The organism is Pseudomonas petrae (assembly GCF_021728295.1).
Lineage (GTDB): Bacteria > Pseudomonadota > Gammaproteobacteria > Pseudomonadales > Pseudomonadaceae > Aquipseudomonas > Aquipseudomonas petrae.
In genome coordinates this window covers 172,492-230,162 of sequence record NZ_JAKJXE010000008.1, presented here as the reverse complement: position 1 = coordinate 230,162, position 57,671 = coordinate 172,492, and the positions used below count along the sequence as shown (strand labels likewise).

Here is a 57,671-nt window from a genome sequence, read left to right as displayed (position 1 = left end):
CTTGTACAAAACCGATTTTCCTGTACAACTTTGCCGTATCTTGAGGCATTTAGAAACAGCAGTCGTTCCGCGACGACCGGCCCCGCACCTCCTTACCGGCCCGCGACGAACAGTATTACCGCTAAAGCATAGGGAAAGACCGATGGCAGGTAACGTCGACACAACAATCAAATCGGGCTTTGCCGGGCGACTGGGAGACGTCCGGAAGGCCATCGAAACGCGCCTCTCCGAGCTGTTGCCCGAATCCGGCAACGAGCGCGACCTGGTGGCGCTGGCCATGCGTGAATCGACTTTGGCGCCGGGCAAACGCATGCGCCCGGTGCTGTTGGTGCTCGCCGCTGAAGGGCTGGTCGAGGACGGCCGTGAAAACAGCCGCACGATCAGGCGTCAGGCCGTGGACCTGGGCTGCGCCGTCGAGATGATCCACGCCGCATCACTGGTGCTCGACGACATGCCGTGCATGGACAACGCCGCGCTGCGGCGCGGTCAGCCCACGGTCCACCTGAAATTCGGTGAAGATGTGGCCATTCTGACCGCCATCGCCCTGCTCAGCCGTGCGTTCGGTGTCGTTGCCACCATCAGCGATCTGGCCGCCACCACCCGCACCGAACTGGTCGAAGTGCTGGCCAATACCGTGGGCATGCAAGGTCTGGTGCGCGGGCAGTTTCAGGATTTGCGCGACGGCCAGCGCAGCCGTGACGCGGACGAGATCGCCCTGACCAACAACCTGAAGACCGGCGTGCTGTTCGGCGCGATCATGGACATGGCGTGGCTGATCAGCGGCGCCCGGGAAGACCAGCGACCGCTGCTGCAGAACTTCGCTATGGAGCTGGGCCAGGCCTTCCAGATGTACGACGATCTGCGCGACCGCTGCGCCGACAGCGACAAGGATCAAGGCAAGGACGACGGCAAATCCACTTTCGTTTCGCTGTACGGCGAGGACAAGGTCAAGCGGCAACTGGCGCTGCACCTGTCCAGCGCCGAGCACGCGCTGCGTGAGGTCTACGGCGACGCCTCGACCATCGCCGGCTACCTGCGGCAGATCTTCGAGAAGGCTGCAGTCAACGGCTAGCCGACTGCGAACCCAGTTTTGCGATGGCCTGCTTGAGTTGTTCGCCGTCCGAGAATCGTTCCTGGCGGACGACCGCGCCGTTTTTCAGCGTCAGCCACTGCACGGTGTCGCGGTCGCCGTCGTAGGCCGAGGCGACCCGGGCGTCACGGTCCAGCATGATGCGGTACTTGGCAGAACGCATGGCAGGTACCGCTACCATTTTTACCAGCGACGGCATCTTCTCGATGTCCGCCACGTAAACAACGTGGCGCTGCTCCAGGTAACCCTCGGGACCCTCCTCAAGTGCGGCGTTGACCATCTTCGCCGCCGACATGCTGCGGGCGATCAACAGCACCTGGGCCTGGTCGTCGAGCGTGTAGGCCTTGTCGAACTGATCGAGCAGCGTCCATTTGGCGATCGGCTGAGGCGCGTCCTGAGCGAAGGCATTGAGACTGAGAAACAAAGCGAGGGCCGCAAATTGCCGCATGATGTAAATCCCTTTAGCAGGAGAGATTGAATAAGGGTAATGCCTCGGCGATGCGGGCTGCCGCGCCCGCGTCAATCGCCTTTCTGGAGCCAATGATGGCTCAACAAACGAGGCGTGCGCCAATTTACCAGCAAGCGATCAGGCCGGTTCGCCTGTTATGGGTTTTGCCACATGATTTACAGCCGATAACCGAAACCCGAGCAAGCAGGATTAGCTGAACCCGAACGTGTACGACCGGCTTTGGCAGTGACCCCGACTGTACGACCGGCTTTAGCCGGGAAGGCGTCGGCAGTCACACTGCAGAATTGATGGTGCTCACACGGGCCTCTTCCCGGCTGAAGCCGGTCCTACCAAGAGACCGCGCGCGCGCAGTGGAATTGGCAGTGACCCCGACTGTAGGACCGGCTTTGGCAGTGATCCCGACTGTAGGACCGGCTTTAGCCGGGAAGGCGTCGGCAGTCACACTGCAGAATTGATGGTGCTCACACGGGCCTCTTCCCGGCTGAAGCCGGTCCTACCACGAGACCGCGTACCCCCAGTGGGATTGGCAAACCTCGACTGTGGGACCGGCTTTAGCCGGGAAGGCGTCGGCGGTCGCGCTGCAGAATTGATGGTGTTCACACTGGCCTCTTCCCGGCTGAAGCCGGTCCCACTGAAAGCACTGCGTACCCCCAGTGGGATTGGCAAACCTCGACTGTGGGACCGGCTTCAGCCGGGAAGGCGTCGGCAGTCACGCTGCAGAATTGATGGTGTTCACACTGGCCTCTTCCCGGCTGAAGCCGGTCCTACCAAGAGACCGCGCGCACGCAGTGGAATTGGCAGTGACCCCGACTGTAGGACCGGCTTTAGCCGGGAAGGCGTCGGCAGTCACACTGCAGAATTGATGGTGCTCACACGGGCCTCTTCCCGGCTGAAGCCGGTCCCACTGAAAGCACTGCGTACCCCCAGTGGGATTGGCAAACCTCGACTGTAGGACCGGCTTTAGCCGGGAAGGCGTCGGCAGTCACGCTGCAGAATTGATGGTGTTCACACTGGCCTCTTCCCGGCTGAAGCCGGTCCCACAAAAAACCAATCAGTCTCTGGGCATAAGCGCCGCCACCGCTTCGATCTCGATCAGCATCCTGTCCAGCGCCAGGCGCGGGACCGGGATCAGTGTGCACACCGGCTTCATGTGCCCCGCCCATGCGAGATCCGCGTGCTCGACCCAGATGCGCAGCTTTTCTTCGGTGTGATCGACAACCAGCAGCGTCAGTTTGAAGATGTGCTGAATGTCAGCCCCTCGTGATTGCAGGGCGGTGCGGACGTTGGCGATGGCTTGTGCCGCTTGATCGGCAAACTCGGAGGACAGCAGACCTTGTGCATCTTCCCCGCCCTGCCCGGCGACGAACAGCCAGTTGGCGTTCGGGCCAACAACGGCGAGATGGGAATACGCATTGGGAGCCGGATCATACAAGCCTGGCGGGTTGGACAACTCGAAGGATGAAGCAGCGGGGGTTTGCGTCATGGCAGTGATCCTGGACGTGAGGGCGCCCAGTCTCGACCCTCCACCTAAGTGGAGGTCAAGCGAGCGTCAACGTCCGGATCGAATTTCCAGCGCGTATCAATTCTCCAGCGCATAGCGCCGGCAATGCTCCAGATAGCCCTGCTCGTGGCTGCCCACCAGATGCACGACGTTGCTCCACAACCATGACGGCGCATCCAGGGTCTGCGAGCGGTTGAGTTGCAGTTCGCGCATCCACGACGAGCGCGTGGCGAGGTCCATCTGCCGGGCGTGGGCCAGGCCGACGACGCGGGCCAGGTAACCGGCGGCTTTCATGGCTTCGCGTTCGCTCAGCTGATCGAGCTCAAGCTTCATGTCCTGGGGCAGCAGTTCGCGGACGAAGAAGCCGTGATCCAGCATTCGCGTGGCGATCATCCGGTTGCCGAGCCCCGGGGAAAGGTGCCGGGCGCCTTCCACCACGCGCTTGCCGTTGTCCCGGGGCATGCCCGCCCGCGGGGTACGCGGCGCGGCAGCAGCGACGGCTTCCTTGACGTCGAGCAGGCAATATTCCTTATCTTCGTCATCGCCCACGCTCAACAAAACCGCATAGCGCAGCAGGCCCAGCGAGCTGCAACCCTTCACCCAGTACGCGCAATCGAGCATCTCGACGCGGTCATCCTTGGATCGGCCCTTCAGCGACGTCACCAGCGCATGAATCTCCGGCGTCGAGCACAGGTCTTTCAGGCCATGACGCTCATCGCGGGACAACGACCAGAAATGCTTGCCCAGCGGAATGGTCGGCCGCGTGTCTTCAATACGCTCCTGAGCAAGGTGCTTCCAGGTCCGCTGAACGGCGCTGCGCATCCCCGCCTTCACCTGCGTCGGGCGCGCGGGCTCCTCATCGGCGCCGTCTTCGAACGCCAGCTCGTAACCCTGCATCATCTCTTCGAGCATTCTTGCGGTGGCGACGCCGGGCAGATCGGAACCACGAGCAGCGGTGGCCAGGGACAGCGCCAGGCGCACCAGGTCATGGGCCGGGTTGCCGATCACCGTCTGATCCAGATCGCGGATGTGAATGTCGATACGGCCTTTGGAATCGCCGGTCGGCCCGAGATTACCCGCGTGACAGTCGCCGCAGATCCACACCGGCGGGCCGCTGGGCAGACGCCGGCCGGACTGGCTGTGCAGCCATTCGTAAAACTGCACCGTGCTGCCGCGCACATAGGCGTGGGCGGAACGAGCCATTTTCAGATTACGTAATTCGTTGAGCGGCTTGAGGCGTGCGGAGGGTCGAGGGGTCTTCATGAACAATTCTTTGCAGGGAGATGTAGCGTTGACTCGCTCCAAAGAGAAATGTTGCGGAATGTTTCAAGATATCGCAAAGGCCGAGTTTAATAACCTCGGCTGCCAGACAGCTCCGTGTTACAGCAACGCGCTCAAATCCAGCTTGTCCTGGGGCACTGGCATCGAGAAGTAGTAACCCTGAGCCTGACCCGCGCCCATTTCCCGCAGCAGTTCCAGGGTCGCGGCGTCTTCCACGCCCTCCGCCACCACCGTCAGCCCCAGGGATTCGGCCATGCGCACGATCGCGCGAACGATGGCGCGGCTGCGGGAGCTGGTGGTGAGTTCCAGGGTGAAGGACTTGTCGATCTTCAGCCCGCTGAAATGGTACTGGTGCACGTAACTGAGGGACGAGAACCCCGCGCCAAAGTCATCGAGCACCACCGACACGCCGTTGTCAGCCAAGTGCTTCATGGCCTGACGCGCCAGCTCCGGCTCGGCCACCAGCGCGCCTTCGGTAAGTTCCAGGCAGATGCGCGACGGCGCCACGCCATGCTGGCTCAGCAAACCGAGCACTTCGCTGGAAAATTCCGGGCGGGTGATGCTGTAGCTGGAGCAGTTGACGTGCACCGTCGGCCAATGCGCATGGTCGGGATGGGCGAGGATCACCACCACCTGCTGCAACATGTACAGGTCCAGCCGGCCAATCAGGCGCAGCCCTTCCAGTGCCGGCAGAAACTCACCCGGCGCGACGATCCGGCCATCGGCCTGACGCCAGCGAATCAGCGCTTCGAGGGCCAGAATCCGGCCGCTGGCGACATCGATAATCGGCTGGAAGTACGGCACCAGTTCGTCGGTGCGCTTGAGGGCGTTGCGCAGCGCGGTCTCCTGCTCCATCTGGTCGGACACCTCGCGACGCACTTCCTGGTTGAACACCGCGTAGCTGTCGCGCCCGGCGTTCTTGACTCGGTACATGGCCGTGTCGGCATCGCGGAGCAAATCCGCCGGCTCGCTGTGAAACTGCAGATCGGCGCCGACCACACCGATGCTGCATGACGAAAACACTGCGTGGCCGTCGATGTAGAACGGCACGTCGAACGCCAGCAGAATGCGCTCCGCGATTGCCACGGTGACGTCCGGCGGCGCGGCGTAGGCCAGCACGGCGAATTCATCGCCGCCCAATCGCGCAAGCAAATCACTATCGCGCATGCAATGGCGCAGTCGGTCGGCGGCCTGGATCAGCAACAAGTCGCCCGAATGATGGCCAAGGCTGTCGTTGACCATTTTGAAGCGGTCGAGGTCGATGAACATCACCGCCAGCTCCTCGCCCCGGTCGCAGAAGTCCTGCCACGCGCCTTTCAGCCGCTGCTGCAGATAACTGCGGTTGGGCAGCCCGGTCAGCGCGTCGTGGGCGTTTTCGTGCTGCAGCTTGGCGTTGGCGTAGTCCAGCTCCCGGGTGCGGTCCTGAACCCGCGCTTCCAGGCGCAGATTGGCGGTATGAATGGCTTCGGCGGCGCTGCGCCGGGACAACGCCGTGTCGATGTGGCGCGACACGAAGGTCAGTAGCTCCTGATCGCGCAGCGAATAGCTGACATGGGAGGTATAGCTCTGCACTGCCAGCACGCCACGCACCACGTCGCCGTCGAATAGCGGAATGCCCAGCCAGGAACTGGAACGGTTGACCTCATTCTGCAGGGTGATTTCACCGATGCTTTCCAGCCAGCGCGCCTCGGTCTCGTCGATCAGGCACGCCCGGCGCTGGCGAATGACGTACTCGGTAAAGCCGCGCTCGCCACGGCGCGGATCGGGGCGTCGAGTCAGGCGTTCGTCCACGTAGTACGGGAAAGTCACCTCGGCGGTGGCGTCGTCGAACAGCGCGATATAGAAGTTAAGGGCAAACAGCAGCTCGCCGACGATGCCGTGCAGGCTCTTGAACAAGTCGGTCATGTCGCCGGGCTGGCTGGACAACTCGGTGATCTGGAACAGCGCGCTCTGCAAGTGCTCGGCGCGTTCGCGATCGGCCACTTCGTTGCGCAGGGCGTCGTTCAGGCGGGACAGCTCGAGGGTGCGGCGGGCGACGGTTTCTTCCAGCTGCGCGCGGTGCAGAATCCGGTCCAGGGCCATCGCCACATGGCGGGCGACCACCAGAAACAGCTCCTGATCCTCGACGCTGTAGACCCGGGCGACGTCATAGACCTGCATCGCGAGCATGCCGAACACGTCGTCGGAGGCGTTTTTCAGCGGCGCGCCCATCCAGAATTCGGGGCGATGGCCCACACAGTGGAACCGATCCAGCGCCCGCGCCCGCTCGATGGCGACGGCATCGACGAACAGCGCCTGCTCGGTGGTCAGCACATAACCGGTCATGGAGAGCCGCTCGGGGTCGAGAAACTCGTAGGTTTCCGCCTCAAGGGCGTCGAGGTCGGTGATGTCGATGTAATACGGGTAAGTGATCTTGCCGCTGTGGCTTTCGTACAGCGCCAGGTAGAAGTTTTCCGCGTCGATCAGGGTCGACAGCTGCTTGTGCACGCCCTGCAAAAACGCCGAACGGTCACGCGTGGAGCTGGCCAGGTAGGTGATTTCATAGAGCACCCGCTGGGTCGCCTGTGCCCGGGCCAGTGCATCGGTTTGCAGGCGCAGGCCGAGGCGTCCGGCCAGCTCGGCAAAAAACGGATCGCCTGCGTGCGCGTCCGGCATCAACAGCCAGCCCAGGGCTGACTCGCCATGACCGGTCACCCAACGCTGCAAATGATGCTTGCGGCAGTAGCCGTCGAATTCTTCACGGGGTATCAGCGTCGGCCAGGGCGTGGCGGAACTGCCCTGCCCCAGCAGGTGCATTTGCTGGCCGGCACGGTAAGCGGCCCAACTTAACGCCGGCGAAGCCTGGCGGGCGGCGCACAGCAAGGCGTCCAGCGAATTATCCCCGGTCAATCCACCCACGGCCAGCGCGCCGTTATCGCCGGGTGCAGAGATCCGCTCGTCGGCCATCGACGTGTACCCGGAGAGGGTCGAAAGTGGGGAATTCATAGGCGCTCCATTGCAGCGTCGGACTGAGCTATCTTCATGGGGTGTGACAGAAGGTTGCAAGCGGCATATTCGCATTTGCGGTCTATTCGCGACGAAAAAACCGTATTCCACGACATTTGTTGAAATTACCGGGCGCACGGCTATATAGCGGCCTGCAAATTGAAAGATTTAACCCGGCACTCTGTTTATACAGTCCGGTTTATGCAGTCCGGTTTACACAGTCCGCTTCACACAGCTCGTCAACAGCCCGGCGGGGACGGTTTCATGTTTCGGCATTGACCTTTGAGCGCCCTCGCCTGTCACTGATTGCGGTTACCCGTCTTTTTGCCTCACTGGAGATGATCACCCAATGATCAAGACTTACAGCTACGCCGCGCAAAAATCCACCGACAAACTGGCCCCTTTTCAGATCGAGCGCCGCGACCCCGGCGCCGATGACGTGCAGATCGACATCCTGTTCTGCGGCGTCTGCCACTCGGACCTGCACACCGCGCGCAACGAATGGCACAACACCCTGTATCCGTCGGTGCCGGGCCACGAGATCGTCGGCAAGGTCACCGCGGTCGGCGCCAACGTCACTCACTTCAAGGTCGGCGACCTCGCCGGCGTCGGCTGCATGGTCGACAGCTGCCAGCACTGCGCGTCCTGCGCGGAAGGCGAAGAGCAATACTGCGAGAACGGCTTCACCGGCACTTACAACGGTCCGGTGTTTGGCGGCGAGAACACCTTCGGTGGCTACTCCGACAAGATCGTGGTGAAAGAAAAGTTTGTCCTGAAGATTTCCCACAGCGACAACCTCGCCGCCGTCGCGCCGTTGCTCTGCGCCGGGATCACCACCTACTCGCCGCTGCACCACTGGAAAGTCGGCCCGGGCAAGAAAGTCGGCGTCGTCGGGTTGGGCGGTCTCGGTCACATGGCGGTGAAGATCGCCCACGCCATGGGCGCCCACGTGGTGCTGTTCACCACCTCGCCGAACAAGCGTGAAGACGGCCTGCGCCTGGGCGCCGATGAAGTCATCGTCTCGAAAAACCCTGATGAAATGGCCACCCAGACCAATCAGCTCGACTTCATCCTCAACACCGTCGCGGCGCCGCACAATCTTGATCCGTTCCTGAACCTGCTCAAGCGCGACGGCACCATGACGCTGGTGGGCGCGCCGGATCAGCCGCACCCGTCGCCAGGCGTGTTCAACCTGATCTTCAAACGCCGCAGCCTCGCCGGCTCGCTGATCGGCGGCATTCAGGAAACCCAGGAGATGCTGGATTTCTGCGCGAAGCACGGCATTGTCTCCGACATCGAGATGATTCACATGAAGGACATCAACGAAGCCTACGAGCGCATGATCAAGGGCGACGTGAAATACCGCTTTGTCATCGACATGGCGACCCTGAAAGAAGAAGCGTCAGCCGCCTGACGGGCCAGGCACCCGGGCCGGTTTCACTGGCCCGGGTCAGCCGTAACATTCTGTGTGTTTTCCACCTGAGAAATATCGGCAACCATACCCCGGTGCTTCGGTCACAACCCTTGAGCCATGGCCAGCGCCGCCTACTTTTGCTGATCCCGACAAGGCGCCAGCCCTCGCTGCTGACACAAGCGCCAAGGATTAGAGAGCACGACTCACACGTGCATGCATGGATTCAACTGAATGCAGTGCCTGCGCACTGGTTATCGTTGAAGACTGCCGTTGCCCCTAGCCATACCGCATGCCGTTCCACCTGCCGTCCCTGCCCGCGCGTCCGCCCACCGTCGGCCGCCAGGTCTGACCCAACGCTGACGAGGAACCCGTTCATGACCGATCAGCCTGATCGTCCCAACAAACAAGAAGTGTCTTGCGACCTCAAGGCCTTTACCGTTCCCTCCCGCCGTAATTTTCTGAAATCCATCGGCGTGTCCAGCCTCGCTGCCGCGACGGCGCCGATCTGGACCCAGGCGCTGGAAGCCCAGGCCGCCGTCGCCGATGACATCGACCCGCCTGCGGCCGACGAAAGGCGCATGACCCTGAAGGTCAACGGCCAGGCCCACACCCTGAACCTGCCGGCCAACGCCGCGCTGCTGGATGTACTGCGTGATCGCTTGCAACTCACTGGCACCAAGAAAGGCTGCGACCACGGCCAGTGCGGCGCCTGCACCGTTCACGTCAATGGCGTGGCGATCAATTCGTGCCTGTCCCTCGCGGCGATGCACGAAGGCGACGCCATCACCACCATCGAAGGCCTGGCGCAGAACGGCACATTGCACCCGGTGCAGGAGGCCTTCTGGGAACACGATGCCTACCAGTGCGGCTATTGCACCTCCGGGCAGATCATGAGCGCGGCGGCGTTGTTGAACGACAAAAACATCGGCACTGACGATCACAGCGTGCGCGAAGCCATGAGCGGCAATATTTGCCGTTGCGGCGCGTACAAGAACATCCTCGCGGCGATCCAGTCGGCGCGCATCAAAGTCCAGGAGGTGAGCTGATGAGAGCCTTTGATTACGTGCGCGCCAACAGCGTCGAACAGGCCGTGACGACCCACGCGAAAAGCCCGACGACCTTCTTCCTCGCCGGCGGCACGACGTTGCTTGATCTGGTCAAGCTCGACATCATGCCCGCCGATCAGGTCATCGACGTCAACCACCTTTCCCTCAAGCAGATCGAAGTGCAGAAGGACGGCAGCGTGCGCATCGGTGCGCTGGTCAGCAATACCGAACTGGCCCATCACCCGCACATCGTCGAGCACTATGCCGTGCTGTCCCAGGCGTTGCTGTCCGGCGCCACCACTCAGCTGCGCAACAAGGCCACGACGGCTGGCAACGTGATGCAGAGGGTGCGCTGCAACTATTTCCGCGACGGCTATTCGCCCTGCAACAAACGCGAACCGGGCTCAGGCTGCGCCGCCATCGACGGCCACAATCGCAGCGTGCACGCGGTGCTCGGCACCAGCGACCAGTGCATCGCCAGCCACCCTTCTGACATGTGCGTGGCGATGGTCGCCATTGGTGCGACGGTCGAGGTGCAGGGCCCGAAGGGCAAGCGCAGTGTCGATTTTGCTGATTTCCACCTGCTGCCCGGCGCGACGCCGTGGAAAGAACACGCGCTGCTGGACGATGAATTGATCACCCACGTGGTGCTCGCTGCGCCGCTGGCCGGCAACACGTCCGCTTACCTGAAGCTGCGGGATCGCGCCTCGTATCAGTTCGCCCTGGCGTCCAGCGCCGTGATCGTCGTCATGGACGGCAACACCGTGCGCGAAGCACGGGTGGCACTGGGCGGGGTCGGCACCAAACCCTGGCGTTCACTCGATGCCGAGCAGGCGCTGAAGGGCCAGACCCTGACGCCGCAGACCCTCGAGAAAGTCGCCGCCATCGCCCTCACGGGCGCCAAAGCCTATCGCCACAACGCCTACAAGATCGCGTTGGGGCAGCAGGCCATCGTGCGCAACCTCGGCACCTTGAACGCCTGACCGGAGGATTCACCATGACTGATGCAATGATTGGCTCGGCACCCCGCCGCATCGATGGCCAACGTAAGGTCACCGGCAGCGCGATGTACGCGTCCGACCATCACCTGAAAAATATGGCCTACGGCTACGGCGTGTTCAGCACCGTCGCCAGCGGCAAGATCATCGGCCTGGAACTGGACGCGGCGCGCAAATCGCCGGGCGTGCTAGAGATTCTGCACCACGGCAACTTCCCGTCGCTCTATCACAACTCGACGCTGCCGATGTCCTTCGCGCAGATCCTCAAGGCGGCCAAGTCCGACGAAAGCCGCCTGCCGTTCGAAGACGACACCGTGCATTACGCCGGTCAGTTCGTCGCCCTGGTGGTGGCCGATACCTTCGAGCACGCGCGGGCCGCGGCCTACAAGATCAAAGTCAGCTACAGCAAGACCGACGCAGTGGCCAATCTCGAACAGGGCCTGAAAGCGGGCGCCTTGCAGGACGGCAGCCCGAACCACACCCGGGGTGACGCCGCCGCTGCCTTCGACAGTGCCGCCCACAGCATCGACACGACCTACTCGACCCCCGTCGAAACCCACAACCCGATGGAAATGCACGCCACCGTCGCCAGTTGGGAAGACGGACGCCTAATCGTTTACGAAGCCACCCAGGGCGTAGTTGCCCACCGCAATTCCCTGGCGAAAATCTTCGGGCTGATCCCGGAAAAGGTCGAAGTCCGGGCTCCGTTCATTGGCTCCGGTTTCGGCAGCAAGTTGTGGATCTGGCCCCATTCGGTCGCCGCCTGCGGCGCTGCCAGGGTGCTCAATCGGCCCGTGCAGTTGGTCGTGCCGCGCCAACAGATGTTCACCACCACCGGGCACCGCCCGGAAACCCGGCAGCGCATGCGCCTGGCGACCGATGACAAAGGCAAGCTGGTGTCGGTGCGCCACGAGTCCATCAACACCACGTCCTTCACCGACCCGTACAAGGAAAACTGCGGCACCTCGACCAAGAGCCTTTATAGCTGCGCGAACGTGCTGGTCACCCACAAGATCATCGAGGTCAATCGCGGCACGCCGACCTCCATGCGTGCGCCGGGTGCAGCGCCGGGGCTGTTCGCCCTGGAATCGGCCATGGACGAGATGGCTGATAAAGTGGGCATGGACCCGCTGGCATTCCGCAAGCTGAACGTCTCCGAGCGCGACGAAAGCCAGAACCTGCCGTGGTCGAGCAATCATCTGCAGGAGTGCATCGACAAGGCCGCCGAGCGCTTCGGCTGGAGCAAGCGCAACCCGACGCCGGGTTCGATGAAGGACGGCACCGAGATCATCGGTTATGGCATGGCCGCCTGTAACTGGGACGCCTATCGCACCCCCGCAGAGGCGCAAGTCGCGCTGCGCGCCGATGGCACGGCCTGGGCCATTTGTGGGGTACAGGACATCGGCACCGGCACGTACACCATCGTCGCCCAGGTGGTCAGCAGCATCACCGGCATCCCGCTGGACAAGATCGAAGTCGAGCTGGGCAATTCGTCGTTCCCGCCGGCGCCGGTGTCGGGCGGATCATGGGCGACCGCGAGCGTGTTGCCGGCCATTGCCGAAGCTACCCGCCAGGCCGTCGAACAGCTAAAGGCGTTCGCGACCGCGCCCAAGGGCGTGTTTGCCGGGGCCAAGGCCGAGCAGGTGAGCTTCGAGCAGGGCCAGTTGAAGAGCGGCGACAAGACGTTTGCCATCGCCGATGTGCTCAACGCACAGAAGCAGGGCAGCGCCTTCGGCGAAGCGAAGACCGGCATGAACGACACCAGCAAGCACTCGTTCCGCTCGTTCGGCGTGCATTTTGTCGAAGTGCGCTGGGACTCGGGCATCTCGCGGCTGCGCGTGTCGCGGGTGGTGAGTGCGATTGACGTGGGCAAGGTGATCAACCAGAAAACAGCGCTCAACCAAGTCGAAGGCGCGATTGTCATGGGCGTCGGCATGGCGCTGTTTGAAGCGACGGACTTCGACGAGCGCAACGGCATGCCGGTGAACAACAACTACGCCGAATACGTGGTGCCGGTGCACGCCGACCAACCGGAGATCGATGTGATCCTGCTGGACTACCCGGACTTCGAGCTCAACGAATTCGGCGCTCGCGGGATCGGCGAGATCGGGATTACCGGGCTTGCGGCCGCGGTAGCGAATGCTGTCTCACACGCCACTGGCAAACGCATACGGGACCTGCCGATTACGTTGGACAAGCTGATGGAGTTGCCGCCGACGATGAAGGTTTAAACCAGAAATTCCAGCGCCCTAACCGTCCTCTTCCCGGCTGAAGCCGGTCCCACTGAAGCACCGCATGCCGTCAGTGGGGCCGGCTGTAGGACCGGCTTTAGCCGGGAAGCCCTGGAAGATCGTTCCCACGCTCTGCGTGGGAATGCCGCACTGGACGCTCGGCGTCTCAAAACTGACGCGGAGCGTCGGAGGATGCGTTCCCACGCGGAGCGTGGGGACGATCAAATGTCACTCGATCAATCCTTGCGCGGCGCCCAGCAACCCTTTGAATTTCCCGTAGCGCGCCCTCAACACTGCTTGCACCGCCGGCAACGGCTGATACCGCGCTTTCACTGCCATCCCCCGCTTCAGCAACTCAGCCCCCTCCCCGATCGACAGAAACCCCAGCTTCGCCGCGCCGATGCAGGCGCTGAGCTCGCTACCGTGCAACGTGTACACCTCGCGATCAAGGATGTTGGCCAGCAACTGCGCCCAGTATTCGCTGCGTGCCCCGCCGCCCACCAGGGCGCAGGCGTTGACCGTGGCCCCTGCGGACAGGGTGGCATTCATCGCATCCAGCAGCCCGAAACCCACGCCTTCGAGCACCGCATAGCCCAACATGGCGGGCGTGCTGTCATGCCCCAGGTTCATGAAGCCGCCCCGCAACAGCGGGTCGTTGTGGGGCGTGCGCTCGCCCGCGAGGTACGGCAGAAACAGCGGACTGGAAACCGCCACTGGCTGATCGACCGGCAACCCAGCGTGAACCTGATCGAGCAAGGCCTGCTCACTGGGCTGACCCAACAATCGGGTGACCCAGCGCAGGCAGCTCGCCCCCGCCAGCATCGCGCCCATGGTGTACCAGCGCTGCGGCAACGCGTGGCAAAAGCTATGCACGGCGCTGGCCGGATTGCCCGCCGGATGATCGGTGATCGCGACGATGGCCGCGCTGGTGCCGAGGGTGACAAAAGCATCGCCGGCGTTGATCGCACCGATGCCCACCGCGGATACCGGGTTGTCGCCGCCGCCTGCGGCGACGGGCAGACCCGACGGCAAACCCAGCGCATCCGCCGCTTCGGCACTCAGCCCGGCGGACAGTCGATCGGCTTCCAGCAACCGGGGCATCTGCTCGATGGTCAGCCCGGTGGCGTGGAGCATCGGCGCGTACCATTCGCGCTTCGCCACATCCAGCCACAACGTGCCGGCGGCGTCAGACATGTCACTGACCTGCTCGCCGGTCAGCAGCAAACGGAGGTAATCCTTCGGCGACAGCACGCTGGCGATGCGCGCGAACACCTGCGGTTCGTTCTGCTGCAGCCACACAAGCTTCGGCGCCGTGAGCCCGGCCATGGCCAGACTGCCGGTGACGTCGGCGTACTCCGGGAAATCCTCGTTCAGCCGCGACGCCTGAAGCACGGCGCGGGAGTCGTCCCAGAGAATCGCCGGATATAGCACCTGCTCGGCCGCATCCAGCAGAACCGCGCCGTGCATCTGCCCCGACAAACCGATGCAGCCCACCCGCGCCCACGCCTGGGGATTGATTTTCCGCAACTGAGCCAGCGCCGAAACACAGGCCTGCCACCAGTCGGCCGGATTCTGCTCCGACCAGCCCGACTGCCGCCGGCTGACCTCCACGCGCGCACCGGCCTGGGCCAGCACCTCGCCTGCAGCGTCCAGCAGAATGGCCTTGAGTTCGGACGTGCCGAGGTCGATGCCGAGGGAAACAAGCTGATTCATTAAGATTCGGTTCCTGAAAATTCGGTGCCTGAAAGTGCGGTGGCTGTAAATCCGGCGCGTGGCAGCGGACCCTCAAGGGCATCCACACGAATTGCGAATGCGTAACGTCGGCGCCAGTCGCTCCGACAGTCGTTTGCCCTCGGGATTATCGATGCGCTGCAACAGCAACTGCACCGCCCGCGCGCCCAGGGCCTGCACCGGTTGAGCGATCACACTCAGGCGCGGCAGGAAAAAATCCGCCCAGTCGAAATCATCAAAACCCACCAGGGCCATTTGCTCGGGCACGGCGATGTTCGCGTCACGCAAGGCGTGCATGGCGCCGATGGTCATCAGGTTATTTGCCGCCAGAATCGCCGTCGGCGGCGGGTTCAGGCGCAACAGCGCGGAAGTGGCGACCCGTGCCGATTCGCTGTTCGACTCACCGTCAATCAGCAACTGCGAATCCCACGGCAGCCCCGCTTCGGCGAGCGCCTGCCGGTAGCCCTCAATGCGCTCTTCCGTCGTACTGAGGCCGCGATGCCCGGCAATCATGCCGATGCGCCGATGACCGTGGCCGATCAGATGAGTGACCAGTTCGCAGGTGGACAGACGATTCTCGACGCCAACCTGATCGAAACCCTCGACCGCCATCCTGTCCACCAGCACGCTGGGGATCGCGTTGCTGCGCAGATAAGCAAGTGCCGCCTGCTGCGGATCGCTGGACGGCGCAAGCAGAATGCCGTCGACGCGCCGATGGTGCAGCGCCTGAACCACGCGCAATTCCTGGGCGGGATCGTCGTGGGTGTCAACGAACAACATCATGATGCCGTGGCGCGCGCATTCGGTTTCGATGGCGTGCACGGTCTCGCTGAAATAGTGGTTCGACAGCGCCGAGATCGCCACGCCAATGGTGTTGGTGCGCGAACGGGCCAGCGCGCGCGCCAGGGTGTTGGGGATGTAGCCCAAATCCTGAACCGCGCGCTGCACCGCTTCCACCGTCTTGTCGCTGACCTTGCGCGTGCCGTTAAGCACATGGGAAACGGTCGACGTCGATACCCGCGCCCGCTTCGCCACGTCTTCCATTTTGATCACTGCGCCGACTCCTTCAGGCCTGCGTCTCAGTGCTTGCTGGACCAGCCGCTGTAGGAGCCGATGTTGTCGCGGGTGATCAGTTTCGGCGTGAGTTGGGTGACCGCTTCAGCCGGCTTCTTGTCGTTGAGCAGGTCGTTGCCGATGACGACTGCCTGTTGCGCCATGGCCCACGGGTCCTGGCTGGCCGAGGCTTGAATCGAGGTGTCGGCCTTGAGCGCCTGTTCGATGTCCGGCGCACCGTCCACCGACGTGATGATGATGCCGCTGCGTTTCAGCTGCTTGGCCGCCAGGTCACTGCCGATCGCCTGAGGGTCGTTGATCGCAAACAGACCGTCGATTTTCGGGAAGCGCGTCAGGTAACCCTGCATCGCGTTCAGGCCGCCTTCGCGGGAGCCCTTGGCGTCCTGATCGTCGGAGAGAATCTTGATGTCCGGCGCGGCGGCGAAGGCCGATTTGCAGCCGGTGACGCGGTCGGTCACGGCAGCGACTTGCGGACCGTTTTCGATGATCACGTTGCCCTTGCCCGACAGCTTGTCGACGATGAACTGGCAGGCGAGTTTGCCCGCTTCGACGTTGTCGGTCTGCACGGTGGCATCGACGCCGGCGGCGCTGACGTCCACGGCCACGACTTTGATGCCGGCGGCCTGGGCCTTCTTGATCGCCGAAGCAATGGCCTTCGGGTCCACAGCGTTGATCAGGATCAGGTCGACGCCCGAGGCGATGAAGTTGTCGATCTGCGAGAACTGCTTGCTCAGGTCGTAATCGGCGGAGACGGCGGTGACCTTGGCGTTGGGATTGAGCTCCAGGGCCTTGGCTTTGGCGCCGTCGGCCAGGGTGACGAAATACGGATTGCCCAGCGAACCCAGGCTGATGCCGACGGATTTCAGCTCACGGGCTTCGACGCCCTGGGACAGCAACGCGGCCAGGCACAGGGACATGACAGCGGGGAATTTGCGGTTGAAGTTCATGGGTTCTCTCTTGTGATTATTGTTGGAGTCTTCGTTGAAACGCATGCAGCCATACAGCGGTTGATCAGGTTCGTGCACCGGACTGGCGATAGCGATCCAGTGCCACCGCGCCGATGATCACGATGCCCTTGATGATGTATTGCCAGATATCGGAGACGCCCAGCAGCACCAGGCCGTTGGTCAGCACCGCGATGATCAGCGCGCCGATCAGCGTGCCGCCGATGGTGCCGACGCCGCCGGTGAAACTGGTGCCGCCGAGGATCACCGCCGCGATGGCGTCCAGCTCGTAGGACTGGCCCAGCTGCAGGCCGTTGGCGGCAAACAGTCGCGAGGCGCTCATCACCGCGCCGAGCCCGGCCAGTGCGCCAGAGACGGCGTAGACAAACAGCAACACCTTCCACACCTTGATGCCGGACAGGCGCGCCGCTTCGGGGTTGCCCCCCACCGAGTAGATCTGCACGCCCATCACCGTGCGGCGCAGGATGAACCACGACACCACGATGACCGCCACGGCGATGATCACCAGCCACGGCACGCCGAGCACCGAATCGTTGCCGATGAAAGCAAACGGCAGGTCGGGATTGAACACGGTTTTGTCGTCGGCGAGCAGACGCGCCAGACCGCGCATGGCAGTGAGCGCGCCGAGGGTGACGATGAACGGCGGCAGGCGCATGAAGGCAATCAGGCCGCCGTTGACCAGACCCAGCAGCAGCCCGAAACCGACGCCGGCGGCAATGCCGAGCATGCCGAACTGCGGCGACATCGAGGCTTGCAGGGCAACCACCGCCGAAGCCGCGAGAATCGCGCCGACCGAAAGGTCGATGCCCGCCGTCAGAATCACGAAGGTCATGCCGGCCGCCAACACCACGTTGACCGAGGCTTGCTGGGTGATAATCGACAGGTTCTGCCAGCTCATGAAGGTGTCGGTCATCAGCGAGAAGCCGATCAACAACAGAATCAGCACGGGCAGCATGCCAACGGTGCGCATCAGTTCCCGCACCCGTTCACGCTTGCTGATGGCGGCAACGGCGGGCGAGTTTTCCAGGGGCAGACTCATGGCCTGGTTTCCTTTTTATTGTTATCGGAAGATTGCGATTCCTGTAGGAGCGCGCTTGCCCGCGAATGGGGTCTGTCAGTGCCAAATGCGCTGACTGATACAACGCGTTCGCGGGCAAGCGCGCTCCTACACGTTAAGTGTCGCGCCTGAGAGGTGGGTCTAGACATGAGCCACCTGCGCACTCCCCGTTGCCAGATCGATGATCCGCTCCTGAGAGATGTCCTGCCCGGACGCACCGCCCACTTCGGCCACCAGTTCTCCTTCGCGCATGATCAGCACGCGGTCGCAGGTGCCGATGATTTCCGGCAGCTCGCTGGAGATCACCACAATGCCGACGCCGGCCTTGGCCAGTTCGTTGATGATTCGATAGATCTCCGACTTGGAGCCGATGTCCACACCGCGGGTGGGCTCGTCGAGAATCAGCACGTGGGGCTTGACCTCCAGCAGCCGCGCCAGCAGCACCTTCTGCTGATTGCCGCCGGACAGCGCGCCGACATTGACCTTGCCCGAGGCCACGCGGATCGACAGCGAACGAATCGCCTCGATCGCCCGCTTAGCCCCACGTCCCCGATCCAGCACGCCGCCGGCATGGGCGTCGGGCACGCAGGCGCAAACGTTGATGTTGTCGCGCACGCTCATGTCCAGAAACAGGCCCTGGGCCTTGCGATCTTCGGTCAGGTAAACCACCCCTGCACCGATTGCGTCGGTGGGGTTGCGCAGATCGGTGATCGCTTTGCCGGCCACTTCAAGGGTGCCGGAGGTGCGTGAGTCGGCGGCAAAAATCAGTCGCGCCAGTTCCGTGCGCCCTGCTCCGACCAGTCCGGCGATGCCCAGCACTTCGCCAGCGTGCAGGTCAAAACTGCACGGCTTGACGCGCTTGCCGTCGGCCATGTCGCGCACGCGCATGACCACCGCACCGGGGTCGTAGGCGGCGTGTTCTTTCTTGTAGAAACCGGACAGATCGCGGCCAACCATCATCTTCACCAGCGCCTCGGCCGACAGCGCGTCGCGCTCCAGCATGCCGACGTACTCGCCGTCGCGCAGCACCGAGACCCGATCGGACAACTCATAGATTTCGGCCATGCGATGGCTGATGTAAATGATCGCCAGCCCCTGGTCACGCAGCTGTTTGATCAGCGCAAACAGCCGGTCGGTTTCCCGGGACGACAGCGGCGTGGTCGGCTCGTCCATCACCAGGATTTTCGCGTTGGCGTGCAGCGCCCGGGCAATCTCGACCAGTTGCCGCTCGGCAATGGACAGCACGCTGACCTTGGTCGACGGTTTGAAATCGGCACCCAGTCGCACCAGCACGTCAACGCAGCCGGCTTCCATCGCCTTGCGGTCGATGCTCCAGCCACGGCGCAATTCGCGGCCCAGGTAAATGTTTTCGGCGACACTGAGGTTAGGGCACAGGCTCAGTTCCTGATAGATCACCGCAATGCCGCGCGCTTTGGCGGACAACGGGTCGAATGCACTGAGGGCCTGGCCGTCGATGCGGATCTCGCCACCGGCATCGGCCTGGTAAGCGCCGGACAGAATCTTCATCAGCGTCGACTTGCCCGCGCCGTTCTCCCCCATCAGGGCATGAACTTCACCGGCGTAGACCTTGAGGGCGACATTTTTCAGTACGCGCAGGCCGTTGAAGGTCTTGGAAATGGCGGTCATTTCCAGCACGGGCTGAGGAGAGACAGAGAGGACGGCACTCATGGCCGGGCGGCCAATGAAGCAGAAGTGACGAGCGCGGACAGCACACGCGGCAATCGAACAGACGAGCTGATCATGTGGACCTCCGAGGTTTCTTGTTTTTATGCCTGGGCCACCTCTTCGCGGGTGGCACTCGGGAATTGCGTTGAAATATTTCGGAACAGCTGAATCCTAGAACAGCTGAATCGATTCACGCAAGCGCTTGCTTCGGTTTTTATAGTTTGAGCGCTGCGGTGTGAATTTTGACCCCTTCGCGGCTAAAGCCGGTCCCACTAACAGCAGGGGTCCTACAGTGGGACCGGCTTCAGCCGGAAAGAGGCCGGTGAGGTCACCCTTGGTTCTTGATCGTCCCCACGCTCCGCGTGGGGATGCATCCTGTGACGCTCCGCGTCACCTCCCGTTCTGGAATGCGCGTCGTCTGCTGGACGCGGAGCGTCCGGGGCGGCGTTACCACGCAGAGCGTGGGAACGATCGGCACTCGGCGCGCGTGGTGTTTCAGTGGGACCGGCTTCAGCCGGGAAGAGGCCGGAATGATCACCCTCAATTCTGCGGTGCGATGCTGACGCCTTCCCGGCTGAAGCCGGTCCTGCTGTGGGCTGCGGAGGTCAGTCCCATCGGGGTGCAATGGCAAATCATGCACGTCGCTCGTCGAGGTGAGTCGTTTCAGCGTGAATTTGCGGTAGCATTGCTGGCATTTCGATGACGGCCAGAATCAGGAAGCCTTATGTCCAGAATTTCCCACTCCGCTTTGCGTCGCAAATTCCGTGAGCAGCTGGCTTCGCAGCACTGCGTCGAGACCGCTTCAGTGTTCGATCCCATGTCGGCGCGCATTGCGGCGGATCTGGGGTTTGAGGTCGGTATCCTGGGCGGCTCGGTGGCGTCGCTGCAGGTGCTGGCAGCGCCGGATTTTGCGTTGATTACCCTGAGCGAGTTCGTCGAGCAGGCCACCCGGATCGGTCGTGTCGCGCAGCTGCCTTTCATTGCCGACGCCGACCATGGCTACGGCAACGCCCTGAACGTCATGCGCACGGTGGAGGAACTGGAGCGCGCCGGTGTGGCGGCGCTGACCATCGAAGACACCTTGCTGCCGGCGCAATTCGGGCGCAAATCCACAGACCTGGTCTCCATCGAAGAAGGCATCGGCAAGGTCAAGGCCGCCCTTGAAGCCCGCGTCGATCCGGAACTGACAATCGTGGCCCGGACCAACGCCGGCGTGCTACCGGTCCAGGACATCATCGAACGCACCCTGGCCTACGAAAAGGCCGGCGCCGACGGCATCTGCATCGTCGGCATCAAGGACTTCGAGCACCTGGAGCAGATTTCGGAAAAGCTTACCGTGCCGCTGATGCTGGTGACCTACGGCAACCCGGAACTCAATGACCGCCAGCGCCTGGCCGATCTAGGCGTGCGGGTGGTGGTCGCCGGCCACGCGGCGTACTTCGCCGCGATCAAGGCCACCTACGACAGCCTCCGTGCCCAACGTCAGGTCACCCACAGCACGTCGAACCACAGCGCCACCGAACTGACCCACACCTACACCTTCCCGGAAAGCTATGTGGCCTGGGCCAAGGATTTTATGGACGTGAAGGAGTGAGGCTGCGGCGTGACGCCCTTGGGCGTCGCGCCACGTAAACGCCTGATCAACCCGTTCGATCCGTCGATACCTCGCCGGATCGAGCGGCGTCAAACAGCCTGCCGATTACTTCAGATGGGTCTGAAAAAACGACGTCAGGCGGGCGAAGGGGCTCAGATCCACCCGGTCATACAGGTCCACAACCGTTCGAGGGCTATCACCTTTACTACCCCAGCCGGCGCCAGCACACGGCGGCGTTTCGCGTGGTGCCGGACGCGTTGCGGATCAATCCGCTGGCGTGAAAATACGGGTTAGAAGTCGAAGCTGAACTGGTCCTGGGAACTCAGATCGATAGTCCGCGAGATCACGAACGGCAGGATCGCGTCGGCAATCGGCTGCAGCTGTTTGCTGATGTAATGGTCGTAATCGATGGCCGCCGTCCGCACTTCCAGCGGCTCGGGTCCGGCGACCGTGATCACATAGCTGATCCACCCGCCATTCTGGTACTGCAACGGCCGACCCTGTTGGCGGTTGTACTCATCGGCCAGCCGCGCGGCGCGCACATGGGGCGGCACGTTGCGTTCGTAATCGTCGAGGGCCCGGCGCAGGCGCTTGCGATAGATCAACTGGCTGTCGAGTTCCCCGGCCAGGGTTCGGCCCACGTACTCCCGAATGTATTCCTGAAACGGCTGGCGCTGGAAGATCCGCAGGTACAGCTCCTGCTGGAACGTGCGGGCCAGTGGCGACCAGTCGGTGCGCACCACCTCCAGCCCCTTGTAAACCATTTCGTCTTCGCCATTGGCGCGGGTCACCAATCCCGCATAACGCTTCTTGCTGCCCTCCTCCGCGCCGCGAATGGTCGGCATCAGGAAGCGCTTGAAGTGGGTTTCGAATTGCAGTTCGAGCGCGCTGTCCAGGTCGTACTCGGCCTTCAGATGAGCGCGCCACCAGTCGTTGACCTGCTTGACCAGCGCGCTGCCGATCTGCGCGGCATCGTCCTGCTCGTGGGCTTTTTTCAGCCAGACAAACGTCGAGTCGGTGTCGCCGTAGATCACTTCGTAACCCTGCGCCTCAATCAGCAGCCGCGTCTGGTGCATGATCTCGTGCCCGCGCAGGGTGATCGACGACGCCAGCCGCGTGTCGAAGAAGCGGCAACCACTGGAACCCAGCACGCCGTAGAAGGCGTTCATGATGATTTTCAGCGCCTGGGACAGCGGCGCATTGCGCTCGCGTTTCGCCACTTCACGCCCTTCGGCCACCCGCGAGACAATGGCCGGCAGACAATGCCGCGTCCTGGAAAAACGCGCGCCACGAAAGCCTTCCACCGACTCGCTGTCGTCGGGGTGTTTGAGGCCTTCGATCAAGCCCACCGGGTCAATCAGAAACGTGCGGATGATCGACGGATACAGGCTCTTGTAATCAAGCACCAGCACCGATTCGTACAGCCCGGGACGCGAATCCATGACAAAACCGCCGGGGCTGGCTTCCGGCATGCGCTCGCCCAGGTTCGGCGCGACGAAGCCCTGGCGGTGCATCAGCGGGATGTACAAATGCTCGAACGCGGCCACCGAACCGCCGTTGCGGTCCACCGGCAGGCCGGTCACCGTGGCGCGTTCGAGGAGGAAGGTCAGCAGCTCGGTCTTGGCGAAAATCTGTGTGACCAGCTCGCAGTCCTTGAGGTTGTAACGCGCCAGCGCCGGCTTGTCCTCGGCGAACAGGCGATTGATCTCGTCCATGCGCTGATACGGATTGTCGATGGCCTTGCCTTCGCCCAGCAGCGTCTGCGATACGTTTTCCAGGCTGAACGAGGGAAAGCTCCAGGTCGCCGAACGCAGCGCTTCGATGCCGTCGATGATCAGACGCCCGGCCGCCGCCGCGAAAAAGTGATTGTTGCGCGCGCCATGTTCGCGCCAGGTCATCACTTCCCCGCCGCGACCCAGACGCAGCGGCACATTCAAGCGCCGCGAGTGCTCGTGCAGCACGCGCAAATCGAACTGCACCACGTTCCAGCCGATGATCCCGTCAGGGTCATGGCGGGCCATCCATTCGTTGAGTTTCTCCAGCAGCGCGACGCGGGTGTCGCAGTACTCAAGCTTGAAATTCACCTGGGCGGCATCGCCATTGGCCGGGCCGAGCATGTACACCTGACGCTCGCCGCAGCCGTGCAGGCCGATGCAATACAGCTCGCCGCGTTCGGTGGTTTCGATGTCCAGCGACACCAGTTTGAGGGTCGGCCGGTAACCCGGATCAGGCCTGAGTTGCGCGTCCAGCAACAGGCCGTTGGCGTCCGGCCGCCCGCTGAACTGCACCGGCGCGGTGATGAAACGCTCCATCAGGTAACGCTCGGGCGGGCGGATATCGGCTTCGTAAACGTCGACGCTGGCTTTGCGCAGGTCGCTTTCCAGGTTCATCAACTGGCGATGCTGCCGTGTGTAAAGCCCGAGCACCGGGCGATGGCGGAAATCACACAGTTCCAGTGGCTTGAGCTCAACATGGTGCTCGTTGCGCAACACGGCTTCAGCGCGCTCGCGGTGCTGCTCCGGAATAAACGCGACGGAGGTCTGATACGGCAGGCGCACCTGGCGCGGCCCCTCATCGGTGGCCAGCCAGAATTCCACCTCGGTGCCGGCGTCCGTGTCGCGCCAATGCCGGGTCAGGACGAAGCCCTGCTGTAAATCCACCGCTGCAACCTCGTCGCTTTTTATTTCAGACGAGGATTCTACGGTGAATGCCACAGGAAAGCGCGACGGCTGCGGGAACGATGTGGTTCCCATGGACATCACAACAACTCGACCATCATCTGAGGGATCCAGCATGCACGTTCGACGCACCGCCCTGACCGCTTCCATCCTCGCCACGCTTTTCACCGGTGGCGGCTTTTATGCCTGCAGCGCCTATGCCGCCGATGTCTCCCCCGAGCAGTTATTGAAAAAGGCCGAGGCCGAGCAGAAACCCTATCTGGCCACCGTCAAGCAACTGGTCGACATCGACACCGGGACCGGTCAGGCGCCCGGGCTGAAAATGGTCAGCGCGGTGCTGGTCGAACGGCTCAAGGCCCTGGGCGCAAAGGTGGAAACCACGCCTGCGACGCCCTCGGCGGGCGATAACATCGTCGGCACCCTCAAAGGCACGGGCAGCAAATCCTTTCTGCTGATGATCCACTACGACACCGTGTTCGGCCCCGGCACTGCGGCCAAGCGACCGTTTCGCGTCGACGGCGAGCATGCGTATGGCCCCGGCGTCGCCGATGCCAAAGGTGGCGTGGCCATGGTGCTGCATACCCTGAAGCTGCTGGAAGACGAGAAATTCAAGGACTTCGGTAAGATCACCGTGCTGTTCAATCCCGACGAAGAAACGGGGTCGGCCGGCTCGAAAACCCTCATCGCCGAACTGGCCCGCAAGCACGATTACGTGTTCTCGTTCGAGCCACCGGACAAGGACGCCGTCACGGTCGCGACCAACGGCATTAACGGCGTGTTCGTCGACGTCAAAGGCAAGTCCTCCCACGCCGGCTCCGCCCCGGAAGCCGGGCGCAATGCTGCCATGGAACTGGCCCACCAACTGGTGCAGCTCAAGGACCTGGGCGACGCGGCCAAGGGCACAACGGTCAACTGGACGCTGATCAAAGGCGGCGAGAAGCGCAACATCATCCCCTCCAGCGCCGCCGCCGAAGGCGACATGCGCTACTCCGACCTGAGCGAATCCGACCGTGTGCTGGCCGACGGACAGCGCATCGTGCAGGGGAAAATGATCGACGGCACCGACGTCACCTTCCGCCTCGACAAAGGCCGTCCCCCACTGGCAAAAAACCCCGCGACCGACGACCTCGCCAAAACCGCCCAGGCGATCTACGCCAAAACCGGCCGTACCCTCGAACCCATCGCCATGCGCTTCGGCACCGACGCCGGCTACGCCTACGTCCCCGACAGCCAAAAACCTGCCGTCCTCGAAACCATGGGCGTCGTCGGCGCCGGCCTCCACGCCGACGACGAATACATGGACCTCACCAGCATCGCGCCGAGGCTGTACCTGACGGCGGCGATGATTATGGAATTGTCCGGAAAATAGAACGAGGCTGACGCTCCTCAGGACTTACTGAAAGGCCAGTTTCGGTGGGACGCGGAGCGTCAGAGGCGGCATTACCACGCGGAGCGTGGGAACGATCAAGCGTTGACCGCAAGATTGATGGTGCACACGCCGGCCTCTTCCCGGCTAAAGCCGGTCCCACTAACAGCAGCGCGTGCAGCCAGTGGGACCGCCTTCAGCCGGGAATGGACGCGGAGCGTCCAAGGATGCATACCCACGCAGAGCGTGGGCACGATCAGCAAATGGATTCACGCGGTGTTCTGTAGGACCGGCTTCAGCCGGGAAGCTTTTGATTTTCGCCTTTGATCTTCATTACGCAAAAAGTCCAAACGACACCAATTGCGACTTGGGTGCAGGCCGAACGCAGACGACGCGCAGTGGGCCGAGCCGCATGGATGCGGCGAGAGCGCCGTCAGGACATGGATGTCCGTTCGGCGCGGGCCCACGGAGCGTCGTCGGAGTGAGGGTATTCCGACGAAGGAGGAACCCAACCAGGAGCAGGCACCTTTGGTTACTTGGGGGTGGTGCGACTTTCGACTTTTCCAAGTAACTCGCCGAAGGCGAAACCCGAGGCCGTTAGGCCGACGCCCTTGATCTTGATCTTGGCCTTAAAAACCTGAACCGCGAAGCGCGCCTACGACGCCTGCCACGATCCGGTCCACATCCGCCTCGTCAATCACCAACGGCGGCAACAGCCGAATCGTCTGCCCACGCGTCACATTGATCAACACCCCATATTCCTGCGCCGCCACCAGACACACATCCCGAATCGGCCGCGTCAACTCAATCCCGATCATCAACCCCATCCCCCGCACCTGAACGACATCAGGGTGCCCCGCCAGCGCGGCACGCAACCCCGCCAGCAGCCGCTCACCCTGCACCGCCGCATTGTGCAAAAGCCCCTCCCCCTCAACGATATCCAGCACCGTACAACCGACCCGACACGCCAGCGGATTACCGCCAAACGTACTGCCATGACTGCCTGGCGTGAACAACCGCGCCACCCCCGCCGTCGCCAGACACGCACCAATGGGAATGCCATTGCCCAACGCCTTCGCCAGCGTCATCACATCAGGCACGATCCCCTCATGCTCAAAGGCAAACCAGCGCCCCGTCCGGCCAATGCCGGTCTGGATCTCGTCGAGCATCATCAGCCAGCCGTTGTGAGTGCAATGGACGCGCAACGCCTTCAGATACCCCGGCGGCGGCAACGCCACGCCACCCTCGCCCTGAATCGGCTCGACCAGCACGGCGACGATCCGCTCGCCATACACCCGCGTCGCCCGCTCAACCGCCGCCATGTCGCCGAAGGCCACCTTCACGAACTCCCCCGACATCGGCTGATAACCCAGCCGCGCGGCGCCGTTATCGCTGGCCGACAACGTGCCGAGGGTGCGCCCGTGAAAAGCGTTGTCCATCACCAGCACCAGCGGATGCTCGATGCCCTTGGCCCAACCATACAAACGCGCCAGCTTAAGCGCGGTTTCGTTGGCCTCGGCCCCGGAATTGTTGAAAAACACTTGATCCAGGCCCGACAGCCGGGTCAGACGTTGCGCCAGTTTCTGCTGCCAGTCGATGCGGTAATGGTTGGACGTGTGCAAGAGCAGCCCGGCCTGCTCGCTGATCGCCGCGACAATGTGCGGATGGCTGTGGCCGACGTTGGTCACGGCGACACCCGCGACGGCGTCCAGGTACTGACGGCCGCTGTCATCCCACAGCCGCGCGCCTTCGCCACGAATGAAGCTCAAGGGCATCGTTTTGTAAGTGTTCATCAGGCAGGCGGCGGTCATGTCGGTGGCTCCATCACGGGTAAGTGATGCCAGTATCGTTAGCCCGTTCTGATGTATAAAGACCGCCATCCTTCAGTGACTTTAAAGCAGGGCTTGATAATGGACGTGTTTCTGGCAATGACGGTTTTCGTCAAAGTGGTGGAAGGCGGCAGCATGACCGCGGCCGCGCGCCAGTGCGAAATGTCGACGACCATGGTCGGCAATCACCTGAAAGCCCTGGAGCAGCGCCTCGGCGTGAGCCTGTTGCAGCGCACCACGCGCCGGCAGAACCTGACCGAGTTTGGCCTGGAATACTACCGGCGTTGCGTCGAGGTGCTGGGCTTGGTCAATGACTCCGAGCGCATGGCCGAACAGGCGCAGACCGAGCCCAGCGGCACGTTGCGTGTCACCGCCCCGCCGGCCTTCGGCGCCGAACGCCTGGCGCCGCTGCTCAGCGATTTCGTCCAGCGGTACCCGGAGATCAAGGTCGAGGTGGTGCTCAGCAAACAGACAATGGACCTGATCGAGCACGGTTTCGACGCCGCCATCCGCCTCGGCACTCCGGAGTCATCGGCCTTGATCGCCCGGCCGCTGCAGGACTACACACTGACCATCTGCGCAGCGCCCAATTACCTGAAACGCCGGGGCACGCCAATGACTGCCGATGACCTGCGAGACCACGACTGCCTGGCATTCGCCTACCCGGCAGGCGACGACTGGCGTGCCGCCGACAAACTGTGGCGCCTGACCGGTCCCGACGGCGTGATGGAAGTGCCGGTGTCGGGCTCGATGATCGTCAACAGCACGCCGGCGCTGCGCCAGGCCGTGCTCGCTGGAATGGGCGTGTCGATGCTGCCCGACGTACTGATCAGCGAGGACCTGGCCAGCGGAAAGCTCGTGCCGCTGCTGCAGGATTACCAACCGCCCAGCCGCACGCTGTGGCTGATGTACCCCCAGGACCGCTATCGCCTGCCCAAGGTGCGGCAGTTCGTCGAACACGCGTTGCGCGCCTGGGGCAAATAAGCCATCACGCCACACAGGCCGTTTGCCCGAGAAGCCACAATCAACGGGCCGCACACATCAATGCTCGCGACATCCACGAACTCGGCAACGCGAATTGATAGCAGGCATGTCGGGTATCGACCGACAGAAATAGTGCCCCAGGGCCCTCATCGATACAGTCGTTGCAACACTCAACGACAGGCATCGAGGTTGAAAATGTCACGCGCCATCAAATTTCATCGCTTCGGCAAAGCCGATGTGCTCAGTTGCGAAGAGCAGCCTGACCGGTCCCCCGGTGCACAGGAAGTGCTGGTTCGTGCCGAGGCCATCGGCATCAGCTGGGACGACGTGTTGTGGCGGCAGAACCTGTCGCTGGCGCCTGTGCAGTTGCCGGCGGGGCTGGGCAGCGAAATGGCCGGCGTCGTCGAAGCCGTGGGCGCTGGCGTCACTGACTTGAAGGTGGGCGACAACGTGGCGAGCTTCAAAGCCATGAGTACCAACCAGTATCCGGTGTGTGGCGACCACGTGATGGTGCCGCGCAATGCCCTGACCCGTTACCCGGACGCGCTGACGCCGGTGGAAGCCAGCGTTCACTACACGCCGATGCTGCTGGCCTACTTTGCCTTCGTCGACCTGGCCAACGTGCAACCCGGCCAGACCGTGCTCGTCACCGACGCGACGTACAGCCCCGGAATTGCCTTCGTGCAGCTGGGCAAAGCGTTGGGCCTGCGGGTTATCGCGGCGACGCCCCACGCGCAAGACCGTGAATACCTGCTGGCGAACGGCGCCGATCGGGTGATCGTCACCGACGAGGACGATATCTGCCTGCGCATCGAGTCCCTGACCCACGGCCATGGCATCGAAGCGGTGTTCGACGGACTGGGGGGCATGCAGATGTCGATGCTCGGCGATGTGTTGGCGCCGCGCGGCAGTCTGGTGCTGTACGGCCTGCGCGGCGGCAACAAAACGCCCTTCCCGGCGCAGCAGGCGTTTCGCAAAAACATGCGCTTCCACGTGCATTGCCTGGAAAACTTCACCGGCAAGCCGGAGCTGGGCATCGAGCAAAATGCCCCTGCGTTGCAACGCGCACTGGATGTGATCAACGACCTGACCGCCAAGGGCCTGCTCAAGCCGGACATTCACCGCACCTGGCCGTTCGAGCAGTTCGGCAAGGCCCACAACCACCTCGACGAGCACCCGGTGCGCGGTCGCGTGGTGCTCAAAGTCAAATGAGCGGCATGCAGGTGAACCCCGCGCCGGACATGGTCGTCCGGCGCGCGACCCCAGAATCAATCAACGCCAGAGCCCGACCAGCGCACTCACATCGTGCAACAGTCGGGAAACGCTCTCGGGGTTGACGCGCTTGGGACGATGGCCAAACTCCAGCAAAGGACTTTTCGAGCGAATGACCGCTCACGCCGCTCCGCCCTCGGAGCTTCATGACACGTCAAGGAATGACTGTATGCCCCTCAACGCAGCCGCTTCACCCCGTCCGCCCCATCTCGACTGGATGGCGCAGATCCCCGAACTCGCCCAGTTGCGCATCGACCAACTCATCCTCCCCGGCGCGCACAATGCCGGCAGCGACAAGCTCTCCCCCAACTCCGGTATTCCGCAAGAAAAGGCCCAGGACGTCGCGCCCCTGGAGCAATTGCGCCAGGGAGTGCGGGCGCTGGATTTGCGCGTGGCGTTTTATTCAAAGTATGAAAAGGGTGACCCCCGGCGATTCCAGCTGTTTCACCTGACCTCATCAGGGCGCACGGTCGCCGGGGACATTCTGGCGTGCGTCGACGCGTTCTATCAGGAGCTTGAGCACAGCGGCTCGCCCGTCCGGGAAATGGTCATCCTGGACTTCCACCGGTTCAAGGATTTCACCGAGATCACCCATCGGGAGTTTCAGAACCTGCTGACGAAAAGCCTCGGCTCCAGAGCCGTGCCTCGGCAGCTGAGCAAGCTGACGCTGGAAGATATCTGGCGGGATCATCCGGGCAAGAATGTCGTGCTCGCCTACAATCACAGCTCGGGTGACGATCTTCTGTGGCACGGGGTCAAGCAGCGCTGGCCAGGGGAGAACCTGTTCAACACCAACACCCTGAAGGCGTTCGTCAATGAGGTTGCGGTGGAATACAAACCGGCGTTCAGCCTGACCGCCATCCAGTGCGCCAAGTATTCACTGCCACTGCACGCGCCCAGCGACTTGAGCCTGAAGATCGATCAGTGGTTTGCGTCGACGGATGAAAACAGCTTCATCCAGAATTTCTACATCATCAACACCGACTGGACCCTGCGCAGCGCGCTGGTCGCGCACTGCCGTCACGCGAACGCTGTGCGTGCGCGTTTCCACCTGCGCCATCCCGATCTGCCGCTGCAACCCAGGCGGCGAACGGCCAGCAACGGGTGATCAGCAACGGGTGATCAGACCCTGTCGGGCGACGCGGATCAACTGGTGAATCACCGCCTCCGCGCGCTCGACCGTGGGCGCCTGAATCACCGCCAGATCAAACTGGTCGCTGCTGAAGCGCTCAAGGGCATCGTTGGTTTCGATGAACTGAATGAGAAAGGCATGCGGGCCGCCCTGGCGACGCGGCCAGCCGTCGAGGTAACGCAGCAGCGTCGGCTGGTGGGCGCCGCCCAGAAGGATTTGTGGATTACGACGATTGAACTGGCTGGCGATGGGGGCCAGACGAACGAGGGGACGCGGGTGGGAATGACGGCTCATAGTGTCGTTTTCTCTGCCTCATTGATCCGCTGGGCAGCGGTGAGAGGCAACACCGAACCAGCGCTTTAGCGGAATTTCGATGACGAATGACCGTCACCAGGCGCCCCGCAAGTAGCTGTTTAAATCGGCGCATGAACGGCATCCTAGAGAAGCGGCGTGGGCATTGTCAATCGGCGGATCCTGTCGTGTGTTTGTTGAACTGCACGCAAAAAAAATCCCGGCGTCCAGAGAGACCGGGGTTTTTGTTTGCTACGAGTGTGGCTGCGATGAATTTGACCGCGACAATCAGCGGCGTGCGATCAACCGGTCGAGGGACAGGCGACCGGAGCCTTCGAACAGTACCGCCACCGCACCGGCGATCAGCGCCAGGCCGAACTCATAACCGTTGTTGGCCATGAACAAACCGTTGTGGATGTGCACCGAAAGAATCGCCACCACCAGCATCACGATCACCACCAACGCCGCAGGCCGTGCCAGCAAGCCAAGGAACAGCGCCAGGCCGCCGAAGAATTCGGCGCTCCCCGACATCAACGCCATCAGGTAGCCAGGGTTCAGGCCCAGGCTTGCCATGTACTGGCCGGTGCCTTCGAGGCCATAACCGCCGAACAGGCCGAACAGCTTCTGGCTGCCGTGGGCCATGAGAATGATGCCGATGAGAATCCGCAGGCTGGTGATGCCGAAACCGGCGTGGGTAGTGAAGATCGATTTGAGTTGAGCATTCATGGCGGTTGATTCCGTTTGAGTTGAGAATGGCGCCATCTTAATCGATTCTATAAATATGAAAATCGCAAAAAACGCGTTATTCATATCTATTTTTTAGATGCCTTACTGGCTTTTCGGCTCAGCGCACCTCCGGACGTTCCAGTGAACTGCGGGCCTGATCAAACGCCAGATAGTATTTGTTGACGCTATTCACGTAGCTCACGACATTCTTGCCGCCCTGTTCCATCGCCACGCGCTCGACCTGAAAAAACCACTGGTTCGGGTTGAGCCCCTGGCGCTTCGCTTCCGCGCGCATGGCCTGCACGCGTTCCGGGCCGAGGTTGTAGGCGGCCAGGGTAAAAGCCATGCGCTCGCGCTCGTTGATTTTCGGGCTGGCGAAAAACTTGCGCCGCAGCAGCGCCATGTATTTGCTCGCTGCCTGCACGTTACCGTCGAGGTCGTGAATGTTGTCGACGCCGACGCGCTGGGCGGCCGACGGCGTGATCTGCAGCAGCCCTGTGGCGCCGCTGCCACCCTTGGCGACCGGGTTCAGCGCCGACTCCTTGAAAGCGACGGCGGCGAGGTCAAGCCAGTCCATCTTCTGTTTGTCGGCATGCAGTTGCAGCGTGGGGCGAAGTTTTTCCAGGCGTTGACGGTCTTCGCGGGCCAGCGGATTGTGGATCTGGTAGCGGTCCTTGTAGGCGGCCTGGAAGGCGGCGTCCTGATTGCGCGGCGGTTCGTAGGTTTGCAGGAAACGGTCAACGGCGCCGCGCAACACCACGGCGTCCTTGCGCACGAACCAGTTCATGTCCCCCGGATCGCTCAAGGCAGCAGCGCGGTCGATCCGCAGTTTCGGCATCACTTTGGCCCAGCGCTCGGCGATGGGTTGCTCGACCACGGTCAGGTGATAAACCCCGGCCTGCACCATTTCCAGCACGTCCTCCACCGCCAGGCTCGGATCAACCCATTCGATCTTCACCGGCGGCAGCTTGCGCAGCGCCAGTTTCTGGTTGAGCTGAAGGATGGCTTCATCGGCGGCGCTGCCGCTGGTCAGCATCAGTGTGCGGCCCGAGAGCTGCTCGGGATGCTTGAGCCCGCGCTCACCTTTGACGCCCACGACCACCAGCGGCACCTGGGCGACCACCGGTTCAGAAGCATCAACATAGTGCGCGGCGCTGGCATCCAGCAGTTCGCCCGGCGCAACCATGTCGCCTTCGCCCCGTTGCAGCGCGGCGAGCAGTTGGTCCTTGGCTTTGGGAATGAGTTTGAGGGAGATTTTCTGACCGTCGCGGGCGTGGCTGTTGAGGTAGGTTTCGAACGCCTGCAAGCGACGGCATTCGACGCCAACGGGCTCACCCTGAACTTCGGCAGAGCTGTTGCGGCTCTGATTGACCAGCACCCGCAAGACTTTGCCGCTGCGGATCGCCGGCAGGTCGCGCACCTGACTCTTTTTGATCACCACCGGCGGGCCGGCGGGGCGCGGCGACGCTAGGCTGGGCACGGCCATGACGCACATCAGGGAAAACAGGGACGCTCGGATCATTGACGCTCCGATGAAAGGCCGAAAAAAACGGGCTTGAAGTCTGTGTCGCGCAGCTGACCGGCTCGCCGCGTGCATCGCGGCGTGCGTCAACAAAGGCGGGATCACAGGGTTCGGGTATTCCAAGCAGTTGAGCCTGCTTGTTTTTTATCGCTTCAATCGCTCTGGTATTCTTCTCGGCCTCTGGCCTGAGGTAGCACCATGCAACTAATAGACATTGGCGTCAACTTGACCAACCCCAGCTTCGCCGCCCGCGAACGCGAGGTGGTGGAGCGCGCGTTCGCCGCCGGCGTCGGTCAGTTGATCCTCACTGGCACCGACGTCGAGGGCAGCGAACAAGCCCTTGTGTTGTCGCGCCAGCTCGATGAAAGCGCCGAGCGGTTGTTCAGCACCGCCGGCATTCATCCGCACTCGGCAAGCGCGTGGACGGGCGAAACCGAAAGCCAGCTCAGGGCCCTGTTGCGTGAAAAGACCGTCTGCGCCGTGGGTGAATGCGGGCTGGATTTCAATCGCGACTTCTCCCCTCGCCCGCAGCAGGAAAAGGTCCTGGAAGCGCATCTGGCACTGGCCGTGGAGCTGCAACTGCCGGTGTTTCTGCATGAGCGCGATGCCGACGAGCGCCTGCTCGCCATTTTGCGGGACTACCGCGACCAGCTCCCGGCGGCGGTGGTGCATTGCTTCACCGGGGAAAAGCGCGCGCTGTTCAACTATCTGGACCTGGACTTGCACATCGGCATCACCGGCTGGATCTGCGACGAACGCCGGGGCACGCACCTGCACCCGCTGGTCCGCGAAATTCCGCGCGGCCGTTTGATGCTGGAAAGCGACGCGCCGTACCTGCTGCCCCGCACCTTGCGGCCCAAACCAAAGAACGGCCGCAACGAACCGGCCTATTTGCCCGAGGTCCTGCGAGAAGTGGCGCTGCACCGAGGCGAGAGCCCGGCGGATGTCGCGGCCCACACCACCGATTGCGCGCGGACGTTCTTTTCGTTGCCGGTGGTTGCGGGGTTCGCTCAACAGTCGTAAAACCGCCGCTTGGCAAAGATTTCCCGGCCGCACAGATTCCAATTGTAGGAGCGCGCTTGCCCGCGAACGCAGTGGGTCAGCTGACATCTTCGTGACTGACCCACCGCGTTCGCGGGCAAGCGCGCTCCGATAAAAGCGGTGGGAGCCAGTGCATCTGCCTTCTATCAGGCTGATAGCAATCCTCGATTCGCCGAACTGAACCTCCGGGCCTATTCTCATCTTTATCGAAAACACTTCTTGTTCACGTTTCACCGAGGTACGCGTCATGCCCAAGTTCATTACGGATCTTCACATCGGCGAATTCTTCAACCCATCGCGCAAGGAAGGCCTGCCGTCAAATGTCGTGCTGTCGTCCCTGGCATTCCCGCTGTCCATCGTCTCCGGCTTGCTTCTGCTGGACGGCGCGTTGAACTGCAGCCTGACGTCCGCCGCCATCGGCGTGCTGGGTCTGGTCGCGGCGCAAGCCATCAAAGCCCGAGGCCAATAAGGCCTCAGGCGTTTGGCACATTCAAAAATGCGTCACGTGAGTACGTTGTCAACAGACTCGCGGCATTCACTTCTGATCAGCCGAAGACAGTCACTGTCTGGCGACTGATCGCCACCAACTCCCCTTTCGGCGTCCACAACGCCGCTGCGGTATGACCGTAGCCATCGCGGGCATGCTCGATCACCGCTCGGTACTGCGTCCAGTCATGGGTGTTCATCGCGGGCAACGGCTGCACAAATTCAATCGTCCAGGTCAATGAGCTTCCCGGTGCCGGCTTGTTCAGATGGGGCAGCACGGCGGGCGGCCAAGTGTCGACCAGTGCCAGCAGATGCGCTTCGGTCAACGGCTCCTCTTCCACGTCCCGCAAGCGGGCATAGCCGCCAATCGCCGGGGACGGCGTGTTGGAAAACGGCAGGCCGCCTAGCGCCCAACGCAGGTCGATGAAGCGCAGGTATTCCGGCATCACACCCGAGATAAACGGAAACGGCTGAATCTGGTCGACCGGCTTGAACACCGGAGCAGGCTCGGCGTGCACCGAAATCATCGACTCACGAGCGGCGCCGAAACTGCCCTGAATCAGGGTCATGACCTCGCCGTTCTGCATCGCCCGGCCCAGGACCTGACTGACCGCTTTGCCCTCGCGCAGGATTTCCACTTCAAAGGAAATCGGCGTATCGATGGCCGGCGGGGCCACGAAACAGATCGCCAGCGACCGAACCGGCCGCTCAGTCGAGACCTTCGCGCGCATCGCTTCATACATCAGCGCAGCCATCAGCCCGCCGAAGCAGGCCCGCCCCTGAGCCCATGAGGCGGGGATGCTGACGGATTCGGTACGGGTACGGACGGCGTCAAGCAGCTCGGAGAATTTCATGCGCATTCCAGGGTGGCAGGCGGTATTGGCGGATGTTAGCGGGGCAACCTCCGCAGGACAGGGTTTATAACCGCCAATCCTGCGGACCAGACTGCCTAAGCACTCCCGAATCGCGCTTAGCGTGGAGAATGTTTGCCGAAGCACGCCTGGTACAACCGCTCCAATACTTTGTCGGACTTTTGCTCGGCGCGATGGATGCCCAATTCCCACCCGGCCATGCACGGCGCCAGATCCGCCTGATGCCGCGCCTGTTCCAGCCATTGCAGATGATCATGCCAATCGCCCAGCGCACCTTGCGCCGCCTTGAGTCGGCGCTCCATGTTCTTGGGCTGATGACTGAGTTCCGGGTAGGCCTCGCCAGCGTAGCGCACGCGCTTGATCAACAGGCGCAAACGATGGCGGTCGTGGGCAGGGTCGCCCATGGCTTCGCGCAGTTGCTTCCATTGTTTGTCCAGACGCTTTTCGATGCGCTGCCGCAGCTTGTCCAGCAGGCCGTGGCGCTCCTGGGTGCGCAGCAGGCCCGGCAATTGATCGAGTACGCCAAACAGCCGATTGAGCTCTGGAGAGCTGGCCACTTTGGGGCACGCTGTTTTAAGGTATTGATCGCGCTTGGCCGCCGCCTGGGGCAGCCCCTGTTCTTCGAGAAACGCCGCCAGCACCTGCATGTCGCGCAAAGGCGTGGTCAGCGCACCGACCTCCTTGGCCGCCGCTTCCACCTGATCCAGCCCCGGCAAGCCGCGCATCGGGCGCAAGACACTGCGCAGGCGGCGGACGTTGGTCCGCAGATCGTGCAGCGCTTCGCTGTCGGTGGAGACTTCCAGCCGCGCGTGGCAGGCAAGCAGTTTGATGTTAAGGCCGATAATCTCGGCGACCAGGTGATCGACCATCGCTGACATGAAACACTCCTTGATTGAAGATTAATGTCTGATGATTTACGGCCGCTTGCCCCTTACAGCGGACAAACGCCACGGCAGGCTGCGGCGCAGAAATTTCAGACGCTGACGCAGCGCCCCGACGGAGCCGTCTGCCCCGGCATAGCGCTGGGCCTCGAACTCGCGGACAAAATCACTGATCGCTCCGGCGTGCGCCGGCAGTTGCTCGGCAGCACGTTGCGCAAAGGCCTGGGCGCCTTCACCTGGCTGACGTTTAAGACCCTGCCGGGCGAGCAGACGTTCGAAATGGTTGAACAGGCGCAGCTGCGAATCGCTTTCACGACGCCACGGCTTAAACAACCACAGCGCCAGCAAACCCAGGATAACCGCCGCGCCGCCGGCAAACACCGGCGCCTGGAACCCGGAAAACCAGCGTCCCAGGACCTGCAGTTGCTGCTGACCCTGATAGCCCAGGACCCACCGCTGCCAGCCGTAATTGAGGTTGTCCCAGCTCATGCGAATCGAATTGACCCAGGCCAGGTGCCGATAGCGCAGGGCTGACATCGGCGAATCGCTGAGAAATTCTTCGTCCGCCGCCAGCGCCTGCTCAAGCCCCTGCTCGACCCGCGCGGGCGCCACCGCTGCGGTGGGATCAACGCTGCGCCAGCCCACGTTCGGTTGCCAGTACTCGACCCAGGCGTGGGCATCGAACTGGCGCACGGTCAGGTAGTGGCCGTCCGGGTTCAGCTCGCCGCCCTGATAACCGGCCACCACCCGAGCCGGCACGCCAGCCGCGCGCAGCGCAAAGGTCATGGCCCCGGCGTAGTGGGCGCAGAAACCGGCGCGGCTGCCGAACAGAAAATCATCGATGCTGTTGGCGCCCAGCGCCGGGGGCTTGAGGGTGTAGCGAAACGGCTGCGAGGTGAAATACGACAGCAGCGCGTCCACTACAGCGTCGGTGCCGGGGTGGCGCCGATGCAGGCCCGCCGCCCATTCGCGCACCTGAGGATTGCCTTTGGCGGGCAGTTGCAGGGCCTGCAACCGTGCGCCGTCGCTGAGCACGGTTTCCCGCACCGCGTCGGGCCAGGATTCGACGTTGTAGAGCATCGATTGCTCGACCGGTCGCCGCCGCTGCCAGCGGAAATCGCTCATCTGGCGGACGCCGGCCAGATCGGTCTGGCCTACATCAAGGGTCATCAGCCACGGTTTGCCGGTCGGCTCCAGCACCACGCTGTAACTGACCCGCTCGCCTTCCCGGCGCCACTGCGGCGCGTCGGGCACTTGCGCCCGCGAGGACTGCGACCAGCGCCTGCCGTCGAATTGCTCCAGGGTCAGCGCGCGCCAGTACAGCTGATTGCGCGGCGGAAGCGGACCGTCAAAACTCGCGCGAAACACCAGCTCGGCGGACTTGCTCAGCTCGGCGATGTCCCCCGGCGCCATGCTGTCGGACAGCCCGGTCAGCGCCTTGTTGCTCGGTTGCGGCAACGACCACAGCGGCTCGAGGCGCGGGAAAAACAGGAACAGCAGAATCATCAGCGGCACGGCCTGCAACAGCAGCTTGGCCGACAGCCTCAGCGTGGCGACGGGCTTGCTGGAAATGCCGGACTGCTGCAAGCCGATCAGCGCGGCCAGCAGCGTGGTGATCGGCAGCAGGGTAAACACGCCCCAGAGCAGCGAGTCTTCGAACAGGTAACCGACCGCGATGCAGAAGAAGCCGAGAAAGATCAGCACCAGCGCGTCGCGGCGGTTTTGCATTTCCAGCATCTTCAGAATGAACGCCGCGATCAGCAGCGCTGCACCGGCGTCCAGGCCGATCAGGCTGCCCCGTGCCAGATAGATGCCCCCGGCGGTGCCGACCAGCAGTCCCGACTTGATCCAGGTGCCGGGCATGCGCACGCGCATACGGAAGATCTGGATGCGCCAGAACGAACACACCAGCCACAGCACGATCAAGGCCACCGGCACGTGCAAGGCGAACGGCACGATCACCAGCGCCTGGGCGATCAGCAACCAGTTGAGGCTGACCCGCGGAATGGGTTTGGCCAGGCTTGAGGACGTCATTGCCAACCCCCGTTCATGCCCGCACCCCATATAGCGCCAACTGGCGCAAACAGGCTTCGCGGTGGGTGTCGCCGCTGTCCACGGCCGAGACAAAACCGGGCAGCCGCAGCGCGAAGGGTTGCTGACGCTGGGACAATTCCAGCACCCAGTAACACAGGCGCGACAGCCGCTCTTCGATGTCCCCGCCCAAGGCCATGAAGTCCAGACATAAGTCGTGACCGCTGAGGTCGCTGAACTCCTTGACCATCAACCCCTGACCTCGTGACCAGGCTTTCCAGTGCATGCGCCGCATTGAATCGCCCGGCTGCCACAGGCGCAGGCCCTGATAATCATCGACGCCCGGTCCCGTCGTCGCGTGGCCGTCGTCCTCGGCATGGGGTTGCACGCCTTGCAGCAGCGGCATCGTTCCGGCCACCGGCTTCGGGTAGATCAGCACGGTCTGTTCCAGGTCCAGCCAACTCCAGGCGCGAAAAATTCCCAGCGGAAACACGCTCTCCACGCGCAAACGCGGGGCCCGCATCCAGCCGCGCTTGAGCGCTGGCAGCGTCAGTCCGACCTCCACCAGACGCTCGGCCTCGACGTCGGTCTGCTCCAGTTGTTCGCTGTCCCAACCCAGGGCAATCGCCTGATGGCCATGGCCGGTGCTTTCCAGACGCAAGCGCAGTTGCACCGGTTCGCCGACGAACACCGAACGCGCATGGCCGCCGCTGAGGATCAGCCCGCTGATGTTGCGGTAGGTGTGCAGAATGGCAAGCACGCCCACCGACAGCATGAGGAATGTCAGGCCGTAGGCGAGACTGTTCTGGTAGTTGATCGAGACCAGCAGCAGTAAAAACAGAATGAGCGCGTACGTGCCGCCGACCCGGGTCGGCAGGATGAAGATTCGACGGTGATCCAGCTCGACCCGCGTCGCCGGAGGGATTCGGCGTCCCAACCAGCGCTGCCAGGCCGGTTTGAAGCGTTCGATCACAGCACCGGCACCTCGCGCAGTAGCCACTGGACCAGCGCGCCGCCGCCATGCCCGGTCGGGTCGGTGCGCTCGCGCAGGCGGTGGCTGATGACCGCGGGCAAGATTGCCTGCACGTCTTCGGGAATCACGTAATCGCGCCCGGCGAGCAACGCCCAGGCCCGCGCCGCCGAGAGGATCGCCAAGCTCGCGCGGGGCGACAGGCCGTAGGCGAATTGCGGCTGGCTGCGTGTGGCATCGACCAGCCGCAGCACGTAATCGACCAGGGCGTCGCTGGCTCGCACCTGCCGAGCCTGCTGCTGAAGCAACGCGAGTTCGGCGTGGTCCAGCAATGGCTCGATGCGCGGCAGCAGATCGCGACGGGACTCACCCAGCAGCAGTGCTTTCTCCGCCGAACGCGCGGGGTAGCCCAGCGAAAGCCGCATGAGAAAGCGGTCCAGCTGCGATTCCGGCAGGGCGAAGGTGCCGCCCTGGCTGAACGGGTTCTGGGTGGCGATGACGAAAAACGGATCGGGCAGCAAACGGGTGGCGCCCTCGATGGTGACCTGGCCCTCTTCCATGGCTTCGAGCAGCGCGCTCTGGCTCTTGGGTGTGGCGCGGTTGATTTCGTCGGCCAGCACCAGCTCGGCGAAGATCGGCCCGGGATGGAAGGTGAATTGCCCGGTGTCGCGATCAAAAACGGATGTGCCGAGGATGTCGCCCGGCAGCAGATCGGAGGTGAATTGAATGCGCTGAAAGCTCAGGCCGAGCACCCGTGCGAGGGTGTGACTGAGGGTGGTTTTGCCCATGCCGGGCAAGTCTTCGATCAACAGATGCCCGCCGCCCAGCAGGCAGGTCAGCGCCAGGCGAACCTGCGGTTCCTTGCCCAGCACCACTTCATTGATTGCGTTAAGACACGCATCCAGTTTTCTGCCCATCGGAAGGCCTCCCCAGGCGACTGCTCATGGCTGATAGGACTGCAGACGATGCCAGCCGTGCAGCCACTGTAAGGTCAGCGTAGGCCTTTTCGCCAGAGCGAGTGTGGGGAATTGAGGCGCGTGCCAGGATCAGCTTGGGGATGAGGAAGGGACGGCGCGGTGTCAGTCACCGCGCAGGTAAAGCAGATCAACGACCCGCGCGGGATTCGCGGATGTAGAAACGGGCTTTCTCGGCTTTCTCGGAGCAACCCTCGAACGCTTCGAACTGCTGCTGGGTCTTGGCGCCGGTCAGCAGCGACAAGGCCTTGGAGTAGCTGACCGTGCCGGCGAAACCTTCGGCCTTGGCCAGATCGAGCTCGTGCCAGGCCGCGTCAAGGTTGGTGGCGCAGCTGTCGCGGTAGGCCGTTTTGCCGGCGCAACCGGTGAGAACCAACGCCAACAAGGGCAGGCAGATCCAGGCTTTCATGGGTGTTACCTCAACTAAGGAAATCGACGATGCGGCTTTGACGGTGCGGCGATGCAAAAGTGCCACACCTGGGCGATGCACCATACCCGTTTCGCGCTGTTGGCGTTACGCTGGTGTGTGATGAATCGGCCGCCTGGCGCGCCGCCCGAACGCTGACAGTGGGAAACCGCACATGAATAAACGCATCGCGCTGGTCCTGGGCTCCGGGGGCGCACGGGGTTATGCGCACATCGGCGTCATCGAAGAGCTCGAACATCGCGGCTACGACATCGCCTGCATCGCCGGCTGTTCCATGGGCGCGGTGATCGGCGGGATCTACGCGGCCGGCAAGCTGCCCGAGTACAAGGCGTGGATTGAAAGCCTGGATTACCTGGACGTGTTGCGGCTGGTGGACGTGAGTTTCCGGCTGGGGGCGATTCGCGGTGAAAAAGTGTTCGGCAAGATTCGCGAAATCGTCGGCGAAATCAACATCGAGGACCTGCCGATCCCCTACACCGCCGTGGCCACGGACCTGACCAACCAGCAGGAGATCTGGTTTCAGGAGGGCAATCTGCATTCGGCGATGCGCGCCTCGGCGGCGATCCCCAGCCTGTTCACCCCGGTGGTTCAGGGCAATCGAACGCTGGTCGATGGCGGATTGCTGAACCCGTTGCCGATTGTGCCGGTGGTGTCGAGCCATTGCGATTTGATCGTCGCGGTCAATCTCAACTCCACGACCCAGAAGCATTACCAGTTGCCGGTGATCGAGCGTCCGCCTGCGGTGAAGAAGCGTTTCGACGGCTTGATGAGTTCCATTGGCTCGCACCTGCCGTTTCGCCGCAAGCTGGACCTGACCGGCGAAGACGGTTTGCGTCTGGCGCAGGAAAGGCTTAAACCCAGCGCCGCCATGCTGACGGGCAATCCGTGGTTGATGGCTGACATCGAATCCGCCGACCCCCAGGGCCAGCAACCCTCTGCCGCGCCCACCCAGCCCGGCGCACCGAGATCGGCCAGCGGCTCGATCATCATCGACAACGTCGGCCCGGCTTCGCTGCTGGATCTGATCAACCAGAGCTTCGAGGTGATGCAGACGTCCCTGGCGCAATACAAAATCGCCGGCTACCCGCCCGACATTCTGATCAACGTGCCGAAACGCGTGTGCCGGTTCTTCGAATTCTACAAAGCGCCTGAGCTGATCGCGCTGGGGCGGGAGATCGCCAGGGAAACGCTGGATCGGTATGAGCAGGATCATTGAAGGTGTTACACATGACGCTTTCCCGGCTAAAGCCGGTCCCACAGTCGAGATCAACGCCAGTCCCGATGGAGGCATGCGATGCTTTAGTGGGACCGGCTTCAGCCGGGAAGAGGCCCGCATCACCACCATCAATCATGCGGTGTGACCACCGACGCCTTCCCGGCTAAAGCCGGTCCCACTGTCGAGGTCACCGCCAATCGCAGACTGGACGCAATACCTGAGTAGGACCGGCTTCAGCCGGGAAGAGGCCCGCATGACCACCATCAAGCACGCGGTGTGACCACCGACGCCTTCCCGGCTAAAGCCGGTCCCACTGTCGAGGTCACCGCCAGTCCCGATGGATGCACGCGATGCTTTAGTGGGACCGGCTTCAGCCGGGAAGAGGCCCGTGTGGCCGCCATCAATTAGGCGGTGTGACATCTGACGCTTTCCCGGCTAAAGCCGGTCCTACAGTCGAGGTCACAGCCGGTCCTATGGATGTACCCGGGTAGTGGAGGGAGCACGATCCATCACGCATTCACCAACCGATACCCGACCCCCGCTTCGGTGACGATGTACTGCGGCGCGGCGGGGTCGTCGCCCAGTTTCTGGCGCAGGTGGCCGACCACGATGCGCAGGTAATGGGTGTCTTCAACGTGTGTCGGGCCCCAGATGTCCTTGAGCAGTTGCTGTTGAGTGATGACCCGCCCGGGATGCCGCGCCAGTTGCGCCAGCACCGCGTATTCCTTGCGGGTCAGGGCGACTTCGACATCGCCCAGCGCCACCCGGCGGTAGGCCAGATCGATGTTCAGCGGGCCAATGACCACCGCCGATTCCACCTGACTGCTCTCCGGCGCCTGGCGCAACAGTGAACGAATCCTCGCCAGAAATTCCTGAATGCCGAACGGCTTGGTCACGTAATCGTTGGCGCCGGCGTCCAGCGCGCGAACCTTCTCGCCCTCGCTGGCACGCACCGAGAGCACCAGCACCGGCACCGTCGACCACTCGCGAAACTGACTGAGCACGTCCTGCCCGTCCATGTCCGGCAGGCCCAGGTCGAGCACCAGCAGGTCGGGTTTATTCAGCGCGGCCTGAGTCAAACCATCGCTGCCAGTTCCCGCTTCCAGCACTTTGTAGCCTTGTGATGCGAGGCTGATGCGCAGGAACTTGCGGATCTGCGGCTCGTCATCGATCACCAGAATGGTTGCCGTCTGGCTCATGGGTGTCCTGTTATGTATGAAAGGTCGGTAGCAAACGGACATTAGCGTAGCGCAAAGCGGGTTCAGACCGCCGGGTCCATTTCAGCCTCGGGCTGCGCCTGCAGCGGCAAGTGCAGGCTAATGCAGGTCCCGCGACCGTCGATGCCATCGTCCACGCTGATCCGCCCGCCATGGGCGCCGACCATACCCTGACAGATCGCCAGCCCCAACCCCGTCCCCTGCCCGCCTCGGTCGCCCCGCGCTGCGGTGTAGAACATGTCGAAAATCTTCGCCCGTTCGTTCTCGGGTATCCCCGGCCCCTCATCGCTGACGGCGAATACGATCTCTTCGTTCTGCACACTGACCGCCATCTGCAGACGGCCATTGACCGGCGAGAAGCGCGCGGCGTTTTCGATCACGTTGATCAGCGCCTGCTCGATCAGCGCGGCGTGGACATACAGCAGCGGCAGTTCAGCGGGCAATTGCGTCATGACCTGCAGCGGTGCGAGCACTGCGCGGAGGCGATTGAGCGCGCTGCCGACGATGTCACCCGGCGAGACCCAGTCCCGCGCCAGCTTCAGCGCACCGTGGCCAAGACGCGTCATGTCCAGCAGGTTCTGAATGTAGCGATCCAAACGCTCAGCCTCGTCGCGGGTGCCTTCGAGCAACTCGCGACGGTCTTCCAGCGGAATTGCCTCGCCCAGCGCCAGCAGGCTGTCGATGCTGCCGCGCATGGCGGTCAGCGGCGTGCGCAGGTCGTGGGACACCGAGGCCAGCAAGGCGCTGCGCAGCTGTTCGGTCTCGCCATGCAAACGCGCGGCTTCCAGGTCCTCGGCCAGCCGCGCCCGCGCCAGGGCCTGACCCAGCGGCTGACTCAGCGCCGTGAGCAAACGTCGACGCTGAGGGCTGAAAGTCTGGCCCTGTTTGGCACGAATGCCGAGCAGCGCCAGCGGCGCATCGTCCACCCACAACGGCAGCCACCACCAATTTCCCGACGGCAGCGTACCGGTACCCTTGCCGGCGGGTTGCCCGTGCTGCCAGGCCCAGTCCGCCGCCGCGCGCTCGAACTCGGAAAACTCCAGCGGCCCGCCCACTTCGACCTTCCAGCCCTGCTCGCGATCGTTGTCCAGCACGCACAGCTGCAACTCGCTCCAACCGGCCAGGTGATGATCGGCCGCACTGAGCACCGCCTGGCGATCGGTGGCGGCGGTCAGACGGCGGGACAGGTCGAGCAGTTCACTGGTCTCTTCCTGAGTGTCGCGCAGAGCCTGCAACTGGCGGCGCTGGCGCGCGGCGAGGTTGCCGGTCAGCGCGGCCATCAACAGAAAGAACAGCAGCGTCAGCACGTCTTCTTCGCGCTGGATGCTCAGGGAAAAATTCGGCGGAATGAACAGAAAGTCATAGGCCAGAAACGACAGCACCGAACAGACCATCGCCGGGCCGACGCTGCTGCGCACGGCCACCAGCAACACGGCGGCGAGAAAGACGAGGGAGATATTCGGCAGCGCCAACCAGCTGGACACCGCCCAGGCCAGTGCGCTGGCGCCGACCGTGGCGAACAGCGCCAGGGCGTAATCAAACCAGACCAGATTGCGTGGCGAGGTGGATTGCGGCTGATCAGGACGCGACTCGCTGTCGAGCACGTTGATTTCCAGCCCGTGCGCATTGCGCAGCAGACGCGACGCCAGGCCGCCACCCAACACCCGACGCCGCAGCGAAGGCCGCGACTGGCCCACCAGCACCAGACTCGCCCGGCGTTCGGTGGCATGCTGAATCAGCGTCTTCGCCACTTCCGGCGCGCGCAGCACCACCACTTCCCCGCCGAGGCGTTCGGCCAATTGCTGGGCATTCTGCAAACGGCTGCGCGCCAGTTCATCAAAAAAGCGCCCGTTGTCGACATGCACCAGACTCCACGGCAGATGCCGACGCTGGGCGACGCGGCTGGCGTGGCGCACCAGCCGCTCGGCCTGGGCGTCGCCGTCGATACCGACCAACAGACGGCCGCGCACGGCGGGCGCTGCCTGACCCAGCTGCCGATAGCCCAACGCCAGATCGTCGTCGACCTGGGCGGCGGCGGTTTGCATCGCCATTTCCCGCAGCGCGGTGAGGTTGGTCTGGGTGAAAAAGGCGTCGATGGCGGCGCGGGCCTGCTCGGGCACGTAGACCTTGCCGTCGCGCAGCCGCTCCAGCAACTCCCGGGGCGGCAGGTCGATCAGCACCAGTTCGTAGGCTTCCTGCAACACCCAGTCCGGCAGGGTCTCGCGCACTTGCACGCCGGTGATCCCGCGCACCTGATCGTTGAGGCTTTCCAGGTGCTGGACGTTGACCGTGGTGTAAACGTCGATCCCCGCCGAGAGCAATTCCTGAATGTCCTGCCAGCGCTTGGCGTGGCGACTGCCGGGGGCGTTGCTGTGAGCAAGTTCGTCGACCAGCACCAGTTTGGGCTTCGCGGCGAGCAGACCGTCCAGGTCCATCTCTTCAAGCATGACGCCGCGGTATTCGGAACGGACCATGGGTTGCTGGGGCAAACCGCCCAGCAGCGCTTCGGTCTCGGCACGGCCGTGGGTCTCGACGACCCCGGCCAGCAGCGAAACGCCCTGGCGCATCTGCGTGTGCGCGGCCTGGAGCATGGCGTAGGTCTTGCCCACGCCGGGCGCCGCACCCAAAAACACCTTCAGCCGCCCGCGATCGTCCCGAGCAAGATTGACCAGCAAAGCATCGGCGCGGGTGGTTGAGTTCACGAAAGTTGTCCTGATCCGTTGGATTACGGTTGATCGTCGGTTGTCGCCCACGCAGCGGGCATCAGCTATCTACGCCCTTGCCGAGGCCCATGTAGGAGCGCGCTTGCCCGCGAATTGGGCGGTACATCCGACGGATTCTTATCCGTCCGTGCTTAAGTCTTCGCGGGCAAGCGCGCTCCTACAGGTTCATCGCGCCACAGATGTCTGCCCTGGCCGAGGCCAATTGTAGGAGCCCGCTTGCCCGCGAATCGGCCGGTACATCCGACGGATTTTTATCCGTCCGTGCCTAAGTCTTCGCGGGCAAGCGCGCTCCTACAGGTTCGCGGTGTGCCGCAGATGTCTGCCCCGGCCGAGGCCAAGTGTAGGAGCGCGCTTGCCCGCGAATGGGCCGGTACATCTGACGTTTCTCTATCGTCCGTGCCTAAGTCTTCGCGGGCAAGCGCGCTCCTACAGTTTCGAAGTGCGCCACAGCTGTCTGTCCCGGCCGAGATACATTGTCGGAGCGACCGGGGCGGTACCAGCCAAACTGTCCAGCGGGCTCAGTTCACGACTTTGCCAGACGGTAACCGATTCAGACTGAGATTCAAGTCCAGTACGTTCACCACCGGCGGGCCGATGAGCGAGGTCTGGGTGTTGTCCGCCACCAGTTTCTGCACCGATTCGCGCGGCAGGTTACGCGCCGCTGCGATGCGGGCCACCTGGTATTGCGCCGCTGCTGGCGACAGATGCGGGTCCAGGCCGCTGGCGGAAGTGGTCAGCAGATTCAGCGGCACCGGGCCCTGATTCTCGACTTTTTCCTTGGCGGCATCATCGGCCACTCGCGTCGCCAGCGCCGGATTGCTCGGCGCCAGGTTGCTCGCGCCGCTGGCGACGGTGGCATAGGCCCCGGCAGAGGGACGCGGATGAAACCATTCTTCGCCGGTGAAATTCTGCGCGATCAGCGCCGAACCGAGCACCTTTTCATGGTCGTCGTACACAAGGCTGCCATTGGCCTGATCCGGGAACGCCACCTGGGCGACGCCGGTCACCACCAGCGGGTAAGCCACGCCGGTGATCAGGGTCATCAGAACAATCAGGCTCACGGCCGGACGCAATACACTGGACATCATTCATTCCTCATTCGAAGTGAGCGCCACGCGGGATCAGTCACCGCGCAGCGCAATCAGTGCGTTAAACCAGGTGCAAGGCCGTCAACAGCAGGTCGATCGCCTTGATCCCCACGAACGGCACGACAATCCCGCCCAGCCCGTACACCAGCAAGTTGCGGCGCAGCAGATGCGCAGCGCTCGCGGCCTGAACCCGTACGCCACGCAGCGCCAGCGGAATCAGCACGACGATGATCAGCGCGTTGAAGACGATGGCCGACAGAATCGCGCTTTGCGGGCTGGCCAGGTGCATCACGTTGAGCACGCCCAGTTGCGGGTAGATCGAGGCAAACAGCGCCGGCAGGATCGCGAAGTACTTGGCCACGTCGTTGGCGATGGAAAAGGTCGTCAGCGCGCCGCGGGTCACCAGCAATTCCTTGCCAATCTGCACCACGTCCAGCAGCTTGGTCGGGTCGCTGTCGAGATCGACCATGTTGGCCGCTTCCCGCGCCGCCTGGGTGCCATCGTTCATCGCCATGCCGACGTCGGCCTGGGCCAGTGCCGGCGCGTCGTTGGCGCCGTCGCCGCACATCGCTACCAGACGCCCGTCGTTCTGCTCCTGACGAATGCGCTCCAGTTTCTTCTCGGGAGTGGCCTCGGCGAGCACGTCATCGACGCCCGCTTCTGCCGCGATCGCTGCCGCCGTCAGCGGGTTGTCGCCGGTAACCATGACCGTGCGAATGCCCAGTTTGCGCAGTTCTTCAAAACGCTCGCGAATGCCCGGCTTGACCACATCCTTGAGGTGAATCGCGCCCAGCAGTTTGCCGTCGCCGCAGACCAGTAGCGGCGTGCCGCCGGTCTTGGCGATCTTGTCGATCTCCCGCGCCAGTACTGGCGGCAGGTCACTGCGGTCACGGCCGAGGAATTTCAGCAGCGAGTCCACGGCGCCCTTGCGATACACGCGGCCTTCGTAGTCGACGCCGGACAAGCGGGTTTCCGCCGTGAACGGCACCGCCGTCAGTTGGCTCGGCGCAGGCTCGGTCATCGGGTGCAGCCCACGCAGGTATTCGACGATGGACTTGCCTTCAGCCGTGTCATCCGCCAGCGAGGCCAGCAGCGTGCCTTCGCTCAACTCTTTGGCCGTCACGCCCGGCGCGGCATACACCGCCGAGCAGCGACGGTTGCCGAAGGTGATGGTGCCGGTCTTGTCCAGCAGCAACACATGTACGTCGCCCGCCGCTTCCACCGCACGGCCGGACTTGGCGATCACGTTGAGGCGCACCAGCCGGTCCATACCGGCAATGCCGATGGCCGAGAGCAGGCCGCCGATGGTGGTCGGGATCAGCGTCACCAACAGCGCAACGAGGAATACCAGCGGCAGGTTACCGCCCGCAAAATGCGCGAACGGCTGCAGGGTCACGACCACCAGCAGGAAGATCAGGGTCAGGCCGATCAGCAGAATGTCGAGGGCCACTTCGTTGGGGGTCTTCTGGCGTTTGGCGCCTTCGACCAGCGCGATCATGCGGTCCAGGGTCGATTCGCCTGGGTTGGCGCTGATGCGCACCAGCAGCCAGTCGGACACCAGTCGGGTGTTGCCGGTAACGGCCGAACGATCGCCGCCGGACTCGCGGATCACCGGCGCAGACTCACCGGTAATCGCCGCTTCGTTGACCGCCGCGATGCCCTCGATCACCTCGCCATCGCCGGGGATCATCTCACCGGCTTCGACGCGCACCACATCACCCTTGCGCAGGGTGCTGGCGTTGACCATTTCAAACGCACCGTTGCTGCTTTTGAGCCGGGCTTTCAAGCCCTCGGTGCCTGCTTTGAGGCTGTCGGCCCGCGCTTTGCCCCGCCCTTCGGCCAGCGCTTCTGCGAAGTTGGCGAACAGCACGGTGAACCACAGCCATACGGCGATCTGCACCGCCACGAAGGTCGGCACAGCCGGGTCGGGGATCAGGCACAGAATCGTGGTCAGGATGGCGGTCAGTTCCACCACCAGCATCACCGGCGCCCGTTGCAACTGGCGCGGGTCGAGCTTGACGAAAGCCTGAACCAGCGCAGGCCGCCAAAGGTCAGCCATCGCTGTCTTCGCCGGTCCGGCCACGGTGGACGGCTGTTCGGGTGTTTCATTTGTCGCAGGAAGCTGCATGTTCATGATTCGGTCCTCAGAAGGCCAGGCTCAAATGTTCGGCAATCGGCCCCAGTGCGAGGGTCGGCAAGAACGTCAGCCCGCCCACCAGCAAAATGGTCACGGTCAACAGGGTCACAAACAGCGGGCCATGGGTCGGAAAGCTGTTCTGATTGAGCGGCGCGGTTTTCTTCGCCGCCAGACTGCCCGCAAGCGCTAGCACCGGCAGGATGTAACCGAAGCGGCCAATGAACATCGACAGGCTCATCAACAGGTTGTGGAACAGGGTGTTGCCGCTGAAACCGCCGAACGCCGAGCCGTTATTGGCCGTGGCCGAGGTGTAGGCATAGAGCAGCTGGCTGAAGCCGTGGGCCCCAGGGTTGCTCACCGAGCCTGCCGGGCCAGGCAAAGATGCAGCCACGGCGCCGAACACCAGTACGCCGACAGGCATCACGATCAGCGTCGCGACCAACAGCTTCACTTCTCGGGCCTGGAGTTTTTTACCGAGGTATTCCGGGGTGCGGCCGATCATCAAGCCGGCGAGGAAGACCGCGATCAGCACGTTCAACAACATGCCGTAAAGCCCTGCGCCAACGCCGCCGAAGATCACTTCGCCGACCATCATGTTAGCCAGCGCCACCATGCCGCTCAGCGGGTTGAGGCTGTCGTGCATGCCATTGACCGAGCCGTTGGAAGCCGCGGTAGTCGCGCTTGCCCACAGCACGGTTGCAGTGGTGCCAAAACGCGTTTCCTTGCCTTCCATGGGCGCGGTCTGTTCGACCGTGGTCATGTTCAGCGTCGGGTTGGGCTGGTATTCCGCCCACAGGGATGTGGCGCCGCCGATCAGTAACAACACCAGCATACAGGCGATGATCGCCCGGCTCTGACGCAGGTCTTTGACGTAATGACCGAAGGTGAACACCAGCGCCGCCGGGATCAGAATGATCGACACCAGCTCGAACAGGTTGCTCCAGCCGGTCGGGTTCTCGAACGGGTGCGCCGAGTTGACGCCGAAGAAGCCACCACCGTTGGTACCCAGCTGCTTGATCGCGATCTGGCTGGCGGCCGGGCCGAGCGGAATGCTCTGGTCGGCACCTTGCAGGGTCACGGCGTCCACGTAATGGGCGAACGTTTGCGGTACGCCCTGCCACACCAGAAACAGCGCCAGGATGATGCACATCGGCAACAGCCCATAAAGGGTTGCGCGGGTCATGTCAGTCCAGAAGTTACCCAGGTGCTGCGTGGAACGGCGGCTGATGCCTCGGCAGAAGGCGACCAGCACGGCGATGCCGGTGGCGGCACTGACAAAGTTTTGCACGGTCAGACCCGCCATCTGGCTAAGGTAGCTGAGGGACGCTTCGCCGCTGTAGTTCTGCCAGTTGGTGTTGGTGACGAAGCTCATCGCGGTGTTGAACGCCAGTGACCATTCCATCCCCGGCAAGCCTTGGGGGTTGAGCGGCAGCGAGCCTTGCAGGAGCAGGATGGCGAACAGGACGACGAACCCGGCCAGGTTGAAGGCCAGCAGGGCGATTGTGTAGGTTTTCCAGTTTTGTTCGACTGCGGGGTCGACGCCGGACAGGCGATAGCAGATGCGTTCGACCGGCCCCATGACCGGGGTCAGGAAGGTGCGTCGGCCTTCCATGACGTTGTAGTAGAACCGTCCCAGCAGCGGCGCGGGCAACAGCACCAAGGCGAAAAACGCCAGTATCAGCAGGTAGTCGTAACCGTGCATGGCCGTTACTCCTCGACCCGGCCGGCGCGCAGAAGCGCAACCAGCAAGTAAACGAATAACCCTGCTGCGAGCAGCAGTGACACCCCATCCAGAACGCTCATGAAAAACTCTCCGTCATACGGCGACTGCCGTGTGGGGCAATTGTCTTCAGTGGGGGTGTAAAGGAACGAGATCGACCGGGGGTGGGGGGCATAAAGAAAGCGTAAAGAGTGCGGGTTTTATTGGGTTTGCAGGCTTTACGTCGGGTTTATATCCATTATTTATGTGGGCTGTTGTTACGGTTCCGCCCTTACGGCGGGTCACTTTTTCCAAGAGCCGAAAAAGTAACCAAAAAGGCCCTGCTCCTGGTTGGGTCCCTCCTCCGTCGGGATTCCCTCACTCCGACGACGCTCCGTGGGCCCGCGCCGAACGGACATCCATGTCCTGACGGCGCTCTCGCCGCATCCATGCAGCTCGGCCCACTGCGCGTCGTCTACGTTCAGCCTGCACCCAAGTCGCGTTTGGCGGTGTTTGAGCCTTTTGCGTATGAAGATCAAAAGCAGATCAGAAGCAGATCAGAAGCAGATCAAAAGCTTCCTGGCTAAAGCCGGTCCCACTAACAGCGCGCGTTGATCGTTCCCACGCTCCGCGTGGTAATGCCGATTCGGACGCTCCGCGTCCTGTAGAAGATGTGCATCAAGCCTGGGATCTGACGCGGAGCGTCACAGGATGCATTCCCACGCGGAGCGGGAGAACGATCAAGTGAGGGCAGCGGCGACCTCGACTGTAGGACCGGCTTCAGCCGGGAAGCTTTTGATCTTGATCTTCATACGCAAGACGTCCAGACGACGCCAATCGCGACTTGGGTGCAGGCTGAACGCAGGTTTCGCGGAGTGGGCCGAGCCGCATGGATGCGGCGAGAGCGCCGTCAGGACATGGATGTCCGTTCGGCGCGGGCCCACGGAGCGAGACCGGAGTGAAGGTACTCCGACGAAGGAGGAGCCCAACCGGGAGCATAAGCCCTTGGTTACTTGGGGCTTTATCAAGTAACTCGCCGAAGGCGAAACGTCTGCCCCCAGGCAGACGCCCTTGACATTTATGAGCCACGCCGCAGATGTACCTGACTTGATACATTCAAGACAATCCACCGACACCTGCCGCCCTCACCCTTCCGCCCCGCTCGCCAGCGAAGTAGCATGGCAGCGTCGACTCCTATCCGCGGCCCAATCGGCAGCACCACACGGCGGCAGCACCATGCAGACAACACCCGACAGCACCACCGCCACCGCGCCGAGCGAAGAGCGCCGCTGGAACACCCGCGCCCTCATCGTCGACGACGACATCCCCATCCGCGAACTGCTCTGCGACTACCTCGCCCGCTTCAACATCCACAGCACCGGCGTCACCGACGGCAACGCCATGCGCCTGGCCCTGACCGAAGACACCTACGACGTCGTCGTCCTCGACCTCATGCTCCCCGGCGAAGACGGCCTCTCCCTCTGCCGCTGGCTGCGCAGCACCTCCGACATCCCCATCCTCATGCTCACCGCCCGCTGCGAACCCACCGACCGCATCATCGGCCTGGAACTCGGCGCCGACGACTACATGGCCAAACCCTTCGAGCCCCGCGAACTCGTCGCGCGGATCCAGACCATCCTGCGCCGCGTACGTGATGACCGCACCGAAGAACGCACCACCCTGCGCTTCGACAACTGGCGCCTGAACAGCGTCCTGCGCCAACTCACCGCGCCGGACGGCCTCGTCGTGCCCTTGTCCAATGCCGAATTCCGCCTGTTGCGCGTCTTCCTCGAACGGCCGCGTCGGGTGCTCAACCGCGAACAACTGCTCGACGCCGCCCGCGGCCGCTCCATTGAAGCGTTCGATCGCAGCATCGACCTGCTCGTCTCGCGCCTGCGGCAGAAGCTCGGCGATGACCCGAAATCCCCGCAACTGATCAAAACCGTGCGCGGCGAAGGCTACATGTTCGACGCCCGGGAGATTGGTTGATCCGCTCGGCCGACACCCTGTTTGCCCGGCTGTTCGGCGGAGCGCTGCTGGCGATCGTCCTCGCCCACCTGCTGGCGTTCGTCTGGTTTCACTACTACGGCCCGCGAATGCCGCCTCCTCCCAACTGCGATCGGCCGATGGCCGGCCAGATGCAAGCGCCGCCCGACCGCGACCCTGCCGCCGATGCAGACCAGAACGACAGGCGCCGTCCGCCGTGCCGCCCGCCACTGCTGGGCATTCCGCTGGTGCCCTTGTTGTTCCAGCTGATCAGCCTGGTGCTCGCCGCCTGGTTCGGCGCCAAGGCCCTGAGCCGGCCGATCCGCCGATTGAGCGAAGCGGCCGAACGCCTCAGCGAAAACCTCGACAGCCCGCCGCTGGCCGCCAATGGCCCTCGCGAGGCACGGCAGGCGGCGCAGGCGTTCAACCTGATGCAGGAGCGCATTCGCGAACAGGTGCAACAGCGCGGGCGCATGCTCGCCGCCGTGTCCCATGACCTGCGCACACCCCTTGCGCGCCTGAAACTGCGGGTCGAGCAGATTGACGAGCCGCGGTTGCACGGGCAGATGAGCCAGGACCTCAACGACATGATCGGCATGCTCGACGCGACCCTGACCTACCTCAACGAACAACGCACCAGCGAAGCGCTGCAGTACTTCGACGTGCAGGCGCTGATCGAATCCCTGGCCGAAAACGCCCAGGACAACGGCGACGACATTCAGGCGAACGGCACCTGCCGGCCGCTGAAATCCCAGCCCATGGCCCTGCGCTCGTGCCTGAACAACCTCATCGACAACGCCCTGCGTTACGCCGGGCATGCGCGGGTGGAGATCGAAGACGCCAGCGATCGCCTGCGGGTCAGCGTCATCGATCACGGCCCTGGCATTCCCGAAGACCTGCGGGAAGTGGTGTTCGAGCCCTTCTATCGCGTCGAGAGCTCGCGCAATCGCAACTCGGGCGGCGTAGGCATCGGCATGACCATCGCCCGGGAAGCCGCACGCCGAATGGGCGGCGACTTGCGCCTCGAACACACCCCCGGCGGCGGCCTGACCGCGGTGCTGGATCTGCCGCGAATCTGACTCGGCGCCGTCATCAGCGATGGGACCGGGTGCGTTCGGTGGTACTGGCGATAGAGCCCATTATGGGACCGGCTTTAGCCGGGAATTCGTCAGGCGTCACACCGCACATCTGACGGTGTTCGGACTGGCCTCTTCCCGGCTGAAGCCGGTCCCACTGAGCGAAGTCTCACGCAAGCCTCACGTAAGCTCGGCGGTACAAACCCAACACACCCACGACACGCCTTGCCCTGACGCTGCATAAGCCGGAGCACCGCCCCGGCATTATCCATCTGATGGGGAGTCAGTCCGATGATCACAGGCGTCAGCGGCAGCAGCAGTTATTCCAGTTACACCAGTGCCAGCACGAGCAGCACCACCAGTACAGCCAACGGCAAGAAGTTCGCCGACGATTTATTGAAGAAACTCGACGCCAATGGCGATGGCAGTATCGACAAGGACGAGCTGAGCTCGGCACTTTCCTCGGATTCCAAAGACGGCATTAGCGTCAGCTTGAGCAAGGCGTTCGGCGATCTCGACAGCAATGACGACGACAGCCTCGACGCCGACGAACTAGCCGCCCTCACCCCTCCGCCCCCACCGCCGATGCAGATGGACGCCAGCGCTGCGGCCGATGATGCGCAAAACCTGCTCAGCGCGCTGGACAGCGATGGCGACGGGGCGGTCAGCAGCGCTGAACTGACCACCGCACTGAGCCGTTCAGACAGCAGCGCCGACAGCGGCCAGGTGTTCGATGCCCTGGACACCAACAAGGACGGCACCGTCAGCTTCGACGAACTGACCGCCAGCCTGCAGGCCCAACAACCGCCGCCTCCCCCGCCTGCGGAAGACGCCAGTGACCTGTTCAGCAGCCTGGACAGCGACAGTGACGGCAGCATCAGCGCCGCCGAACTGACCAGCGCCTTGCAGGGCGCGACGAGTTCCACCAGCGCCTCGTCCGCCAGCAGCCAGACCGCCTCTACGCAAACAACCGCTTCGCAAACCACCACCCAGGCGACTGAAGCCCTGAACCGCATGGTCGCGGCCCTCAGTGACCGCTACAACCTCAACAGCAACGCTACGTCCGGCAAATACGTCAGCACCTCGGCCTGACGAAAAAAAACCGCCGGCGAGCCCAGCCCGGCGGCGGTTCTTTTATGCGTGCCGACTACTTGACCGGCTGCCGCGCGCGACTGTCTCCGACCCAGTCCAGCAGCAAACTGTAGGCCACCGCCAGCAATGTCGGGCCGATGAACAGGCCGATGAAGCCGAACGCCAGCAACCCGCCAAACACACCGAGCAAGACAATCACCAACGGCAAATTGCCGCCGCGACTGATCAGGTACGGCTTGAGCACGTTATCGACGCCACTGACGATGAACGTGCCCCACAGGCCGAGAAAAATCGCCATGCCGTAGTCGCCTCTCCAGGCCAGCCACGCCGTGGCCGGTATCCAGATCAGCGGCGGCCCCATGGGCACCAGGCTCAGCAGGAAGGTCCCGATCCCCAGAACCAGCGCCCCCGGCACGCCCGCGATCAAGAAGCCGATCAGGGCCAGCACTGCTTGTGCCGCTGCCGTGCCGATAACGCCGTTGACCACCCGTTGCACCGTGCCCGCCACCAGGTCGAGGTAATACTGAGCGCTGTCACCAATCAGTCGTTCCAGCAGGCTGAGCACGAACGCTGCCACGCGCGGTCCGTCACGGTAGAAGAAGAACACGAAGACGATACTCAGGGTCAGCTCGAGGATGCCGCCGCCGATCTGCGCACTGCGCGCCAGCAGCCAGTTGCCGACCTGCCCCAGATAAGGCCTGACGCTGACCAGCAGCGCAGCGCCCTGCTGATCGATGGTGTTCCAGAAACCCACCAGCCGCTCGCCCACCAGCGGAATGCCCGCCAGCCAGGTGGGTGGATCCGGCAGGCCATCCACTTGCACGTCCTTGACGAACGCCGTGGCGTCGCGCACGTGGTCAGCCAGATTGAAGCCCAGCCAGACCAGCGGCGCGAGCACCAGCACCATCCAGCCCAGGGTCAGAATCGCCGCTGCGAGGGATTCCCGCCCCTTGAGCGCGCGGGTCAACAAACGCATCAGCGGCCAACTGGCGAACGCCAGCACTGCACCCCAGAACAGCGCCGACCAGAACGGCACCATCACCCACAGGCAGGCGCCAAGCAGCGCGAGCAGGAGAATCTGCACCAACAGGCGATCGTTATTGAACATCGGTCATTCCGCAAAAGAGGGGGTTGAATCTGACAAGCATACCGTCGAACCGCGCAGCCCTGCTCGTGCTGACATCCATGCCAGCCTTGAAGACGGGAACTGAACCCGCCTCAGCGGATGAGTTCGAGGGTCAGGCCGGGACTTTTCCGGTCGCCTGCTTCCAGCCGTGCAGCGCGCACGCCTTTGGCCACCAGCGCCTGACGCCACGCTTCGCGCTGATCCCCGGAAAGCGTGACGCGCAAGGTGCTGTCCAGATTCAGGCCACGTGACAGCAAGGTAATCCATGGCTCCTGCGGCTCTGCGGTCAGCATTGGCAGCTCCAGCTCGCCGGTGCTTTTCAGCTCGCGCAACAGGGTCGCGGAAGTCGGCAGCAAATCCCCCAGCGGCGTGCTCGATTGAAACTGCTCGACGTGGAGGAACGCGCGGCGGTTACCGCGGGTGATGCCATACAACGCCACGAGCGTGTTGTCAGCCGGAGCGGCCATACGCAGCAGCAAATAGGACTGGCCGTTGTCGGCGCCATACAACTTGGCATTGCCGAACACCTCGTTGGCCCACAGACTGCTTTCGCCGCAATCGCGCGCCTGACACCAGAACAACAACTGCGCGCCCTGCTGCTGCAACGCTTCACGGGCAGCGGTGAACGCCTCGTCGGCGCTGTGCTCGACCGGCAATTGGTAGGTGATGGCAGTCACGTCGCCGCGCCCGGCCACCTGCCCGTCAAAGCGCAACTGGCCGCTGATCTTGCGGATCGAGCCCAGCGGATAGATACGTTCCAGCTCAACGGCAGGCCGATAATCGACGATTTCAGCGTCTGCCAGTCGCGGCAGCATGGGCAAGTCCTGACTGCCGGGCACGTCGGCCGCCTGGGTGGCAGCGCTGAGGCCGGAGAGCAGCAGCGTCAGCGTAAGCGTGCGGGTGAAGGTGCGGGTGAACGTCATGGGTGCACTCATGGCAGGTCAATCGGCGAGGCAGCCATTGAAGCAGCAGGCAAGGCAATCGGCAGGCAAAACAAAGCCGCGACAACGCGCGGCGTGCTGGAAAATAAAATGTCGGGGCGTGGGCAGTGGTCCATCGTGCAGTCTCCTGTTTCAACTGCACCAGCCTCGGCAGTTGCAGGTCGCAAGTCAAGGAACGGCGAAGAAGCGATTGAAACAGTCTGCAACAGAGCGCGCCCCCGCCTCGTCGTTGAGGTGCAGATGATGCCCACCCGGCAAGGACGTCACCGTAAAAGGAACGCTGGCGAGCAGCTCCCGGTTCTGCGCGAGCATGCCCTCCTCGGCGACGATCAACTGCGCCGGACAACGCACCGCCGTGACGAAAGACAGCGCCTGCGCGCGGGTCAGACGAATCGCTGAGGGCAAGGTCAGCCTGCTGTCGCTGCGCCAAGTGTAACCACCCGGCACCGGCATCAAGCCACGCTGGGCCAACAGTTCGGCCGCCTCACGACTGACCGCGACCATCCCTTTCATCCGCGCCTCCACCGCCCGGTCCATGTCCGGGTAGACGGGCTTGCGCTTGCTCTGCTGGGTCAATTGCGCCTGCAGCGCCGCGCCCATGCGCTCGACAACAGACTCCGACTCGCCCACCGGCGGCACCAAGCCGTCGATCAAGGCCAGACGATTGACTCGCTGGGGGACCGCCGCCGCAACGATCACCGAAATGATCGCCCCCAGCGAATGACCCAGCAGGGAAAATCGCTCCCAGCCCATCTGCTCGGCCACC

At 63.1% G+C, this 57,671-nt stretch carries 45 protein-coding genes (1 of these 45 running past the window's edge); 16 read left to right on the top strand and 29 right to left on the bottom strand.

The window, feature by feature from the left end:
- The first annotated feature begins 142 nt into the window (after nt 1-142).
- A complete protein-coding gene (locus L4G42_RS16000; RefSeq protein ID WP_237253161.1) occupies nt 143-1,072 on the top strand; it encodes a polyprenyl synthetase family protein in 930 nt (309 codons plus the stop codon).
- Here L4G42_RS16000 and L4G42_RS15995 read toward each other — a convergent pair.
- The 4 genes from L4G42_RS15995 to L4G42_RS15980 form a co-directional block, all read right to left on the bottom strand.
- Nucleotides 1,062-1,538: a hypothetical protein gene (locus L4G42_RS15995; RefSeq protein ID WP_237253160.1), complete on the bottom strand. Its 477-nt coding sequence runs from the start codon at nt 1,536-1,538 to the stop codon at nt 1,062-1,064. The two genes, L4G42_RS16000 and L4G42_RS15995, sit on opposite strands and share 11 nt — an antisense overlap.
- Before the next feature lie 1,072 nt (nt 1,539-2,610).
- A complete protein-coding gene (locus L4G42_RS15990) occupies nt 2,611-3,042 on the bottom strand; it encodes a RidA family protein (protein ID WP_237253159.1) in 432 nt (143 codons plus the stop codon).
- A 96-nt stretch (nt 3,043-3,138) separates the two neighbouring features.
- Entirely contained in the window at nt 3,139-4,323 is a 1,185-nt protein-coding gene (locus tag L4G42_RS15985; protein WP_237259494.1) for a DUF2252 domain-containing protein, read from the bottom strand.
- A gap of 117 nt (nt 4,324-4,440) precedes the next feature.
- The gene (locus L4G42_RS15980; RefSeq protein ID WP_419789379.1) at nt 4,441-7,287 is read right to left on the bottom strand and encodes a sensor domain-containing phosphodiesterase; all 2,847 of its coding nucleotides are present in this window, start codon (nt 7,285-7,287) and stop codon (nt 4,441-4,443) included.
- Between the two features lie 388 nt (nt 7,288-7,675).
- Here L4G42_RS15980 and L4G42_RS15975 point away from each other — a divergent pair, with 388 nt between their 5' ends.
- The 4 genes from L4G42_RS15975 to L4G42_RS15960 all read left to right on the top strand — a co-directional run bounded on the left by L4G42_RS15975 (nt 7,676) and on the right by L4G42_RS15960 (nt 13,015).
- Nucleotides 7,676-8,740, top strand: a complete 1,065-nt coding sequence (locus L4G42_RS15975; protein WP_237259493.1) for an NAD(P)-dependent alcohol dehydrogenase — start codon at nt 7,676-7,678, stop codon at nt 8,738-8,740.
- A 374-nt stretch (nt 8,741-9,114) separates the two neighbouring features.
- On the top strand, nt 9,115-9,786 hold the full coding sequence (locus tag L4G42_RS15970; protein WP_237259492.1) for a (2Fe-2S)-binding protein: 672 nt from the start codon (nt 9,115-9,117) through the stop codon (nt 9,784-9,786).
- Nucleotides 9,786-10,769 (top strand): FAD binding domain-containing protein, encoded by a 984-nt coding sequence (locus L4G42_RS15965; RefSeq protein WP_237253154.1) that lies wholly within the window; start codon nt 9,786-9,788, stop codon nt 10,767-10,769. The genes L4G42_RS15970 and L4G42_RS15965 overlap by 1 nt, the downstream gene beginning before the upstream one ends.
- Before the next feature lie 14 nt (nt 10,770-10,783).
- On the top strand, nt 10,784-13,015 hold the full coding sequence (locus L4G42_RS15960) for a xanthine dehydrogenase family protein molybdopterin-binding subunit (protein WP_237253153.1): 2,232 nt from the start codon (nt 10,784-10,786) through the stop codon (nt 13,013-13,015).
- Between the two features lie 228 nt (nt 13,016-13,243).
- Here L4G42_RS15960 and xylB read toward each other — a convergent pair whose 3' ends face one another.
- The 5 genes from xylB to L4G42_RS15935 form a co-directional block, all read right to left on the bottom strand.
- A complete protein-coding gene (gene xylB, locus L4G42_RS15955) occupies nt 13,244-14,728 on the bottom strand; it encodes a xylulokinase (protein WP_237253152.1) in 1,485 nt (494 codons plus the stop codon).
- Nucleotides 14,729-14,800: 72 nt separating this feature from the next.
- Nucleotides 14,801-15,799 (bottom strand): LacI family DNA-binding transcriptional regulator, encoded by a 999-nt coding sequence (locus tag L4G42_RS15950; RefSeq protein WP_237253151.1) that lies wholly within the window; start codon nt 15,797-15,799, stop codon nt 14,801-14,803.
- A gap of 26 nt (nt 15,800-15,825) precedes the next feature.
- On the bottom strand, nt 15,826-16,767 hold the full coding sequence (locus L4G42_RS15945) for an ABC transporter substrate-binding protein (RefSeq protein ID WP_237253150.1): 942 nt from the start codon (nt 16,765-16,767) through the stop codon (nt 15,826-15,828).
- 64 nt (nt 16,768-16,831) lie between these two features.
- Complete coding sequence (locus L4G42_RS15940; RefSeq protein ID WP_237253149.1) at nt 16,832-17,824, bottom strand: ABC transporter permease subunit; 993 nt, start codon at nt 17,822-17,824, stop codon at nt 16,832-16,834.
- 159 nt (nt 17,825-17,983) lie between these two features.
- Entirely contained in the window at nt 17,984-19,531 is a 1,548-nt protein-coding gene (locus L4G42_RS15935) for a sugar ABC transporter ATP-binding protein (protein WP_237253148.1), read from the bottom strand.
- Between the two features lie 721 nt (nt 19,532-20,252).
- Between L4G42_RS15935 and L4G42_RS15930 the strand changes: the two genes are divergently transcribed.
- The gene (locus tag L4G42_RS15930; protein ID WP_237253147.1) at nt 20,253-21,122 is read left to right on the top strand and encodes an isocitrate lyase/PEP mutase family protein; all 870 of its coding nucleotides are present in this window, start codon (nt 20,253-20,255) and stop codon (nt 21,120-21,122) included.
- 290 nt (nt 21,123-21,412) lie between these two features.
- Here the strand turns inward: L4G42_RS15930 and L4G42_RS15920 are convergent, their stop codons facing one another.
- Nucleotides 21,413-23,782, bottom strand: coding sequence for a DNA polymerase II (locus L4G42_RS15920; RefSeq protein WP_237253146.1), 2,370 nt, complete (start codon nt 23,780-23,782; stop codon nt 21,413-21,415).
- A 133-nt stretch (nt 23,783-23,915) separates the two neighbouring features.
- Here L4G42_RS15920 and L4G42_RS15915 point away from each other — a divergent pair, with 133 nt between their 5' ends.
- Nucleotides 23,916-25,169, top strand: a complete 1,254-nt coding sequence (locus L4G42_RS15915) for a M20/M25/M40 family metallo-hydrolase (protein ID WP_237253145.1) — start codon at nt 23,916-23,918, stop codon at nt 25,167-25,169.
- Nucleotides 25,170-25,795: 626 nt separating this feature from the next.
- On the opposite strand, the gene L4G42_RS15910 is transcribed toward L4G42_RS15915, so the two are convergent.
- Entirely contained in the window at nt 25,796-26,977 is a 1,182-nt protein-coding gene (locus L4G42_RS15910) for an aspartate aminotransferase family protein (protein WP_237253144.1), read from the bottom strand.
- Between the two features lie 99 nt (nt 26,978-27,076).
- Between L4G42_RS15910 and L4G42_RS15905 the strand changes: the two genes are divergently transcribed.
- The 3 genes from L4G42_RS15905 (at nt 27,077) to L4G42_RS15895 (ending at nt 30,359) form a co-directional block, all read left to right on the top strand.
- Nucleotides 27,077-27,979: a LysR family transcriptional regulator gene (locus L4G42_RS15905; protein WP_237260937.1), complete on the top strand. Its 903-nt coding sequence runs from the start codon at nt 27,077-27,079 to the stop codon at nt 27,977-27,979.
- A 195-nt stretch (nt 27,980-28,174) separates the two neighbouring features.
- On the top strand, nt 28,175-29,191 hold the full coding sequence (locus tag L4G42_RS15900; protein ID WP_237253142.1) for a zinc-dependent alcohol dehydrogenase family protein: 1,017 nt from the start codon (nt 28,175-28,177) through the stop codon (nt 29,189-29,191).
- Nucleotides 29,192-29,420: 229 nt separating this feature from the next.
- The gene (locus L4G42_RS15895) at nt 29,421-30,359 is read left to right on the top strand and encodes a PI-PLC domain-containing protein (protein WP_237253141.1); all 939 of its coding nucleotides are present in this window, start codon (nt 29,421-29,423) and stop codon (nt 30,357-30,359) included.
- Here L4G42_RS15895 and L4G42_RS15890 read toward each other — a convergent pair whose 3' ends face one another.
- The 3 genes from L4G42_RS15890 to L4G42_RS15880 all read right to left on the bottom strand — a co-directional run bounded on the left by L4G42_RS15890 (nt 30,360) and on the right by L4G42_RS15880 (nt 32,922).
- Nucleotides 30,360-30,677 carry a class I SAM-dependent methyltransferase gene (locus L4G42_RS15890; protein WP_237253140.1) on the bottom strand — a complete coding sequence of 106 codons (318 nt, stop codon included), beginning with the start codon at nt 30,675-30,677 and terminating at the stop codon, nt 30,360-30,362.
- Nucleotides 30,678-30,962: 285 nt separating this feature from the next.
- Nucleotides 30,963-31,400, bottom strand: coding sequence for a DoxX family protein (locus L4G42_RS15885; RefSeq protein WP_237253139.1), 438 nt, complete (start codon nt 31,398-31,400; stop codon nt 30,963-30,965).
- Between the two features lie 118 nt (nt 31,401-31,518).
- On the bottom strand, nt 31,519-32,922 hold the full coding sequence (locus L4G42_RS15880) for an MltF family protein (RefSeq protein ID WP_237253138.1): 1,404 nt from the start codon (nt 32,920-32,922) through the stop codon (nt 31,519-31,521).
- A gap of 198 nt (nt 32,923-33,120) precedes the next feature.
- On the opposite strand from L4G42_RS15880, the gene L4G42_RS15875 reads away from it, so the two are divergent.
- Entirely contained in the window at nt 33,121-33,945 is an 825-nt protein-coding gene (locus L4G42_RS15875) for a TatD family hydrolase (RefSeq protein ID WP_237253137.1), read from the top strand.
- 265 nt (nt 33,946-34,210) lie between these two features.
- On the top strand, nt 34,211-34,432 hold the full coding sequence (locus L4G42_RS15870) for a hypothetical protein (protein WP_237253136.1): 222 nt from the start codon (nt 34,211-34,213) through the stop codon (nt 34,430-34,432).
- 76 nt (nt 34,433-34,508) lie between these two features.
- Here L4G42_RS15870 and L4G42_RS15865 read toward each other — a convergent pair whose 3' ends face one another.
- From L4G42_RS15865 to L4G42_RS15840, 6 genes are all read right to left on the bottom strand, one after another.
- Complete coding sequence (locus tag L4G42_RS15865; RefSeq protein ID WP_237253135.1) at nt 34,509-35,303, bottom strand: acyl-CoA thioesterase; 795 nt, start codon at nt 35,301-35,303, stop codon at nt 34,509-34,511.
- A gap of 116 nt (nt 35,304-35,419) precedes the next feature.
- Nucleotides 35,420-36,190: a CHAD domain-containing protein gene (locus L4G42_RS15860; RefSeq protein ID WP_237253231.1), complete on the bottom strand. Its 771-nt coding sequence runs from the start codon at nt 36,188-36,190 to the stop codon at nt 35,420-35,422.
- Nucleotides 36,191-36,235: 45 nt separating this feature from the next.
- A complete protein-coding gene (locus tag L4G42_RS15855; protein ID WP_237259490.1) occupies nt 36,236-38,236 on the bottom strand; it encodes a transglutaminase TgpA family protein in 2,001 nt (666 codons plus the stop codon).
- Between the two features lie 13 nt (nt 38,237-38,249).
- Nucleotides 38,250-39,233, bottom strand: coding sequence for a DUF58 domain-containing protein (locus L4G42_RS15850; protein ID WP_237253133.1), 984 nt, complete (start codon nt 39,231-39,233; stop codon nt 38,250-38,252).
- A complete protein-coding gene (locus tag L4G42_RS15845; RefSeq protein ID WP_122538460.1) occupies nt 39,203-40,120 on the bottom strand; it encodes an AAA family ATPase in 918 nt (305 codons plus the stop codon). Before L4G42_RS15845 ends, L4G42_RS15850 begins: the two co-directional genes overlap by 31 nt.
- A gap of 187 nt (nt 40,121-40,307) precedes the next feature.
- A complete protein-coding gene (locus L4G42_RS15840; RefSeq protein ID WP_062381160.1) occupies nt 40,308-40,586 on the bottom strand; it encodes a hypothetical protein in 279 nt (92 codons plus the stop codon).
- Nucleotides 40,587-40,758: 172 nt separating this feature from the next.
- Here L4G42_RS15840 and L4G42_RS15835 point away from each other — a divergent pair, with 172 nt between their 5' ends.
- Complete coding sequence (locus L4G42_RS15835; protein WP_237259489.1) at nt 40,759-41,820, top strand: patatin-like phospholipase family protein; 1,062 nt, start codon at nt 40,759-40,761, stop codon at nt 41,818-41,820.
- 509 nt (nt 41,821-42,329) lie between these two features.
- Here L4G42_RS15835 and L4G42_RS15830 read toward each other — a convergent pair.
- From L4G42_RS15830 to kdpF, 6 genes are all read right to left on the bottom strand, one after another.
- Complete coding sequence (locus L4G42_RS15830; RefSeq protein WP_237253131.1) at nt 42,330-43,019, bottom strand: response regulator; 690 nt, start codon at nt 43,017-43,019, stop codon at nt 42,330-42,332.
- 62 nt (nt 43,020-43,081) lie between these two features.
- Nucleotides 43,082-45,739, bottom strand: a complete 2,658-nt coding sequence (locus L4G42_RS15825) for a DUF4118 domain-containing protein (RefSeq protein WP_237253130.1) — start codon at nt 45,737-45,739, stop codon at nt 43,082-43,084.
- A gap of 539 nt (nt 45,740-46,278) precedes the next feature.
- A complete protein-coding gene (gene kdpC / locus L4G42_RS15820; RefSeq protein ID WP_237253129.1) occupies nt 46,279-46,845 on the bottom strand; it encodes a potassium-transporting ATPase subunit KdpC in 567 nt (188 codons plus the stop codon).
- Nucleotides 46,846-46,909: 64 nt separating this feature from the next.
- Nucleotides 46,910-48,907, bottom strand: a complete 1,998-nt coding sequence (gene kdpB / locus L4G42_RS15815; RefSeq protein ID WP_237253230.1) for a potassium-transporting ATPase subunit KdpB — start codon at nt 48,905-48,907, stop codon at nt 46,910-46,912.
- 85 nt (nt 48,908-48,992) lie between these two features.
- A complete protein-coding gene (gene kdpA / locus L4G42_RS15810) occupies nt 48,993-50,687 on the bottom strand; it encodes a potassium-transporting ATPase subunit KdpA (protein WP_237253128.1) in 1,695 nt (564 codons plus the stop codon).
- Nucleotides 50,688-50,692: 5 nt separating this feature from the next.
- Nucleotides 50,693-50,788, bottom strand: coding sequence for a K(+)-transporting ATPase subunit F (gene kdpF / locus L4G42_RS15805; RefSeq protein ID WP_037009437.1), 96 nt, complete (start codon nt 50,786-50,788; stop codon nt 50,693-50,695).
- Between the two features lie 1,132 nt (nt 50,789-51,920).
- Between kdpF and L4G42_RS15800 the strand changes: the two genes are divergently transcribed.
- The 3 genes from L4G42_RS15800 (at nt 51,921) to xopAW (ending at nt 54,838) form a co-directional block, all read left to right on the top strand.
- Nucleotides 51,921-52,673, top strand: coding sequence for a response regulator (locus L4G42_RS15800; protein WP_133771586.1), 753 nt, complete (start codon nt 51,921-51,923; stop codon nt 52,671-52,673).
- Nucleotides 52,670-53,749, top strand: a complete 1,080-nt coding sequence (locus L4G42_RS15795; RefSeq protein WP_237254159.1) for a sensor histidine kinase — start codon at nt 52,670-52,672, stop codon at nt 53,747-53,749. The genes L4G42_RS15800 and L4G42_RS15795 overlap by 4 nt, the downstream gene beginning before the upstream one ends.
- 288 nt (nt 53,750-54,037) lie before the next feature.
- On the top strand, nt 54,038-54,838 hold the full coding sequence (gene xopAW, locus L4G42_RS15790) for a XopAW family type III secretion system calcium-binding effector (RefSeq protein ID WP_237254158.1): 801 nt from the start codon (nt 54,038-54,040) through the stop codon (nt 54,836-54,838).
- Nucleotides 54,839-54,893: 55 nt separating this feature from the next.
- On the opposite strand, the gene L4G42_RS15785 is transcribed toward xopAW, so the two are convergent.
- From L4G42_RS15785 to L4G42_RS15775, 3 genes are all read right to left on the bottom strand, one after another.
- Complete coding sequence (locus L4G42_RS15785; protein WP_237254157.1) at nt 54,894-55,946, bottom strand: AI-2E family transporter; 1,053 nt, start codon at nt 55,944-55,946, stop codon at nt 54,894-54,896.
- Nucleotides 55,947-56,056: 110 nt separating this feature from the next.
- A complete protein-coding gene (locus L4G42_RS15780) occupies nt 56,057-56,779 on the bottom strand; it encodes a DUF4892 domain-containing protein (protein ID WP_237254164.1) in 723 nt (240 codons plus the stop codon).
- A 294-nt stretch (nt 56,780-57,073) separates the two neighbouring features.
- Nucleotides 57,074-57,671, bottom strand: partial view of an alpha/beta hydrolase gene (locus L4G42_RS15775; protein ID WP_237254156.1) — the 3' portion only. It continues 257 nt past the right edge of the window; only the last 598 of its 855 coding nucleotides appear in the window; the start codon falls outside the window, past its right edge; it ends in the stop codon at nt 57,074-57,076.

Bases quoted from the DNA above. Each gene is read 5' to 3' on its own strand.
- L4G42_RS15975 (WP_237259493.1), top strand. From the start codon at position 7,676: ATGATCAAGACTTACAGCTACGCCGCGCAAAAATCCACCGACAAACTG.
- kdpA (WP_237253128.1), bottom strand. From the start codon at position 50,687: ATGCACGGTTACGACTACCTGCTGATACTGGCGTTTTTCGCCTTGGTG.
- L4G42_RS15930 (WP_237253147.1), top strand. From the start codon at position 20,253: ATGTCCAGAATTTCCCACTCCGCTTTGCGTCGCAAATTCCGTGAGCAG.
- L4G42_RS15945 (WP_237253150.1), bottom strand. From the start codon at position 16,767: ATGAACTTCAACCGCAAATTCCCCGCTGTCATGTCCCTGTGCCTGGCC.
- L4G42_RS15865 (WP_237253135.1), bottom strand. From the start codon at position 35,303: ATGAAATTCTCCGAGCTGCTTGACGCCGTCCGTACCCGTACCGAATCC.
- L4G42_RS15885 (WP_237253139.1), bottom strand. From the start codon at position 31,400: ATGAATGCTCAACTCAAATCGATCTTCACTACCCACGCCGGTTTCGGC.
- L4G42_RS15800 (WP_133771586.1), top strand. From the start codon at position 51,921: ATGCAGACAACACCCGACAGCACCACCGCCACCGCGCCGAGCGAAGAG.
- L4G42_RS15960 (WP_237253153.1), top strand. From the start codon at position 10,784: ATGACTGATGCAATGATTGGCTCGGCACCCCGCCGCATCGATGGCCAA.
- xopAW (WP_237254158.1), top strand. From the start codon at position 54,038: ATGATCACAGGCGTCAGCGGCAGCAGCAGTTATTCCAGTTACACCAGT.
- L4G42_RS15980 (WP_419789379.1), bottom strand. From the start codon at position 7,287: ATGGCCGACGAGCGGATCTCTGCACCCGGCGATAACGGCGCGCTGGCC.
- L4G42_RS15840 (WP_062381160.1), bottom strand. From the start codon at position 40,586: ATGAAAGCCTGGATCTGCCTGCCCTTGTTGGCGTTGGTTCTCACCGGT.
- L4G42_RS15845 (WP_122538460.1), bottom strand. From the start codon at position 40,120: ATGGGCAGAAAACTGGATGCGTGTCTTAACGCAATCAATGAAGTGGTG.
- L4G42_RS15905 (WP_237260937.1), top strand. From the start codon at position 27,077: ATGGACGTGTTTCTGGCAATGACGGTTTTCGTCAAAGTGGTGGAAGGC.
- L4G42_RS15985 (WP_237259494.1), bottom strand. From the start codon at position 4,323: ATGAAGACCCCTCGACCCTCCGCACGCCTCAAGCCGCTCAACGAATTA.
- kdpB (WP_237253230.1), bottom strand. From the start codon at position 48,907: ATGGCTGACCTTTGGCGGCCTGCGCTGGTTCAGGCTTTCGTCAAGCTC.
- L4G42_RS15940 (WP_237253149.1), bottom strand. From the start codon at position 17,824: ATGAGTCTGCCCCTGGAAAACTCGCCCGCCGTTGCCGCCATCAGCAAG.
- L4G42_RS15785 (WP_237254157.1), bottom strand. From the start codon at position 55,946: ATGTTCAATAACGATCGCCTGTTGGTGCAGATTCTCCTGCTCGCGCTG.
- L4G42_RS15895 (WP_237253141.1), top strand. From the start codon at position 29,421: ATGCCCCTCAACGCAGCCGCTTCACCCCGTCCGCCCCATCTCGACTGG.
- L4G42_RS15900 (WP_237253142.1), top strand. From the start codon at position 28,175: ATGTCACGCGCCATCAAATTTCATCGCTTCGGCAAAGCCGATGTGCTC.
- L4G42_RS15995 (WP_237253160.1), bottom strand. From the start codon at position 1,538: ATGCGGCAATTTGCGGCCCTCGCTTTGTTTCTCAGTCTCAATGCCTTC.
- L4G42_RS15835 (WP_237259489.1), top strand. From the start codon at position 40,759: ATGAATAAACGCATCGCGCTGGTCCTGGGCTCCGGGGGCGCACGGGGT.
- L4G42_RS15880 (WP_237253138.1), bottom strand. From the start codon at position 32,922: ATGATCCGAGCGTCCCTGTTTTCCCTGATGTGCGTCATGGCCGTGCCC.
- L4G42_RS15965 (WP_237253154.1), top strand. From the start codon at position 9,786: ATGAGAGCCTTTGATTACGTGCGCGCCAACAGCGTCGAACAGGCCGTG.
- L4G42_RS15855 (WP_237259490.1), bottom strand. From the start codon at position 38,236: ATGACGTCCTCAAGCCTGGCCAAACCCATTCCGCGGGTCAGCCTCAAC.
- L4G42_RS15935 (WP_237253148.1), bottom strand. From the start codon at position 19,531: ATGAGTGCCGTCCTCTCTGTCTCTCCTCAGCCCGTGCTGGAAATGACC.
- L4G42_RS15890 (WP_237253140.1), bottom strand. From the start codon at position 30,677: ATGAGCCGTCATTCCCACCCGCGTCCCCTCGTTCGTCTGGCCCCCATC.
- L4G42_RS15780 (WP_237254164.1), bottom strand. From the start codon at position 56,779: ATGCTGCCGCGACTGGCAGACGCTGAAATCGTCGATTATCGGCCTGCC.
- L4G42_RS15870 (WP_237253136.1), top strand. From the start codon at position 34,211: ATGCCCAAGTTCATTACGGATCTTCACATCGGCGAATTCTTCAACCCA.
- L4G42_RS15990 (WP_237253159.1), bottom strand. From the start codon at position 3,042: ATGACGCAAACCCCCGCTGCTTCATCCTTCGAGTTGTCCAACCCGCCA.
- kdpC (WP_237253129.1), bottom strand. From the start codon at position 46,845: ATGTCCAGTGTATTGCGTCCGGCCGTGAGCCTGATTGTTCTGATGACC.
- L4G42_RS15875 (WP_237253137.1), top strand. From the start codon at position 33,121: ATGCAACTAATAGACATTGGCGTCAACTTGACCAACCCCAGCTTCGCC.
- L4G42_RS15970 (WP_237259492.1), top strand. From the start codon at position 9,115: ATGACCGATCAGCCTGATCGTCCCAACAAACAAGAAGTGTCTTGCGAC.
- L4G42_RS15915 (WP_237253145.1), top strand. From the start codon at position 23,916: ATGCACGTTCGACGCACCGCCCTGACCGCTTCCATCCTCGCCACGCTT.
- L4G42_RS15830 (WP_237253131.1), bottom strand. From the start codon at position 43,019: ATGAGCCAGACGGCAACCATTCTGGTGATCGATGACGAGCCGCAGATC.
- L4G42_RS15910 (WP_237253144.1), bottom strand. From the start codon at position 26,977: ATGACCGCCGCCTGCCTGATGAACACTTACAAAACGATGCCCTTGAGC.
- L4G42_RS16000 (WP_237253161.1), top strand. From the start codon at position 143: ATGGCAGGTAACGTCGACACAACAATCAAATCGGGCTTTGCCGGGCGA.
- L4G42_RS15860 (WP_237253231.1), bottom strand. From the start codon at position 36,190: ATGGTCGATCACCTGGTCGCCGAGATTATCGGCCTTAACATCAAACTG.
- xylB (WP_237253152.1), bottom strand. From the start codon at position 14,728: ATGAATCAGCTTGTTTCCCTCGGCATCGACCTCGGCACGTCCGAACTC.
- kdpF (WP_037009437.1), bottom strand. From the start codon at position 50,788: ATGAGCGTTCTGGATGGGGTGTCACTGCTGCTCGCAGCAGGGTTATTC.